At 70.0% G+C, this 55,597-nt stretch carries 54 protein-coding genes (2 of these 54 running past the window's edge); 28 read left to right on the top strand and 26 right to left on the bottom strand.

The features are described 5' to 3' along the window. The 3 genes in view from glp to ACQG07_RS17080 are tightly spaced (each overlapping or abutting the next) and all read left to right on the top strand, a layout consistent with a single transcriptional unit that may run on beyond the window. On the top strand, nucleotides 1-40 hold the end of the coding sequence (gene glp / locus ACQG07_RS17070; protein ID WP_426738928.1) for a gephyrin-like molybdotransferase Glp. It extends 1,196 nt beyond the left edge of the window; 40 of the gene's 1,236 nt are visible here — the last part of the coding sequence; its start codon lies beyond the left edge, outside the window; its stop codon occupies nucleotides 38-40. Beyond that, a complete protein-coding gene (gene moaCB / locus ACQG07_RS17075) occupies nucleotides 37-1,020 on the top strand; it encodes a bifunctional molybdenum cofactor biosynthesis protein MoaC/MoaB (protein WP_426738929.1) in 984 nt (327 codons plus the stop codon). Before glp ends, moaCB begins: the two co-directional genes overlap by 4 nt. Then, nucleotides 1,013-1,441 carry a molybdenum cofactor biosynthesis protein MoaE gene (locus ACQG07_RS17080; RefSeq protein WP_056011786.1) on the top strand — a complete coding sequence of 143 codons (429 nt, stop codon included), beginning with the start codon at nucleotides 1,013-1,015 and terminating at the stop codon, nucleotides 1,439-1,441. Before moaCB ends, ACQG07_RS17080 begins: the two co-directional genes overlap by 8 nt. 73 nt (nucleotides 1,442-1,514) lie before the next feature. On the opposite strand, the gene ACQG07_RS17085 is transcribed toward ACQG07_RS17080, so the two are convergent. Then, nucleotides 1,515-2,081 carry a dihydrofolate reductase family protein gene (locus tag ACQG07_RS17085; protein WP_426738930.1) on the bottom strand — a complete coding sequence of 189 codons (567 nt, stop codon included), beginning with the start codon at nucleotides 2,079-2,081 and terminating at the stop codon, nucleotides 1,515-1,517. 93 nt (nucleotides 2,082-2,174) lie between these two features. Here ACQG07_RS17085 and ACQG07_RS17090 point away from each other — a divergent pair, with 93 nt between their 5' ends. From ACQG07_RS17090 to ACQG07_RS17100, 3 genes are read left to right on the top strand one after another with little or no spacing between them, the layout of a single operon-like run. Then, nucleotides 2,175-4,781 (top strand): ABC transporter, encoded by a 2,607-nt coding sequence (locus tag ACQG07_RS17090; protein WP_426738931.1) that lies wholly within the window; start codon nucleotides 2,175-2,177, stop codon nucleotides 4,779-4,781. A 35-nt stretch (nucleotides 4,782-4,816) separates the two neighbouring features. Continuing rightward, a complete protein-coding gene (locus ACQG07_RS17095; RefSeq protein WP_137242844.1) occupies nucleotides 4,817-5,359 on the top strand; it encodes a hypothetical protein in 543 nt (180 codons plus the stop codon). Between the two features lie 37 nt (nucleotides 5,360-5,396). Further along, nucleotides 5,397-5,864 (top strand): BLUF domain-containing protein, encoded by a 468-nt coding sequence (locus ACQG07_RS17100; protein WP_426738932.1) that lies wholly within the window; start codon nucleotides 5,397-5,399, stop codon nucleotides 5,862-5,864. Here ACQG07_RS17100 and ACQG07_RS17105 read toward each other — a convergent pair. Both ACQG07_RS17105 and moaA read right to left on the bottom strand, forming a co-directional pair. Continuing rightward, nucleotides 5,861-6,118, bottom strand: coding sequence for a MoaD/ThiS family protein (locus ACQG07_RS17105; protein ID WP_079704425.1), 258 nt, complete (start codon nucleotides 6,116-6,118; stop codon nucleotides 5,861-5,863). The two genes, ACQG07_RS17100 and ACQG07_RS17105, sit on opposite strands and share 4 nt — an antisense overlap. Beyond that, a complete protein-coding gene (gene moaA, locus ACQG07_RS17110; RefSeq protein ID WP_426738933.1) occupies nucleotides 6,111-7,178 on the bottom strand; it encodes a GTP 3',8-cyclase MoaA in 1,068 nt (355 codons plus the stop codon). The genes ACQG07_RS17105 and moaA overlap by 8 nt, the downstream gene beginning before the upstream one ends. Nucleotides 7,179-7,268: 90 nt before the next feature. On the opposite strand from moaA, the gene ACQG07_RS17115 reads away from it, so the two are divergent. From ACQG07_RS17115 to ACQG07_RS17125, 3 genes are all read left to right on the top strand, one after another. Then, nucleotides 7,269-8,834, top strand: coding sequence for a molybdopterin-dependent oxidoreductase (locus tag ACQG07_RS17115; RefSeq protein ID WP_426738934.1), 1,566 nt, complete (start codon nucleotides 7,269-7,271; stop codon nucleotides 8,832-8,834). Between the two features lie 194 nt (nucleotides 8,835-9,028). Further along, nucleotides 9,029-10,765, top strand: a complete 1,737-nt coding sequence (locus ACQG07_RS17120; RefSeq protein WP_079704423.1) for an ABC transporter ATP-binding protein — start codon at nucleotides 9,029-9,031, stop codon at nucleotides 10,763-10,765. 2 nt (nucleotides 10,766-10,767) lie between these two features. Next, nucleotides 10,768-12,852: an ABC transporter ATP-binding protein gene (locus tag ACQG07_RS17125; RefSeq protein WP_426738935.1), complete on the top strand. Its 2,085-nt coding sequence runs from the start codon at nucleotides 10,768-10,770 to the stop codon at nucleotides 12,850-12,852. 57 nt (nucleotides 12,853-12,909) lie between these two features. On the opposite strand, the gene ACQG07_RS17130 is transcribed toward ACQG07_RS17125, so the two are convergent. Further along, complete coding sequence (locus tag ACQG07_RS17130) at nucleotides 12,910-14,673, bottom strand: hypothetical protein (RefSeq protein WP_426738936.1); 1,764 nt, start codon at nucleotides 14,671-14,673, stop codon at nucleotides 12,910-12,912. An 89-nt stretch (nucleotides 14,674-14,762) separates the two neighbouring features. On the opposite strand from ACQG07_RS17130, the gene ACQG07_RS17135 reads away from it, so the two are divergent. After that, nucleotides 14,763-15,911: an acyltransferase family protein gene (locus ACQG07_RS17135; protein WP_426738938.1), complete on the top strand. Its 1,149-nt coding sequence runs from the start codon at nucleotides 14,763-14,765 to the stop codon at nucleotides 15,909-15,911. Here the strand turns inward: ACQG07_RS17135 and ACQG07_RS17140 are convergent. After that, on the bottom strand, nucleotides 15,908-17,008 hold the full coding sequence (locus tag ACQG07_RS17140) for a hypothetical protein (RefSeq protein WP_426738939.1): 1,101 nt from the start codon (nucleotides 17,006-17,008) through the stop codon (nucleotides 15,908-15,910). The genes ACQG07_RS17135 and ACQG07_RS17140 overlap by 4 nt on opposite strands. Nucleotides 17,009-17,018: 10 nt before the next feature. After that, the gene (locus ACQG07_RS17145) at nucleotides 17,019-17,486 is read right to left on the bottom strand and encodes an NUDIX hydrolase (RefSeq protein WP_201299344.1); all 468 of its coding nucleotides are present in this window, start codon (nucleotides 17,484-17,486) and stop codon (nucleotides 17,019-17,021) included. 97 nt (nucleotides 17,487-17,583) lie between these two features. On the opposite strand from ACQG07_RS17145, the gene ACQG07_RS17150 reads away from it, so the two are divergent. After that, on the top strand, nucleotides 17,584-18,588 hold the full coding sequence (locus ACQG07_RS17150) for an aldo/keto reductase (RefSeq protein ID WP_274500044.1): 1,005 nt from the start codon (nucleotides 17,584-17,586) through the stop codon (nucleotides 18,586-18,588). A 194-nt stretch (nucleotides 18,589-18,782) separates the two neighbouring features. Here ACQG07_RS17150 and ACQG07_RS17155 read toward each other — a convergent pair whose 3' ends face one another. Then, the gene (locus ACQG07_RS17155; RefSeq protein WP_426738940.1) at nucleotides 18,783-22,256 is read right to left on the bottom strand and encodes a bifunctional proline dehydrogenase/L-glutamate gamma-semialdehyde dehydrogenase; all 3,474 of its coding nucleotides are present in this window, start codon (nucleotides 22,254-22,256) and stop codon (nucleotides 18,783-18,785) included. 89 nt (nucleotides 22,257-22,345) lie between these two features. On the opposite strand from ACQG07_RS17155, the gene ACQG07_RS17160 reads away from it, so the two are divergent. After that, nucleotides 22,346-23,236: a LysR family transcriptional regulator gene (locus ACQG07_RS17160; protein ID WP_071262156.1), complete on the top strand. Its 891-nt coding sequence runs from the start codon at nucleotides 22,346-22,348 to the stop codon at nucleotides 23,234-23,236. A gap of 107 nt (nucleotides 23,237-23,343) precedes the next feature. Then, a complete protein-coding gene (locus ACQG07_RS17165; RefSeq protein ID WP_426738941.1) occupies nucleotides 23,344-24,213 on the top strand; it encodes an aldo/keto reductase in 870 nt (289 codons plus the stop codon). Between the two features lie 111 nt (nucleotides 24,214-24,324). On the opposite strand, the gene ACQG07_RS17170 is transcribed toward ACQG07_RS17165, so the two are convergent. Further along, the gene (locus ACQG07_RS17170) at nucleotides 24,325-25,110 is read right to left on the bottom strand and encodes an IclR family transcriptional regulator (protein ID WP_426738942.1); all 786 of its coding nucleotides are present in this window, start codon (nucleotides 25,108-25,110) and stop codon (nucleotides 24,325-24,327) included. Between the two features lie 160 nt (nucleotides 25,111-25,270). Here ACQG07_RS17170 and ACQG07_RS17175 point away from each other — a divergent pair, with 160 nt between their 5' ends. Genes ACQG07_RS17175 through ACQG07_RS17185 form a run of 3 tightly spaced genes read left to right on the top strand, consistent with a single transcriptional unit; the run spans nucleotide 25,271 to nucleotide 27,863 of the window. Next, on the top strand, nucleotides 25,271-25,996 hold the full coding sequence (locus ACQG07_RS17175) for a CoA transferase subunit A (RefSeq protein ID WP_124767908.1): 726 nt from the start codon (nucleotides 25,271-25,273) through the stop codon (nucleotides 25,994-25,996). Nucleotides 25,997-26,001: 5 nt separating this feature from the next. Continuing rightward, a complete protein-coding gene (locus ACQG07_RS17180) occupies nucleotides 26,002-26,694 on the top strand; it encodes a 3-oxoacid CoA-transferase subunit B (RefSeq protein ID WP_426738943.1) in 693 nt (230 codons plus the stop codon). Next, nucleotides 26,691-27,863 carry an acetyl-CoA C-acyltransferase gene (locus tag ACQG07_RS17185; RefSeq protein WP_079704415.1) on the top strand — a complete coding sequence of 391 codons (1,173 nt, stop codon included), beginning with the start codon at nucleotides 26,691-26,693 and terminating at the stop codon, nucleotides 27,861-27,863. Before ACQG07_RS17180 ends, ACQG07_RS17185 begins: the two co-directional genes overlap by 4 nt. Nucleotides 27,864-27,921: 58 nt before the next feature. Here ACQG07_RS17185 and ACQG07_RS17190 read toward each other — a convergent pair whose 3' ends face one another. Next, on the bottom strand, nucleotides 27,922-28,491 hold the full coding sequence (locus ACQG07_RS17190; protein WP_079704414.1) for a dihydrofolate reductase family protein: 570 nt from the start codon (nucleotides 28,489-28,491) through the stop codon (nucleotides 27,922-27,924). Between the two features lie 83 nt (nucleotides 28,492-28,574). Further along, nucleotides 28,575-30,002 carry a glycoside hydrolase family 30 protein gene (locus ACQG07_RS17195; RefSeq protein WP_426738944.1) on the bottom strand — a complete coding sequence of 476 codons (1,428 nt, stop codon included), beginning with the start codon at nucleotides 30,000-30,002 and terminating at the stop codon, nucleotides 28,575-28,577. A 189-nt stretch (nucleotides 30,003-30,191) separates the two neighbouring features. On the opposite strand from ACQG07_RS17195, the gene ACQG07_RS17200 reads away from it, so the two are divergent. Then, nucleotides 30,192-30,899 (top strand): NUDIX domain-containing protein, encoded by a 708-nt coding sequence (locus tag ACQG07_RS17200; RefSeq protein WP_426738945.1) that lies wholly within the window; start codon nucleotides 30,192-30,194, stop codon nucleotides 30,897-30,899. 106 nt (nucleotides 30,900-31,005) lie between these two features. On the opposite strand, the gene ACQG07_RS17205 is transcribed toward ACQG07_RS17200, so the two are convergent. From ACQG07_RS17205 to ACQG07_RS17220, 4 genes are all read right to left on the bottom strand, one after another. Next, nucleotides 31,006-32,334: a M20/M25/M40 family metallo-hydrolase gene (locus ACQG07_RS17205; RefSeq protein WP_124767903.1), complete on the bottom strand. Its 1,329-nt coding sequence runs from the start codon at nucleotides 32,332-32,334 to the stop codon at nucleotides 31,006-31,008. Next, entirely contained in the window at nucleotides 32,331-33,131 is an 801-nt protein-coding gene (locus ACQG07_RS17210; protein WP_138945810.1) for a carbon-nitrogen hydrolase family protein, read from the bottom strand. The genes ACQG07_RS17205 and ACQG07_RS17210 overlap by 4 nt, the downstream gene beginning before the upstream one ends. A 58-nt stretch (nucleotides 33,132-33,189) precedes the next feature. Then, nucleotides 33,190-34,155 (bottom strand): DMT family transporter, encoded by a 966-nt coding sequence (locus tag ACQG07_RS17215; protein WP_159876659.1) that lies wholly within the window; start codon nucleotides 34,153-34,155, stop codon nucleotides 33,190-33,192. A gap of 157 nt (nucleotides 34,156-34,312) precedes the next feature. Beyond that, a complete protein-coding gene (locus ACQG07_RS17220) occupies nucleotides 34,313-34,771 on the bottom strand; it encodes a MarR family winged helix-turn-helix transcriptional regulator (protein ID WP_137242863.1) in 459 nt (152 codons plus the stop codon). A 174-nt stretch (nucleotides 34,772-34,945) separates the two neighbouring features. Here ACQG07_RS17220 and ACQG07_RS17225 point away from each other — a divergent pair, with 174 nt between their 5' ends. From ACQG07_RS17225 to ACQG07_RS17240, 4 genes are all read left to right on the top strand, one after another. After that, entirely contained in the window at nucleotides 34,946-36,163 is a 1,218-nt protein-coding gene (locus ACQG07_RS17225; protein WP_426738946.1) for an MFS transporter, read from the top strand. A 202-nt stretch (nucleotides 36,164-36,365) separates the two neighbouring features. After that, the gene (locus tag ACQG07_RS17230; RefSeq protein WP_426738947.1) at nucleotides 36,366-37,442 is read left to right on the top strand and encodes a phosphotransferase family protein; all 1,077 of its coding nucleotides are present in this window, start codon (nucleotides 36,366-36,368) and stop codon (nucleotides 37,440-37,442) included. Nucleotides 37,443-37,810: 368 nt separating this feature from the next. Further along, nucleotides 37,811-39,499 carry an ABC-F family ATP-binding cassette domain-containing protein gene (locus tag ACQG07_RS17235; protein WP_274498911.1) on the top strand — a complete coding sequence of 563 codons (1,689 nt, stop codon included), beginning with the start codon at nucleotides 37,811-37,813 and terminating at the stop codon, nucleotides 39,497-39,499. A 143-nt stretch (nucleotides 39,500-39,642) separates the two neighbouring features. After that, entirely contained in the window at nucleotides 39,643-39,918 is a 276-nt protein-coding gene (locus tag ACQG07_RS17240) for a hypothetical protein (protein WP_274498910.1), read from the top strand. A 16-nt stretch (nucleotides 39,919-39,934) separates the two neighbouring features. On the opposite strand, the gene ACQG07_RS17245 is transcribed toward ACQG07_RS17240, so the two are convergent. The 4 genes from ACQG07_RS17245 to ACQG07_RS17260 all read right to left on the bottom strand — a co-directional run bounded on the left by ACQG07_RS17245 (nucleotide 39,935) and on the right by ACQG07_RS17260 (nucleotide 43,458). Continuing rightward, nucleotides 39,935-40,888 (bottom strand): helix-turn-helix transcriptional regulator, encoded by a 954-nt coding sequence (locus ACQG07_RS17245; RefSeq protein WP_426738948.1) that lies wholly within the window; start codon nucleotides 40,886-40,888, stop codon nucleotides 39,935-39,937. Between the two features lie 77 nt (nucleotides 40,889-40,965). After that, nucleotides 40,966-41,337, bottom strand: coding sequence for a hypothetical protein (locus tag ACQG07_RS17250; RefSeq protein ID WP_426738949.1), 372 nt, complete (start codon nucleotides 41,335-41,337; stop codon nucleotides 40,966-40,968). Nucleotides 41,338-41,426: 89 nt separating this feature from the next. After that, nucleotides 41,427-41,759, bottom strand: a complete 333-nt coding sequence (locus ACQG07_RS17255; protein WP_079706140.1) for a hypothetical protein — start codon at nucleotides 41,757-41,759, stop codon at nucleotides 41,427-41,429. A gap of 142 nt (nucleotides 41,760-41,901) precedes the next feature. Then, nucleotides 41,902-43,458, bottom strand: a complete 1,557-nt coding sequence (locus tag ACQG07_RS17260; protein WP_426738950.1) for a deoxyguanosinetriphosphate triphosphohydrolase family protein — start codon at nucleotides 43,456-43,458, stop codon at nucleotides 41,902-41,904. Nucleotides 43,459-43,497: 39 nt separating this feature from the next. Between ACQG07_RS17260 and ACQG07_RS17265 the strand changes: the two genes are divergently transcribed. Both ACQG07_RS17265 and ACQG07_RS17270 read left to right on the top strand, forming a co-directional pair. After that, nucleotides 43,498-44,079 carry a uracil-DNA glycosylase family protein gene (locus ACQG07_RS17265; protein WP_426738951.1) on the top strand — a complete coding sequence of 194 codons (582 nt, stop codon included), beginning with the start codon at nucleotides 43,498-43,500 and terminating at the stop codon, nucleotides 44,077-44,079. A 163-nt stretch (nucleotides 44,080-44,242) separates the two neighbouring features. Then, entirely contained in the window at nucleotides 44,243-44,623 is a 381-nt protein-coding gene (locus tag ACQG07_RS17270) for a hypothetical protein (RefSeq protein ID WP_426738952.1), read from the top strand. A gap of 59 nt (nucleotides 44,624-44,682) precedes the next feature. Here ACQG07_RS17270 and ACQG07_RS17275 read toward each other — a convergent pair whose 3' ends face one another. Beyond that, nucleotides 44,683-45,042, bottom strand: a complete 360-nt coding sequence (locus ACQG07_RS17275; RefSeq protein ID WP_426738953.1) for a VOC family protein — start codon at nucleotides 45,040-45,042, stop codon at nucleotides 44,683-44,685. A 194-nt stretch (nucleotides 45,043-45,236) separates the two neighbouring features. Between ACQG07_RS17275 and ACQG07_RS17280 the strand changes: the two genes are divergently transcribed. Both ACQG07_RS17280 and ACQG07_RS17285 read left to right on the top strand, forming a co-directional pair. Beyond that, a complete protein-coding gene (locus tag ACQG07_RS17280) occupies nucleotides 45,237-45,689 on the top strand; it encodes an NUDIX hydrolase (protein WP_124767890.1) in 453 nt (150 codons plus the stop codon). Nucleotides 45,690-45,869: 180 nt separating this feature from the next. Beyond that, nucleotides 45,870-46,328: a putative immunity protein gene (locus ACQG07_RS17285; protein ID WP_411557333.1), complete on the top strand. Its 459-nt coding sequence runs from the start codon at nucleotides 45,870-45,872 to the stop codon at nucleotides 46,326-46,328. Between the two features lie 89 nt (nucleotides 46,329-46,417). On the opposite strand, the gene ACQG07_RS17290 is transcribed toward ACQG07_RS17285, so the two are convergent. Further along, entirely contained in the window at nucleotides 46,418-46,570 is a 153-nt protein-coding gene (locus ACQG07_RS17290; RefSeq protein WP_165766958.1) for a hypothetical protein, read from the bottom strand. Between the two features lie 45 nt (nucleotides 46,571-46,615). Next, nucleotides 46,616-47,251, bottom strand: coding sequence for a TetR/AcrR family transcriptional regulator (locus ACQG07_RS17295; protein WP_206428279.1), 636 nt, complete (start codon nucleotides 47,249-47,251; stop codon nucleotides 46,616-46,618). Between the two features lie 63 nt (nucleotides 47,252-47,314). Here ACQG07_RS17295 and ACQG07_RS17300 point away from each other — a divergent pair, with 63 nt between their 5' ends. Then, nucleotides 47,315-48,040, top strand: coding sequence for an NAD(P)H-binding protein (locus ACQG07_RS17300; RefSeq protein WP_274498902.1), 726 nt, complete (start codon nucleotides 47,315-47,317; stop codon nucleotides 48,038-48,040). Here ACQG07_RS17300 and ACQG07_RS17305 read toward each other — a convergent pair. Next, the gene (locus ACQG07_RS17305; protein ID WP_124767888.1) at nucleotides 48,028-49,017 is read right to left on the bottom strand and encodes an aldo/keto reductase; all 990 of its coding nucleotides are present in this window, start codon (nucleotides 49,015-49,017) and stop codon (nucleotides 48,028-48,030) included. The genes ACQG07_RS17300 and ACQG07_RS17305 overlap by 13 nt on opposite strands. A 135-nt stretch (nucleotides 49,018-49,152) precedes the next feature. Between ACQG07_RS17305 and ACQG07_RS17310 the strand changes: the two genes are divergently transcribed. After that, nucleotides 49,153-49,815: a GNAT family N-acetyltransferase gene (locus tag ACQG07_RS17310; RefSeq protein WP_426738956.1), complete on the top strand. Its 663-nt coding sequence runs from the start codon at nucleotides 49,153-49,155 to the stop codon at nucleotides 49,813-49,815. 17 nt (nucleotides 49,816-49,832) lie between these two features. Here the strand turns inward: ACQG07_RS17310 and ACQG07_RS17315 are convergent, their stop codons facing one another. The 3 genes from ACQG07_RS17315 to ACQG07_RS17325 form a co-directional block, all read right to left on the bottom strand. Then, nucleotides 49,833-51,491, bottom strand: coding sequence for a sensor histidine kinase (locus ACQG07_RS17315; RefSeq protein ID WP_426738957.1), 1,659 nt, complete (start codon nucleotides 51,489-51,491; stop codon nucleotides 49,833-49,835). A gap of 168 nt (nucleotides 51,492-51,659) precedes the next feature. Continuing rightward, nucleotides 51,660-52,637, bottom strand: coding sequence for a citrulline utilization hydrolase CtlX (gene ctlX, locus ACQG07_RS17320; RefSeq protein WP_426738958.1), 978 nt, complete (start codon nucleotides 52,635-52,637; stop codon nucleotides 51,660-51,662). A gap of 7 nt (nucleotides 52,638-52,644) precedes the next feature. Next, entirely contained in the window at nucleotides 52,645-53,673 is a 1,029-nt protein-coding gene (locus ACQG07_RS17325) for an ornithine cyclodeaminase (protein WP_426738959.1), read from the bottom strand. A 161-nt stretch (nucleotides 53,674-53,834) separates the two neighbouring features. Between ACQG07_RS17325 and ACQG07_RS17330 the strand changes: the two genes are divergently transcribed. Then, nucleotides 53,835-54,266, top strand: coding sequence for an Lrp/AsnC family transcriptional regulator (locus ACQG07_RS17330; protein WP_079704383.1), 432 nt, complete (start codon nucleotides 53,835-53,837; stop codon nucleotides 54,264-54,266). A gap of 129 nt (nucleotides 54,267-54,395) precedes the next feature. On the opposite strand, the gene ACQG07_RS17335 is transcribed toward ACQG07_RS17330, so the two are convergent. After that, nucleotides 54,396-55,597, bottom strand: partial view of a polynucleotide kinase-phosphatase gene (locus tag ACQG07_RS17335; protein WP_426738960.1) — the 3' end only. 1,360 nt of this gene lie beyond the right edge of the window; the window shows 1,202 of its 2,562 coding nt (coding positions 1,361-2,562); its start codon lies off the right edge, out of view; it ends in the stop codon at nucleotides 54,396-54,398.

Raw genomic sequence — 55,597 nt, forward strand, 5'->3', positions numbered from 1 at the left:
GCTCGACGCCGGTGACGCTGTGGAAGCATGGGCACTATGACCGGGCTCACACACCTCGACGACGACGGCCGCGCACGCATGGTCGACGTCGGCGACAAGGCCACGACGAAGCGGGTCGCGACGGCGACCGCGACCTTCACCACCCGACCAGACGTGATCGCGCTCGTTCAAGCGGACGGCCTGCCGAAAGCGGACGTCATCGCGACCGCTCGCATCGCGGGGATCGCGGGGGCCAAGCGGACGAGCGAGCTCATCCCGCTGTGCCACCAGCTCGCGCTGTCGTCCGTGACCCTCGACTTCGCATTCACCGAGGACTCGATCGTCATCACCGCGACGGCGAAGACCACCGGCCAGACCGGGGTCGAGATGGAGGCCCTGACGGCCGCGTCGATCGCCGGCCTGACCCTGCACGACATGGTCAAGGCCGTCGACCCGGCATCGGTCCTCGGCGACATCCGGCTGCTGGAGAAGTCCGGCGGCAAGCGCGGGAACTGGACGCCGGATGCGGTGGATCCGGTCGAGGCGCCGGCGGGACGAACGGTCCGCCCGCGAACCGCGGCCGTCATCGTCGCGTCGACCGCCGGCGCGGCCGGCACGCGCGAGGACCTCACGGGGCCGCGCATCTCCGCGTGGTTGTCCGAGCACGACTACGCGGTCGATGCGGTGACGGTCGTGTCCGACGCCGACGTGCACCTCGCGATCGCGGCAGCCCTGGACGCCGCGCCCGCGGTGCTCATCACGACGGGCGGCACCGGCCTCTCGCCGAGCGACCGCACCCCGGAGGCGACGCGGCCCCACCTCGACCGCGAGCTGCCCGGCATCGCGGAGGCGATCCGCACCCTCGGGTCGACCAAGACCCCGACCGCGGCGCTCAGTCGCGGACTCGCAGGGGTCTCCGGCGGCACCGTCGTCGTGAACCTGCCCGGGTCGACCGGCGGCGTGAAGGACGGGCTCGCGGTCCTCGACGGCCTGCTCGACCACCTCGTCGCCCAGATCGCCGGAGGTGGCGCGCATGAGTGAGTCGACGGTTCCCGAGGTCCTCGCCCTCATCTCGGAGTCGCCCCTCGACGCGCACGCGATCGAGGACTTCGTCGCGGCGCCCGCCAACGGCGCACTCGTCGCCTTCCGAGGGATCGTGCGCGACCACGACCACGGCGAGGCGGTCGACGCCCTCGACTACCGCGCCCATCCCGATGCCCAACGATTCCTCGAGGACTGCTGCCGGACGGTCGCCGCGGAGACCGGCCTCCGAGTGGCGGCAGCGCATCGCGTCGGGTCGCTCGTCGTCGGCGACCTGGCCCTCGTGGCCGCCGTCGCCGCCGCGCACCGGGCCGAGGCCTTCGCCGCCTGCGAGCGCCTGGTCGAGGAGATCAAGCGCACCGTCCCCATCTGGAAGCGCCAACACCTGGCCGACGGTGAGACGGAGTGGGTCGGCCTGTAGCGGCCCGTCCTCGATTCGCCCCGAGTGGTCGCACGCACGAAGCGGAGGCGACCATTCGGGGCGAATCGAGCTGTCAGCGCGGCAGCACGTCGTAGGTGATGCGCACGAGCCCGTCCTCGCGCGTCGCATGGGTGCCGCGGAGTCGCAGGCGGACGTCGGCGTCGAGGTCGCCGAAGAGGCGGGCGCCCGAGCCGATGAGCACCGGCGCGACCGACACGGTGATCTCGTCGACGAGGCCATCACCGAGGAACGCCTGAATGGTCCTGCCGCCGTCGATGTAGACGCGGCCGGCCCCGGCCTCGTCGAGCAGGGCGGCCGCCTCGTCGAGCGACCCGGCGACCGTGATGCGGTCGTCCCCTGCCTCGAGCGTGGCGCTCAGCACGACGACCCGCTTGCCCTCGAACGGCCACTCGCCGAAGCCGAGGACGGTGTCGTAGGTGGTGCGTCCCATCACGAGGGTGTCGATCGTCGGGAAGAACGAATCCCAGTCGAGCGCCGGGTGTACTCCCGGCGCATCCGCGGCATGCTCCCGCGGCTCGAGCTCCGTGAGCCAGCCGAGGTCGCCGTCGGGCCCCGCGATGAACCCGTCGAGGCTCACACCGATGAAGACACAGCCGTGCCAGGAACGTTCACGAGTCATGAGGACGATCCTGCCGTCCACCCCCGACATCGCGCATCGGGCGGGGCACGTCAACCGGTCGCCCACCAGACCGCGGCGACGTAGGGTGATCTGATGCCCGAACACGCCCCCGAAGCATCCGACCCGTTCGTCCGCGTCCGGGGAGCCAACGAGAACAACCTCCGCAACGTTGACGTCGACGTGCCGCGCGATGCGATCGTCGCCTTCACCGGGGTCTCCGGCTCGGGCAAGTCGTCGCTCGCGTTCGGCACCATCTTCACCGAGGCACAACGGCGGTACCTCGAGTCCGTCGCACCGTACGCCAGGCGGCTGATCCAGCAGGGTCATGACCCGCACGTCGACTCGATCTCCGGCCTGCCACCGGCGGTCGCCCTGCAGCAGCGACGCGGCGCCCCCAGCTCGCGCTCCAGCGTCGGCACGGTGACGACCCTCTCGAACTCGCTCCGCATGCTCTTCTCGCGCGCCGGCACCTTCCCCGAGGGGTTCACGACCCGGCTCGACTCGGACGCATTCTCCCCCAACACCGCCGTCGGCGCCTGCCCGGAGTGCCACGGCATCGGCGTCGCACACACGGTCACCGAGGACTCCCTCGTGCCCGACCCGTCACTGAGCATCCGCGAGGGCGCGATCGCCGCGTGGCCGGGCGCCTGGCAGGCGAAGAACCTCCGCGACATCACCATCGCGCTCGGATACGACGTCGACCGACCCTGGCGGGAGCTCGACCAGGAGGACCGCGACTGGATCCTCTTCACCGAGGAGCAGCCGGTCGTGCAGATCACGCCGCAACGCGACCGCGTGGCGAAGCCGTACAACGGCATGTTCTGGAGCGCCAAGCAGTACGTCTTCCACACCCTCTCCGACTCCAAGAGCCAGATGATGCGGAACAAAGTGCTGCAGTTCGTGCGCTCGGGTCCGTGCCCGCTCTGCCACGGCACGGGACTCCGCCGCGAGGCGCTCGCGGTCACCTTCGCCGGCCGCACGATCGCCGAGCTCAACGCCCTGCCGATGACGGAACTCGCCGAGGTCATCCGCCCCACCACGGAGCTGACCGACGCGGCGCCCGCGCTCCCGACCACGCTCTCCGGCGAGCGCACCGACGTCGCCGTCGCCATCACGACCGACCTCCTCGCGCGCATCCGCGTGCTCACCGACCTCGGACTCGGCTACCTCGGACTCGGGCGCGTGACGACCACGCTCTCCCCAGGCGAGATGCAGCGGCTCCGGCTCGCGACCCAGCTGCGCTCCGGGCTCTTCGGCGTGGTCTACGTCCTCGACGAACCGTCAGCGGGTCTGCACCCGGCCGACGCTGAGCCCCTCCTCGAGGTGCTGGAGCAGCTGAAGCGCTCGGGCAACTCGGTCTATGTCGTCGAGCACAACATGGACGTCGTCCGGAACGCGGACTGGATCGTCGACGTCGGCCCCGGTGCGGGCGAGGGTGGCGGCGACGTGCTCTACAGCGGGGCCGTCGAGGGTCTCGCCGAGGTCGAGGCCTCGGCGACCCGCCCGTTCCTCTTCCCCGAACAGCACGGTCCGGCTCCCGAGCGACGAGCACTCCGTGAGGCGCGCGACTGGCTCGAGGTGGAGGGCATCACGCTCCACAACCTCGCCGGCGTCGACGCCTCGATCCCCCTCGGGACCTTCGTCGCCGTCACCGGTGTCTCGGGTTCCGGCAAGTCGACCCTCGTGAGCCGCGTCCTCCGCGACGTCGTGCGCGACCACCTGCGCGCAGACGGTCGGGGTGCGGACGACGTCGCAGACGACGACGAGGTGCCCGCCGAGACCGATGCGGCCGAGGGTTCCGGCCTGGCGGAGGCGACTGTGCCGGACGGACACGCCGACACGCTCACCATCCGCCGGGCGCGCGGGCTCGAGCACGTGGACCGTCTCGTCCGGGTCGACCAGAAGCCCATCGGACGCACACCGCGGTCGAACCTGGCGACCTACACCGGACTGTTCGACGCCGTCCGCGCGGCCTTCGCCGCCACGGACCTCGCCCGCGAGCGCGGGTACACGGCCGGCCGCTTCTCGTTCAACGTGGCGGGAGGTCGGTGTGAGACCTGCCTCGGTGAAGGCTTCGTGTCGGTCGAACTGCTGTTCCTGCCCGGCAGCTACGGGAAGTGCCCGACCTGTGACGGCGCTCGGTACAACGCCGAGACCCTCGAAGTCACCTACGACGGGAAGTCGATCGCAGACGTCCTCGCACTCACCGTCGAGCAGGCGGCCGAGTTCCTCGCGGCCGTCCCGGCGGCGGCACGGAGCCTCCGCACCCTGCTCGAGGTCGGCCTGGGGTACCTGCGGCTCGGCCAGCCGGCCACCGAGCTGTCGGGCGGTGAGGCGCAGCGCATCAAGCTCGCGACGGAACTCCAGCGGGTGCGACGGGGTCACACCCTCTACCTCCTCGACGAGCCGACGACCGGCCTCCACCCGGCCGACGTCCGTCGTCTGCTGGCGCAGCTGAACGCGCTCGTCGACTCCGGCGACACCGTCGTCGTGGTCGAGCACGAGATGGACGTCGTCGCGGCGGCCGACTGGGTGATCGACCTCGGACCGTCCGGCGGCGACGCTGGTGGGCGCATCGTGTCTGCGGGCACCCCGGACACCGTCGCCGCAGACCCCGACAGCCGCACCGCGCCCTACCTGGCGAAGCGACTGGCGTTGCTCGGTGCCGCACCGTCACCGGAGGAGGCGTCGGCGGGGTGACGTCCCACCGACCCGGAGCGCCTAGCGTGGAGTCCATGCAGACGACCGATGCACGCCGTGACCTCCGCGCTCAGCGCATCGCCGTCGTCGTCTGGGCGGTCGCCGCGACGTCGATGCTGGTGCTGGCTCCCATCGAGGAACTCATCTGGGCGCCGCTCGCGATGACGGACGACTCCTACGGCCTCGAGGCGATCTACGGGGTGTTCGCGCCCACCACCCTGACCGTCGGCCTCGTCGGTGTCGCGATCGCGTTCCTGCTCGGCCTCACAGCCATTCTGGTGTTCACCCACTTCGGATGGCGCGGCCGGCTCGGCACACACTGGGTCCACGTCGCGACACTCGGATCCATGCTCGTGTGGCTCGGTCTCCTGGCCATGTTCGTCGCCGGCTTCGGCGTCGGGAACACCGTGTCCGACGAGATCCCGCCGTACGTCGGCCGGTCGTCATCGGTCGGCGAACTGCTCCAGATGCTCGCGCTCGTGGCGTTCCTGGCGACCGTCGTCGGAGCGATCTGCTCGCTCATCCTGATGTTCCGGTCGGCCGGGGTGGCCCGTCGCGCCTGGCAGGCTTCGCGATGAGCCTCTATCCGACACCTGACGTGTAAGGTCACGGAGTATGACGCAGCCCGAATCCGCGTTCCTCTCCGTGACCTACGTGAGCACCTCCGCTGCGCCGCTGACCCAGACCGCCCTCGAAGCGATCCTCCGGCAGTCCCGCGACAACAACGGACGCTCCGGCCTCACCGGCATGCTCGCCGTGCGCGGCGACGACTTCTTCCAGGTGATCGAAGGGCCTCCTACGGCCGTGCGCCACGTGCTGCAGCGGTTGCGCGAGGACACCCGACACAGCGAGCTGCGGGTCCTGGTCGAAGAGGAGATCGACTACCGGCGGTTCCCGGACTGGACCATGCGCTGCGAGAACCTCGACGACTACCCGGCTGATTCGATCCCCGGCTACCGCGCGTCGCACGAGGACGAATCGGATGCACGGCGCCATCGCATCCTGGACCTCCTGCGATGGTTCCAACACCGCGCGACCCGCGCCCTGGCCGAGCGTGGTCGCTCGGCGACGTCGCCGTCCTAGCCGCCGGCGAAGGGTGGGAGGACGTCGACCCGGGCGCCGAGCGGACGGGTGTCGTCGCGACTGACGACGCCGTCGACGAGGAAGGAACCGGACGCGAGGACCTTCGCCATCGCGTCGCCGTAGCGCTCGAGCAGCACCGACTTCAGCTCGCCGACCGTCGCGACCGCCGGCAAGGACTCCTCGGGGACGCCGGCGGCCTCCTCGGCAGCGGCGAAGTAGCGCACGAGCACCTGCAGGGTCGTCGTCTCAGCCACCGATCGCTCCCATGCTCCGCTCGGGACGGACGAAGTCGGGTGACGCGATGCGGTGCCCGGCCTGCTTGTGCCACATCGCCGCGCGCCAGCGATCCGCGATCTCGACGTCCTCGACGCCCGAACGCAACATGCCCCGAAGGTCGGTCTCGTCGTCGCCGAAGAGGCAGGAGCGGATCGTCCCCTCGGCGGTGAGCCGCGTGCGGTCGCAGTCGTCGCAGAACGAGCGCGTGACCGAGGCGATGATGCCGACCGTGGCCGGGCCGCCGTCGACGAGCCACTCCTCGGCGGGAGCGGAGGGGTCCTCGCGATGCGGGGCAGTGAGCGTGAAGCGGGAGCCGAGGACGTCGAGCAACTCGGCCGCGTCGACCATGTTCTCCCGCACCCACGCCTCGTCGGCGTCGAGCGGCATCTGCTCGATGAAGCGGAGACGGCACCCGTTCTCGATCGCCCAGGAGAGCAGGGCGATCGAGCCGTCGAGCGTGTCGCGCATGAGGACGGCGTTGATCTTGAGCGGCGTCAGCCCGGCGCGCTTGGCGGCCTCGATGCCGGCCAGGACGGCGGGGAGTCGGTCGCGACGCGTGAGTCGCGCGAAGTGGTCGCGGTCGACGGTGTCGAGGGAGATGTTCACGCGGGTGAGCCCGGCGGCCACGAGCTCGTCGACGCGCTTGTCGAGTCCGATGCCGTTCGTCGTCATGGAGATCGAGGCGTCGCCGGCGACCGCGGAGCTGCGGGCGATGATCTCCGCGAGGTCGGGGCGCATGAGCGGCTCGCCACCCGTGAAGCGGATGTCGTGCACCCCGAGGTCGCGGACGGCGATCTCGACGAGGCGACCGATCTCGGTGGGCGTCAGCAGGTCGTCGCGGGCGATCGCGGGGAGACCCTGCTCGGGCATGCAGTACGTGCAGCGCAGCGAGCACTTCTCCGTGATCGACACCCGGAGGTCGCGGGCGACCCTGCCGAAGCGGTCGATGAGGCCGTCGACGTCGGGGCGCCCGGCAGCGTCCGGGATGTGCCTGAGCGGCGACCCGATGCGTGGGATTCCGAGCCCGACTGTGGTCATCCCCCCAGGGTACGGGGATGGACGGCCGACTTGCCCCTCTAGAGCCGCTTCGGGGAGGAACGCCCAGCGGGCGCGCGTAGCATGACGGACATGGAGCCCCGCCGCCGCACCCTGCTCGCCGGTGCGTCCGGCGTCGTCGCAGCCGTCGCCACCCTCGGCTCGGCCGAGGCCGTCGCAGCCTTCGTCGCCCCCGCGAGCTCGCCACTGCTCGCCGTGGGTTCCCTCGTGATCGACCTCGTGCCCGGCTGGGTGAAGGACCTCGTCATCGCCCTGTTCGGCACCAACGACAAGCTCGTGCTGCTCATCGTGCTCGGCGTCCTGGTCGCGGCCCTCGCCGTCGGGATCGGGATCCTCGAGGAGCGTCGCCCGGTGGTCGGCAGCATCGCGCTCGCGCTCGTCGGTGTCGTCGCGGTCGTCGCAGCGATCACCCGCGCGGACGCGGGCCTCGACTGGGCGTTCCCGAGCGTCGTCGGTGCCGCGGTCGGCATCCTCGTCCTGCGACTGCTCGTGACCCGGCTCCGCACCTGGGACGACGCGACGGTCGCGGATGAAGCCCGGCCGGTCACCGGCGCCTCGCGGGCCGAACTCCCCCGGCGCTCCTTCCTCGTCCTGCTCGGCGGCACCGCGGTCGGCGCACTCGTCGTCGGCGTCGGCGCGCGCGTCGCCTCGGCCGGAGCGGTCGCCGTGGAGACCATCCGGAAGGCGCTCAAGCTCCCGACGGCCGCCGTCGCCGCACCGCCGGTCCCCGCCGGAGCCGAACTCGGTATCGACGGACTCACCCCGGTCGTGTCGGCGAACGACTCCTTCTACCGGATCGACACCGCCCTCCAGGTGCCGAACATCGACCCCTCGACCTGGAGCCTCAAGATCACCGGCATGGTCGAGCAGGAGGTCGAGATCGGGTTCGAGGAACTCCTCGCCCTCCCGCTCCAGGAGTCGATCATCACGCTGACCTGCGTATCGAACCCCGTCGGCGGCGACCTCATCGGCAACGCGCTCTGGCTCGGGTACCCGATCCGCGAGTTGCTCGCCCGCGCGAAGCCCAAGGCCGGAGCCGACATGGTCCTGTCGCGGAGCATCGACGGGTTCACCGCCGGCACTCCGCTCGAGGTCCTGCAGGACGAGGATCGCGACAGCCTCCTCGCCGTCGGGATGAACGGGCAACCGCTCCCGCTGCAGCACGGCTTCCCGGTGCGCATGGTCGTCCCGGGCCTGTACGGCTACGTCTCCGCCACGAAGTGGGTCGTCGAGCTGGAGGTGACCCGCTACGCGGACGCCCGGGCCTACTGGACCGACCGCGGCTGGTCGGAGCGCGGGCCCATCAAGACGGAGTCGCGCATCGACGTACCCCGCAACGGTGGACGTGTCGCGGCGGGGAACGTCGCGATCGCCGGCGTCGCCTGGGCGCAGCACACGGGCGTGAACCGGGTCCAGGTCCGGATCGACGACGGCGACTGGCTCGACACGACGCTCGCGACCGCCATCTCCGACGACACCTGGGTGCAGTGGGTCCTCCAGTGGGACGCCCCGGCCGGCGACCACACCATCGCCGTTCGCGCGACCGACGCCGCGGGCAAGACGCAGAGCGAGACCCCCGTCGACGTCGTCCCCGACGGCGCGGAGGGCTGGCACACCATCTCCGTCGGCGTCGACTGACCCGAGATCATCACGATTCCGAACCGGGACACCACCGTGTCACCGGTGCGGAGTATCGTCACTCGGGCATGTCCCTCACGCTCCTGTCCGGCTGCGCCGCCGACCGAAGCACTGGTCTCGCGCCAGGCCCGCTCCACCTCGTCACCCGTCCGCGCGATGCCCCGCGCCGGACACGAACCGTCTAAGGACCTCACGTGGCCCTCCTCGCCCTCGCCCTCCGACACGCCAAGCCGTACGCGGCCTGGGTGGTCGCGGTGTTCGTGCTGCAGCTCGTCTCGACGATCGCGGCCCTCTACCTCCCCAGCCTGAACGCCCAGATCATCGACCAGGGTGTCTCCCGCGGCGACACGGACTTCATCTGGTCCACCGGCATGACGATGCTGCTCGTCTGCCTCGTCCAGGTGGCCGCAGCCATCGGCGGGGTCTACTTCGGCGCCCGCACCGCCATGGCCATCGGCCGCGACCTGCGCCGGGAGTTCTACCGGAAGGTCGACTCGCTCGGTGCCCTCGAGATCGGCGGCTTCGGCAGCGCGACGCTCATCACGCGCGGCACGAACGACGTCCAGCAGGTCCAGATGCTGATCCTCATGACCCTCAACTTCATGGTGTCCGCACCGATCATGTGCGTCGGCGGCATCATCATGGCCCTCCGTGAGGACGCGGGGCTGTCCTGGCTGGTGTGGGTGTCCGTGCCGGTGCTCTTCATCATCGTCGGGTTCCTGGTCTACCTGCTCATGCCGCTGTTCCGGCAGATGCAGGACCGCATCGACGGCATCAACAGCGTGCTGCGCGAGCAGATCATCGGCATCCGCGTCGTACGCGCCTTCGTCCGCGAGCCGTTCGAGTCGGAGCGCTACAACCGTGCGAACGAGGCGCTCACGCGCGTCTCGATCAAGGTCGGCAACATCTTCGTCCTCATGTTCCCCGTCATCATGATGGTCCTGCACCTCGCGACCGCCGCCGTCCTCTGGTTCGGCGGTCAGCGGGTGGACGCCGGACAGATGCAGGTCGGTTCCCTCACCGCGTTCCTCCAGTACCTGCTCCAGATCCTCACCTCGGTGATGATGGGCGTCTTCATGGTCATGATGATCCCTCGCGCGGTCGTGTGCGCCGAACGCATCCAGAGCGTCCTCGACACCGAGCCGAGCCTCACGGTGCCGACCAGCACCGACATCCGCGTGCCGTCGGTCGGTCGCGTCGAGTTCACCGGCGTCACCTTCGGATACCCCGGTGCGGAGCGACCGGTCCTGTCGGACGTGACGTTCACGGCGGAGCCCGGCAAGACCACCGCGATCGTCGGCTCGACCGGCTCCGGCAAGACGACGCTCCTCTCGCTCATCCCGCGCCTCTACGACCCGCAGCAGGGCCACGTCACCATCGACGGCGTCCCCGTCTCGCAGCTCACCCGGCAGCAGATCGCCGGGGTCGTCGGGATCGTGCCGCAGAAGCCGTACCTGTTCTCGGGCACGATCGCCTCGAACCTCCGGTTCGGACGTCCCGACGCCACCGACGACGAGCTGTGGAGCGCCCTCGACGTCGCGCAGGCTGAGGACTTCGTCCGCGCGAAGCCGAAGATGCTGAACGACGGCGTCGCCCAGGGTGGCACGAACGTGTCCGGCGGCCAGCGTCAGCGCCTGTGCATCGCCAGGGCCCTCGTCGCGAAGCCCCTGGTCTACCTCTTCGACGACTCGTTCTCGGCCCTCGACGTCGCCACCGACGCCCGACTCCGGGCAGCCCTCGGCGACAGCACCGCCGACGCGACCGTCATCATCGTCGCGCAGCGCATCGCGACGATCCGCGAGGCCGACCACATCATCGTCATGAACGACGGCGGCATCGTCGGCCGCGGCACCCACGACGAACTCCTGGAATCCAACGAGACGTATCGTGAGATCGTCCAATCGCAGCTCGCTGTGGAAGGGGTGGCGTGACCATGGCCCGTTCACCACGTGACAAGCGTCCCTCGCGCACCTCGAAGGACACCGCCCAGGCTCCCGAGCTGAACGCGATCGAGGCAGACGTCCTCGAGCCGGAGTTCACCCCGGGAGAGTCCGACGGCGACATGTTCGGCGGCACGCCCTCGAAGAAGGCCGAGCAGTTCTGGCCGTCCGCCAAGCGGCTCGTCGGTCTGCTCGCACCCGAGAAGGTGAAGATGAGCCTCGTCGTCGGGCTCGTCGTGCTCTCCGTCGTCCTCACGGTCATCGCCCCGAAGATCCTCGGGCTCGCGATGGACGCGATCTTCAACGGCGTCATCGGCTCGCAACTCCCGGCGGGCGTCCCGCTCGACCGGATCGTCGACGAAGCACGGGCCTCCGGCAACGACCAGTACGCCGACATGCTCGTGAAGTCCGACATCACGCCCGGCCAGGGCATCGACTTCACCCTGCTCGGCCGCCTGATCATCATCGTGCTCGGCATGTACATCGTCGCGTCGATCCTCAACTGGGCGCAGGGGTACATCCTCAACGGACTCGTCATGCGCGTGGTCTACAACCTGCGCCAGGACATCGAACGGAAGCTCAACCGCCTCCCGCTCAGCTACTTCGACACCCGCCAGCGCGGCGACCTCATGTCCCGGGTCACGAACGACGTCGACAACATCCAGACCGCCCTCCAGCAGGCGTTCTCACAACTCGTGCAGTCCGCCCTCACGGTGCTCGGCATCACGGCGATGATGTTCATCGTGTCGTGGCAGCTCGCACTCATCGCGCTGATCGCGTTGCCGCTGTCCGCGCTGATCGCCGGGGTCATCGGCTCCCGCTCGCAGAAGCTCTTCACCGCGCAGTGGAAGAACACCGGCTCGCTCAACGGGCACATCGAGGAGTCGTTCTCGGGCCTCGAGCTGGTGCGGGTCTTCGGTCGCGACAAGGAGATGCTCGCCGAGTTCGACGAGCGGAACGAGAAGCTCTACACGGCGGCGTTCGGCGCGCAGTTCGTGTCCGGCATGATCATGCCGGCGATGACCTTCGTCTCCTATCTGTCCTACGTGCTCATCGCCGTCGTGGGCGGCCTCCGGGTCGCCTCCGGGCAGATGACCCTCGGCGACGCGACGGCGTTCATCCAGTACTCCCGCGAGTTCTCGCAGCCGCTCGGCCAGATCGCGGGCATGGCCAACCAGTTGCAGTCGGGTGTCGCGTCCGCCGAGCGCACCTTCGAGCTGCTCGACGCCGAGGAGCAGGACCCGGAGACGGCGACGGCGCACCTGCCCGAGCACACCGACGGCCACGTCGAGTTCGACGGCGTCTCCTTCAGCTACGACCCCGAGAAGCCACTCATCGAGGACCTCTCCTTCTCCGCGCAGCCGGGTCAGACCGTCGCGATCGTCGGCCCGACCGGGGCAGGAAAGACGACCCTCGTGAATCTCGTCATGCGGTTCTACGAGCTCACCGGCGGACGCATCCTCCTCGACGGGGTCGACGTCACGGCGCTGACGCGTGCCGAGCTGCGGTCGCAGGTCGGGATGGTGCTGCAGGACGCCTGGTTGTTCGAGGGGACGATCCGCGAGAACATCCGATACGGCCGACTCGACGCGAGCGATGCGGAGGTCATCGAGGCCGCTGAGGCGACGATGGTCGACCGCTTCGTGCGGCAGCTGCCCGACGGGTACGACACCGTCCTCGACGCGGACGGCGGCAGCGTCTCGGCCGGTGAGCGCCAGCTCATCACGATCGCCCGCGCGTTCATCGCGAAGCCGAAGCTCCTCATCCTCGACGAGGCGACGTCCTCCGTCGACACGCGGACCGAGCTGCTGGTGCAGCACGCGATGGCGGCGCTGCGGTCCGACCGCACCTCGTTCGTCATCGCCCACCGCTTGTCGACCATCCGCGACGCGGACACGATCCTCGTGATGGAGAACGGCCGGATCGTGGAGCAGGGCTCGCACGCGCAGCTCCTCGAGGTCGACGGCGCGTACGCCGAGCTCTACCGCACGCAGTTCCGCGGTGGCGAGGAGCAGTCGGCGATCGACGAGGCAGCCGTCGCCAGCGGGTCCGATACGGCGCACGCACCGCGCAGCTGATCCGATACCGACGCCACGACGGGCGGGCGCTCGATTCCCGAGCGCCCGCCCGTCGGTTCAACTGAGAATGGTCGACCGCCAGGTGCCCTGATCGTTCACCCACAGTCGTCCGTTCCCGACGAGGATGTCGCCGGAGCGGCCGCCGTACGGCCGCGCGAGCCCCATGTGCCGCGTGGAGAGGTAGCTCGTGTTCGGCTGCGCGTTCGCGTGCGCCGTGTTGCTCGACTCCCAGCGGTTGCCCTGCACCACCGAATGCCCGGTCGTGCCGAAGGTGTCGAGGCCGTACTCGCACTCGCGCGCGGTGTTGCCGATGATCGTCGCACCACCGGTGCAGTTGCTCACGGCGACCGCCACCCGGATGCGGTCGATGCGGTTCCCCATGACCACGATCGAGCCGGCACCCTGGTGGAGCACCCCGAACCCGTTGGAAGTCGCCGCCCCGGTGATGGAGTTGTCGGAGACCACCGCATCCTCGGCGAGGTACGACACGACACCACCCACCGAGCCGGATGCGAGCGTGACGGCGACGCGGTTGCCCGAGACGACGGGTTGTCTGGTCCGATCGAGCGCGATCCCGATCGGGCAGGTACCGCCGGCGATGCGGACCACGTTGTCGGTGATGAGCGCGTCGACGGCGCCGATGACGGTGGGCGAACCGCGGGGCGGTGTCGCCGCCTGGGCCATGATGCCCGCGGCCGCGACGCCGCGGATCTCGATGACGTTCCCGGAGACCACGGTTCCCTGTGCGTCGCGGTAGATCATGACCGGGCAGCGCTTCGGCCCCCAGGCCGACCCCTGGTCGTCGTCGGCCGTCCGCGTCCAGCGCACCGTGTTCGCGACCAGGGCGACCGATCGGGTGTCGATGGCGGCGAGTCCCCACCAGGTCGCGTCGGACACGGTGTTGCCGGTCACGACGGTGTGGGCCATGCCCTCCACGGCGATGGATCGGCGGAACGGCCCGGTGACGACGTTGCCCTCGATCGTGACCATCGAGTCGGCCCAGGACCCGGGATCGGCCGCGTAGTCGGGCAGGTTCTCGGCATGGATGCCGACCCGTGCGTCGGTGCCGGGGGCAGCCGAGACGATGTTGCCGATGACCGCCGAACGCGCACCCCAGACGGTGATGCCGTCGCCGCGGTCCTCCCCCGCGGACGAGGCGGAGCCTCGCCCGCCGCCCGAGCCGACGACGTTCAGGACATGGCACGCGGAGATGACGACGCCCTCGAACTCGCCTGACGGTTGCACGGCTATGCCGTTCTGGAACCCGTCGACGGTGACGCCGTCGATCAGGACGTCGCTCGCCCAGATGCTGATCCCGGTGTTGCGCTCACCCGTGCTCGATGCCGGCGGGCCCGCGTAGCTGACCCGGACACCGGTCACCGAGCTGCCCGACACGATGAGTTTCAGCGCCGGGGCCGCCTCGACACCTCCGACGAACCGCAGCTCGCCGCGCCCGCGGAGATGGACGCGACGGTCGATCCTGATCGTCGCGTCCACGGCGATGACGTCGCCGCCGCGGACGATCACGGTGCTGCCGGCCGGGACGGCCGCGAACCAGGCGAGGACCGCGGCGGTGCTGACGGAGGCACCGGTCGGATCGATCCCGGGACCCTCGAGCACGAGTCCGACGGGCGGGACGGCCTGGGTGTCCGCGCTCCCGGTCGGTGCCGATGGTGCGGGGTCGGGGTCGGGTGGTGACGACGGGGCCTCGGGTTCGGGATCGGGATCGAGGGACGTCGGTTCAGGTTCCGGGATCGGTTCGGGTTCCGCTCCGGTCCCCCGCCCCCGAGCTGTTCCGTCGCGCCATGATGTCTTGTCCACAATCCACACAGTACAGAAGCATGAGGCACAGAAGCATCCTAGAGTTGACGTCCGGCGTGATCACCGCCGTCCGATCATTCAGGAGCACCATGCCGTCACCGGAGAACCGCGCGACCGGGCCGGGCCGCCGACCGGCACCCCGCGTCGACCACACCGCCTTCGCCGGAGCCCGCGCCATCGCCGCCTGGTGGGTGGTGTTCTCACACTCCGCGGACTGGCTGTTCTCCGTCCTCCCCGAGCTCTCGTGGCTCGCGCCGATGGCCCACACCGGACTCGCCGTGGACGTCTTCTTCGTCCTGAGCGGGTACACGATCGCCCGGGCCTACCTGGATCGACGCTGGACCTGGCCCGCCTACGGTCGCTTCCTCCGGAACCGCGTGGCGCGCCTCTACCCGGCACACGTGGCCGTGCTCCTCGCCTTCGCACTGCTCTGCGTCGGCGGGGCGATGGTCGGTGTCCCAACGGACGACGGGGCGTTCCCGCCTATCGGCCTCCTCGCCGAACTCACGCTCACCCGCGCGTGGTTCGGCGACGCACTGTGGTGGAACCCACCCGCCTGGTCGCTGTCGGCCCAGTTCCTCGCGTTCATCCTGTTCCCGGCGATCGCCCTCGCCTTCCGCGGCCGGGTGCGCGGCCCGGTCCCGGTGGTCACCCTGTCGATCGTGCTCGTCAGCGCGACGACGATCGCCGCCGCCCTCGCCCCGTCGGCCATGAACGGCATGGCGCCCCCGGCGCTCCGGGTGCTGTGCTGTTTCGCGCTCGGCATCTGTGTGGCGGAGTGGACGGCGGCCCTCCCGGCCACCCGACGAGCGGCGTGGGTCGCTGCGGGAGGCGCCGCCGGCCTGGTGGTGGCGGCGATCGCACTCGAACCCGGAGCACCACGAGCCTGGGCCGCGATCACCTTCGCGGCGATCATCGTCGGAGGCCTGGCGGTCGCGAGCCCACGCTCCACCGCGGTGCTGCGCAGTCGCCCCGCGCGCATCCTGGGGCAGCTCTCGTTCTCCACGTACCTCGTGCACGTCTTCGTGCTCATCCTGCTGGCGAAGGCGATCACGCCGAGCGCCGTCGACGGCATGCCGCTCCTCCTCCGTGCTCCGATCATCCTGACCTGGTTCGGCTCGATCCTCGCCGCATCGTGGCTGCTCCACACGCTCGTGGAGGTGCCGTGGCATCGGAGACTCGCAGCACCGCGCACGAGCCGGGCCGTCCACGCCGACGGATCGGCGACTGGCTCTTAGGCGTTCGTGCCCGACAGCGGACCCCGCGCCGACCGAACGCCCTGCGCGATGCGCTCGGGGAGCCGCAACGCGGCGCTGACGAAGGCGAGCACCGCCACGGCGAGCGACACCCAGAGCACGGACCAGGCGGTATCAGTGGGCGGGCCCAGCAGCAGCGACGCCGCCGCGTCCCCGACGCCGCCGGGGATCGCGACCGACACCGCGAACACGAGGGCGAGCCGGGCAGCACCGAGCAGGATGAGCGTCAGGCCCGCCGCGAGCAGGACGCCGATCGCGGCTCCGGCCACGGTCCGGCTCGGGTTGCGGCGCCCCAGCCAGAGCAGGATCACCCCGAGTGCGAGGAGCCCGATCGCGAGCCAGGGCGACCAACCCGCCGCCGTCTCGATCACCTGGATTCCACTGAGTACCGGCGCGACCTGCGCCGCCGGGACGACGTCGACCACGCGGTCGACGTCCGGGATGGCGGCCGCGAAGCCGAACCCCGCGTCGACCAGCCACGTGCGGGTCGCGGAGACGATCGGACCCAACTGCACGCCCAGGCCCTGTTCGGCCGAGACGTCGATGACCGCTCCCTGGGAACCGGAGACGCCCGCGACGAGCTGCTCATGCGTGACGCGGAGGGCTTCGGCCCAGGCGGTCGCGAACGCGGGCGAGGCCGCGAACTCGGCGACGTTCCGACGCAGGACCTCTCGCAGCGCATCCGCGGTGTCGCCACCGATCGCGCCGAGCACCTCCGAGATCGCCGGCGGGAGCGAGAGGGTCGCCGCGAGGTCGGCCGGTACTGCAGCCGCCGCATCGAGGTCGACCTGACTCTCCAGCGCGGCGAGCGCCTGGTCCCCCACGAAGGCCTGGACGGCGGGGTCCGTGGCCAGCGGGGCGAGGGTGTCGACGAACGCGTCGGTGTCGCGGAGCATCGTGTCCGCCCAGGTGCTGACGAGCGCGACCGGGATCAACAGGGCGCCGATCACGATCGCGACCGTGCCGAAGAAGCCCCATGCGCCCGCTCCACGTCGGACCGGCTGCTCGACGGCCTCCGCCCGGAGCGCGTCGAAGGTGACGAAGTCGTTGCGGGCGTCGGACGACGGGTGATCGGTCACGCGCCCGAGTCTACGAGTCGGCGCCGTCCGGGCGTCTGGATCCGCGAGACCGCGCGATCGCTTCGACCGCCGCCACCGTGGACACGGTCACCCGTTCCGGCAACACCTCGAGCGGGAACCACCGGAGGCCGCCATGCTTCTCCGGCTCTCGGAGTTCAGGCTCGCCAACGGTGTCCTCCGCGAGGTACACCGGCGAGATCCAGTGCTGCTGCAGCGCCTCCTCGAAATGGTCGACGACGCACAACAGCTCGATCGAGCCGAGCTCGAGCCCGGTCTCCTCCAGTGCCTCGCGACGGACGGCGTCTTCCAGGCGTTCCATCCAATCGACCTTCCCGCCGGGGATGCCCCAGGATCCGGCCTCGGGCTCGCGGAGGCGCTCGAGCAGGAGGATCCGACCCTCGCGGACGATCGCGACGCCGCACCCGGAGCGCGGGTGCGACACGGGCTCTTCAGCGGGCGGAAGCGCGGTTGACGACACGTGCTCACGCTACTCGACGCCGCACCGACTCGACCGTGAACGATCACGGTACGCTTGCTCCCGGCACCACGACGATTCGATGATGAAAGCGCAGACCATGCCCTACGAAGCAGCCGAAACCCGTTACGACGACATGACCTACCGCCGCGTCGGCCGCAGCGGACTGCGCCTCCCCGCGCTGTCCCTCGGGCTCTGGCACAACTTCGGCGAAGGCCGCAGCATCGAGGTCCAGCGGGCCATCGTGCGCCGCGCCTTCGACCTCGGGATCACCCACTTCGACCTCGCCAACAACTACGGCCCACCCGCGGGTTCCGCCGAGACCGCCTTCGGCCGCATCTTCGCCGAGGACCTCGCCGCCCACCGTGACGAGATCATCATCACCTCGAAGGCCGGCTACTCCATGTGGCAGGGGCCCTACGGCGAGTGGGGCTCGCGCAAGACCATGCTGTCCTCGCTCGACCAGAGCCTCGCCCGTATCGGCGTCGAGTACGTCGACGTCTTCTACTCGCACCGCCCCGACCCGGAGACCCCGATCGAGGAGACGATGGGTGCGCTCGCGACGGCGGTCAAGCAGGGCAAGGCGCTGTACGCCGGCATCTCGAACTACTCCCCCGAGCAGACCATCGCCGCGGCGGCCGCGCTCCGCGAGCACGGTGTCCCGCTGCTCGTGCACCAGCCGCGCTACTCGATGTTCTCCCGCGAGGTCGAGGACGGCCTGCTCGACACCCTCGACGACCTCGGTCTCGGTGCCGTCGTGTTCAGCCCGCTCGCGCAGGGCATGCTGACCGACCGCTACCTCGGTGGGACGGTTCCGTCGGACTCGCGTGCGGCGACGAGCCACTTCCTCAACGAGGAGTCGATCACGGGCACCTACCTCGAGCGAGCCCGCGGCCTCCAGTCCATTGCGGAGGAACGCGGCCAGACGCTCGCGCAGCTGGCGCTCTCGTGGGTGCTGCGTCGCGACACGGTCACGTCGGCGATCATCGGTGCCAGCTCGGTCGAGCAGCTCGAGGGCAACTACGCGGCGATCCACCGCCTGGACTTCGACGACGCCGAACTCGCGCGCATCGACGAGTTCGCCGTCCACGGCACCCTCCGCTAGCCCACCCTCGTCTCCGCACGCGTACCTATCTCAGGACAGCTCCGGCGCGTCGCCCCCGCACCCACCCGACCCGCAGGAGTTCTCCTGAGACAGGTTCACAACTCCGGAGGATGTCGGCGCGGCATGCAGAACGCCCCGGTGTGTCGGGATGACACGCCGGGGCGTTCCTGAGTTGCGAACCGGTCGGGCTCGGGTCAGATGAGGTCGTCCGAGAGGTGGTTCGGCGTCCCGAAGCGGTGCGCCGTGATCGAGACCGCCTGCTCCTGGAGGAACGGCAGCAGCTCGATGCGGCCGGCCTCGGTGACGTCGCCGGCGTAGATCGCGACGTCGGGGCTCCCGGAGGTCGCGTGGGCGACACCCTCGGTCGTCCCGCCGATGATCCGGACGCGCGCGCCGGCCTTCGTCCCGACGAGCGAGGCGGCGGTGACGTACCAGCGGTCCTCGCTCTCGACGGTGATCCCACCGGCGATGGCCTCGACGGCCGGGACGAGCTTCGGCGGCAGCGCGACGGCGGACGACACGTGCACGGTCGCGCCCGCGGTCGCACCGGCGGCGACGACGCGGAGGAGTTCCGCGACCGAACCGCCGTCCACGAGACGCAGGCGGACCTCACGCGGCACGTACCGGAACACGTTGCGCTCGGCGGTCAACTTCGAGACGTCCTTCGCGACCCCGAACTCGTCGGCCCACGCTGCCGCGTCGCTCGCAACCGACCGGCGCAGGAACGCGAACTCGTCGGCGGTGAGCACCGCGTCAGCAGCACGCAGCAACGAGGCGACAGCGGGCTTCGGCCCACGGCGCTCCGCCGACCGACCGACGATGCGCTCAGCCGTGCTCTCGGCACTCGACCACGAGCCGAGGCCGATGAGGTAGTTCGGGCCACCGGCCTTCGTACCCGCGCCGACCGCGGACTTCTTCCAACCGCCGAACGGCTGACGCTGCACGATCGCGCCGGTGATGCCGCGGTTCACGTACAGGTTGCCGGCCTGGATGCCGTCGAGCCAGAGACGCAGCTCGGCCGGGTTCAGGGAGTGCAGCCCGGCGGTGAGTCCGTAGTCGATCTCGTTCTGGATGGCGATGGCCTCCTCGAGGGTCTCGGCCGTCATGACACCGAGGATCGGGCCGAAGTACTCGGTGAGGTGATACTCGGAGCCGCGGGCGACGCCGGCACGCACGCCGGGGCTCCACAGCTTGCCGCTGTCGTCGAGCTGCTTCGGCTCGACCAGCCACGACTCACCGGAGCCGAGCGTCGTCAGGCCGCTGAGCAGCTTGCCCTTCGCCGGCTCGATGATCGGACCCATCTGCGTGGTCGGGTCGACCGGGTAGCCGACCTTGAGCGACGTGACGGCGTCGACGAGCTGGTGACGGAAGCGGCGCGAGGATGCGACGGAACCGACGAGGATCACGAGCGACGCGGCCGAGCACTTCTGGCCGGCGTGACCGAAGGCCGACGCGACGACGTCCTTCACCGCGAGGTCGAGGTCGGCGCTCGGGGTGACGATGATCGCGTTCTTGCCGGACGTCTCTGCGAGGAGCGGCAGTTCGGGACGGAAGGAGCGGAACAGCTCCGCCGTCTCGTAGCCACCGGTGAGGATGACGCGCTCGACCGCCGGGTGGGCGATCAGGCGCTCTCCGAGCGAGTTGTCGGCCAGCTGCGCGAAGCGGAGCACCTCGCGCGGCACACCGGCCTCCCACAGCGCCTCGATCATGACCGCGCCGCTTCGGCGAGCCTGACGGGCGGGCTTGATGATGACGGGCGACCCGGCGGCGAGCGCCGCGAGGGTCGAACCGGCGGGGATGGCGACGGGGAAGTTCCACGGCGGGGTGACGACGGTGAGCTTCGCGGGGGTGAAGGTCGCGCCGTCCACGTGGTCGAGCTCGCGAGCGCGCTCGGCGTAGTAGTGGGCGAAGTCGATCGCCTCGGACACCTCCGGGTCGGACTGGTCGAGGGTCTTGCCGGTCTCCGACGCCATGACCTCCATGAGGTCGGCACGACGCCGCTCGAGGATGTCGCCGGCGCGGTGCAGGACGACCGCACGCTCGGCGCCGGAGAGCGAGCCCCACGAGGCGCCCGCTGCGGTCGCTCCGTCGATGACGGCGTCGAGGGCTTCGACGCTGTCGAGGATGGACGCGGCGACGGTGTCGTTCCCGAGCCGCGACTCGGTGACGCGGGTGAGGATGTCGCGTCCCCACACCCGGTTCGCGGGGAGCGAGGGGTCGGTGTCGGGGGTGTTCTCGAACGCGTCGACCGGGGACGCCTCGGCGGGCTTCGTTCGGTCCTGCTGCCGGTTCGGCGCGGGGACGGTGGTGTCCAGCTCCGCGAGCGACGCGAGGAACCGCTGCTCCTCACGGGCGAAGAGGGTCTCGTTCTCGCTCAGCTCGAACACGGCCGACATGAAGTTGTCCTGGCTCGCGCCCTCCTCCAGGCGGCGGATGAGGTACGCGATGGCGACGTCGAACTCCTGCGGGTGTACGACCGGCGTGTAGAGCAGGAGCTCGCCGACGTCGCGCTTCACAGCCTCGGCCTGGCCCTGCGCCATACCGAGCAGCATCTCGAACTCGACGCCGCGCTCGACCCCCCGCTGCTTGGCGAGCAGCCAGGCGAAGGCGATGTCGAAGAGGTTGTGGCCGGCGACACCGATGCGCACGTTGTCGATGCGGTCGGGGTGCAGGGCGTACTCGACGACGCGCTTGTAGTTGGTGTCGGAGTCCTGCTTGGTCGACCAGGTGGCGAGCGGCCAGTCGTGGAGCGACGACTCGACCTGTTCCATGGGGAGGTTGGCGCCCTTGACGATGCGCACCTTGATGCCGGCACCGCCCGCGGCACGACGCCCGGCCGACCACTCCTGGAGACGGATCATCGCGGAGAGGGCGTCGGGCAGGTAGGCCTGCAGGACGATGCCGGCCTCGAGATCGCGGAACTGCGGGAGGTCGAGGAGCTTGGTGAAGACCGCGATGGTGAGGTCGAGGTCCTTGTACTCCTCCATGTCGAGGTTGATGAACTTAGCAGGTGTGGCTTTGGCGGCACGCTCGAACAGCGGGGTGAGGCTCGTGACGACGTGCTCGACGGCTTCGTCGAACGCCCAGACCGAGTGGGGGCTGACCGTCGACGACACCTTGATCGACACATAGTCGACGTCGGGGCGCGCGAGCAGCTTGTGGGTGCCCTCGAGACGACGTGCCGCCTCACCCGTACCGAGGACGGCCTCGCCGAGCAGGTTGACGTTGAGTCGGGTGCCGGGCGTCTTGATCTTCGCGATCGCGGGGCCGAGCTTCTTGTCGGTGGCGTCGACGACGAGGTGGCCGACCATGTTGCGGAGCACCTTGCGGGAGATCGGGATGACGACGCCGGGCAGGATCGGGGCGAACGCACCGCCGCAGCGGACGGCGGCCTTCAAGTACCAGGGGAGGAACGCGGGCACCTTCGGGGCGATCGTCTGCAGGGTGCGGGCCGCGACGCGGAGGTCCTCCGGACGCACGACGCCGTCGACGAAGCCGACCGTGAACTCGAGGCCGGTCGGATCCTTCAACACACCGGCGAGCTGCTGCGCGGAGGCGTCGGCGGGGATCGTCGAGGCCGTCTGGAGCCAGCGGCGGACGAGGGCGATGGCCTCGGTGGCGAGGGCGTCGCGGTCGAGCTGCTGCGTCGATGCAAGAGTGTCGGTCATGGTGCCAGTATCGGCGTCGAGACCAATAAGATACAGCGAAGGTTTTCGAACGATATTCATCGGTTGAGCCGATGGTTTTGGAGGGCACCGTGCTGGACGTCCGACGGCTCCGCCTCCTGCGCGAACTCAAGATCCGCGGGACGATCGCCGAGGTCGCTTCCGCCCTCAACTTCAGCCCCTCCTCGGTGTCGCAGCAGCTCTCCGTCCTCGAGCAGGAGACCGGCGTCGAGCTCCTGCGGAAGGTCGGTCGACGGGTGCAGCTCACCCCGCAGGCCGAGATCCTCGTGGGGCACACGGACGCACTCCTCGACACGCTCGAGCGCGCCGAGGCCGACCTCGGGGCGTCCCTCACGACCGTGTCGGGCACCATCCGCGTCGCGGTGTTCCAGTCGGCGGCACTCGCACTCATGCCGGCGGCCCTGAGCGCCATGCGCCGCGACCACCCGGACGTCCGCGTCGAGATGGTGCAACACGAACCGGAGACGGCACTGGCCGAGACCTGGGCGCGCGACTTCGACGTCGTCGTCGCGGAGCAGTACCCCGCCCACGCCGCCCCGCGGCACCCCGGACTCGACCGCCGTCAGCTCGCCACCGACCCGATCCGACTCGCGTGCCCGCCGGTCGCGAACGAGATCCACCCCGTGCTGCGCATCGAGGATGCGGCCGACCTCCCCTGGGTCATGGAGCCGCACGGAGCGGCGTCACGCCACTTCGCCGAGCAGTTGTGCCGCCGCGCGGGGTTCGAGCCCGACGTCCGCTACCAGACCGCCGACCTCCAGGCGCAGATCCGGTTGATCGAGTCCGGCAACGCGGTCGCCCTCATCCCCGACCTCCAGTGGGCGGGCGAGCCGGCCAGCTGTCGCCTCGTCGACCTGCCCGACCTCCCGCGACGCACCATCTTCACCTCCGCGCGCGAGGCCGGCGTCACCCGCCCGGCGATCGTCGCCTTCCGCGCCGCCCTCGAAGCCGCGGCGGCCTAGCCAGGACGGGCGGGAACGCTGCCAGCGAACGCGGCGCGCAAGGGGGTGCGCCTCTCAGCCGCCGGTGCTTGGCTGGAACTCCCGCATTCCTCCGAAGGAGCACCCGCATGACCGACACCACCGCACGCCCCGCAACCGCCGCCGGCACCTTCTCGCTCGGCGGAGACCTCACCGTCAACCGACTCGGCTACGGCACCATGCAGCTGACCGGCGAGGGCGTCTGGGGCGAGCCCGACGACCGCGACGGCGCCATCCGCCTGATCAAGCGCGCAGCCGAACTCGGCGTGAACTTCTTCGACAGCGCCGACGCCTGCGGTCCGGACGTCACCGACACCCTCCTCCGCGAGGCGCTGCACCCCTACGACGACATCGTGATCGCGACGAAGGTCGGCCAGACGCGACAGGGTCCCGGCGAGTGGACGCCCACCGGCGTGCCCGCCTACCTCCGCCAGCAGGTCGAGCTCGGCCTCCGCCGTCTCGCCGTCGACCGCATCGACCTCCTGCAGTTGCACCGGATCGACCCGACCGTGCCGTTCGAGGACCAGATCGGCGAGCTGCGCAAGCTGCAGGACGAGGGCAAGATCCGACACATCGGCCTCAGCCAGGTCAGCGTCGCCGAGGTCGAGGCGGCCCAGCAGATCGCTCCGATCGCGTCGGTGCAGAACCTCTACAACCTCACCGACCGCTCCTCGGAGGACCTCCTCGACTGGTCGACCGAGCACGGCGTCGCCTTCATCCCGTGGTTCCCGCTGGCGACCGGCGCCCTCAGCAAGGAGGACGGCCCGCTCACGCAGCTCGCCGAGCGACACGACGCGACCCCGTCGCAGCTCGCGCTGGCCTGGCTGCTCAAGCGCTCGCCCGTCATGCTCCCGATCCCGGGGACGTCGAGCATGGAGCACCTCGAGGACAACCTGCAGGGTGCGACGATCGAGCTCACCGACGACGAGTTCGAGGAGCTGTCCGCGGTCTCGGAGTAGCCCGCGCACCGCCCTTCGACAGGCTCAGGGACCGCACCGCCGGTCACTGAGCGGCCACCCGGTCACTGAGCTTGTCGAAGTGCAGCGCAGCTCAGGGACCGACCACCCGGCTCAGCGGAGCCGCTTCGACAGCTCGTGCGCCTGCTCCAGCAGCAGGCCACCGAGGAACGCCTGGCGCTCAGGCCGGAACCGGGACTCGATCCCGGTGAGACTGAGCGCCCAGGCGGGCTTCCCCGCCGCATCGAAGACCGCCGCGCCCATGCCCCAGCTGCCCTCGAGGATGAGCGCCGGGTTCACCGCGTACCCGCGCTCGCGCGTCTCGCGGATCCGCTCGCGCACGCGGTCGGCGGCGTGGGCCCCACCCCACCGCTCGACGAGGTCGGCGCGACCCAGGTAGTCGTCGATCTCCTCGTCGCTCGAGAACGCGAGGATCGCCAGTCCCGCCGACGCGACCCCCAGGGGGAAGCGGACACCCTCGGTCAGGACGAACGACCGCACCGGGAAACTCCCCTCCTCGCGCAGCAGACACACGGTCTCGAACCCGCGACGCACCGAGAGGAAGGCGCTCTCGCCGCTCTCGTGCGCGAGGATCCGCACGCTCTCCCGGGCGAGCTCGGCGACGTCGTACCGCTCCGCCGCGAGCGATCCGAGGAGGAACAGCTCCGGGCCGAGGTGCCACCGGGCGGCGCGGACGTCGTGGTCGAGGAAGCCTTCGGCGGCGAGCGAGGCGAGCAGGCGGTGCGCCGTCGGCCGGGTGAGCCCGGCGGCCGCAGCCACCGCCGAAGACGACGCACCACCGGGGTGCTCCGACACGATCTTGAGGATCCGGCTCACGCGTGAGACGACCTGGGCGCCACGCATCCCCTCAGCCACGTCGTACCCCCAGTTTGTCCACATGGTGAGCCTACGCCGCAGCCGGGACCACGTCATGAGCGAATCCGGGATCGGGCCCCATGCCACCTTTGACACCGCAGGACGGCTGTGACTGACTACAGGAGAGACGAGCGGCCAGTGCCACCATGTGGTCAGGTCGGCCCGCCATCCACAAGGGAGTGATATGACGAAACACTGGTCGAGCGCCGCCGAAGCGTTGCACGAGGTCGTCCGGGACGGAGCGACCATCGCGGTCGGCGGGTTCGGCTTGAGCGGCAACCCGACCGACCTCATCGAGGCCCTCCGGGACACCGGTGCCACCGACCTCACGATCGTCTCCAACAACATGGGCGTCGACGGCAAAGGCCTTGGCATCCTCCTCGAGAACCGACAGGTGCGGAAGGTCGTCGCGTCGTACGTGGGCGAGAACAAGCTCTTCGCCAAGCAGTTCCTCGACGGTGAGCTCGAGGTCGAGTTCACCCCGCAGGGCACGCTCGCCGAGCGGCTTCGCGCGGGCGGTGCCGGTATCGCCGGGTTCTACACGAAGACCGGCGTCGGCACCCCGGTCGCCGAGGGCAAGCCGACGGAGGTGTTCGACGGGGAGACCTACGTCCTCGAGCGCGGCATCGTCGCCGACGTGGCCCTCGTGCACGCGTTCCGCGCCGACCGCGAGGGCAACCTCGTCTTCCGGCACACCGCACGGAACTTCAACCCGATCGTCGCGACTGCCGGCCGACTGACGATCGCCGAGGCCGAGGAGGTCCTCGAGGACGGCTACCTCGATCCGAACACCGTCGTCACCCCCGGCATCTTCGTCCAGCGCCTCGTCACGGCGACGCCGCGGGTGAAGGACATCGAACAGCGCACCGTCCGTCCGGCGGCCGCCACCACGACACCGGCAGGAGCCTGATCATCATGTGGACGAGAGACGACATGGCCGCGATCGCGGCGACCGAACTCCGCGACGGCGAGTACGTGAACCTCGGCATCGGCATCCCCACGCTCGTCGCGAACCACGTCCCGCCGGGGGTCCACGTCACGCTGCAGAGCGAGAACGGCCTCCTCGGCATGGGTCCGTTCCCGATCGACGGTGAGGAGGACGCCGACCTCATCAATGCCGGCAAACAGACGGTCACGCTCCTCGACGGCGGAAGCTACTTCGACTCGGCGACCTCGTTCGGCATGATCCGCGGCGGCCACGTGCAGCTGGCCATCCTCGGCGCGCTCCAGGTCTCGGGTGCGGGCGACCTCGCGAACTGGACGATACCGGGCAAGCTCGTCAAGGGGATGGGCGGCGCGATGGACCTCGTCGCCGGGACGCCACGGGTGGTCGTCGTCACCGAGCACGTCGCGAAGGACGGCAGCCCGAAGATCGTCGAACAGTGCGATCTCCCGCTCACCGGCGTCGGTGTCGTCGACCGGATCATCAGCGACCGCGCCGTCTTCGATATCGTCGAGGGGGCGCTCGTCCTGCGGGCGTTCGCGCCCGACACGAGCGTCGGTGAACTGCGCACCCTGACGGGCGCGGAGTTCTCCGTCGAACTCGACCCCACCACCACCGGCGAGGTGCCGACCGCACCCGCCACGCCTCAGGAGGCACACGCATGAGCACCGTCATCGTCGGGTACGCCCGCACCCCGTTCGTGAAGTTCAACGGGGCGTTCGCGTCCGTGCCGGCCACCGAGCTCGGCGCCCACGCCATCCGCGCGGCCCTGTCCCGGGCAGGAGTCGACGCCGCCGACGTGCAGCAGGTCATCGCCGGCCAGGTGCTGCAGGGCGCGGCCGGCCAGAACCCCGCCCGGCAGTCCGCCGTCGGGGCCGACATCCCCTTCACCGTCCCCGCCATCACCGTCAACGCCGTGTGTCTCTCCGGCATGGAGGCGATCGTCACCGGCACGCGTCTCATCGACGCCGGCGAGGTCGACGTCGTCGTCGCGCTCGGCCAGGAGTCGATGAGCCTCGCCCCGCACGCCTGGTCGGGCTCGCGCGCGGGCAAGCGCTACGGCGCCATCGAGCTCGTCGACACCCTCGATCACGACGGCCTGACCGATGCGTTCGAGCACCGGTCGATGGGGTCGTCCACCGAGGAGCGCAACGGCTCACTCGGCATCGCACGCCCGGAGCAGGACGCCTGGGCGGCCGGCTCGCACCAGCGGCTCGCGGCAGCGGCGGACGTCCAGGCCGAGGAGATCGAACCCTTCTCCGTCCCGGGGCGCAAGGGTCCGACGGTCGTGAGCGCCGATGACGGACTCCGCGCCGACACCACCGCCGAGTCGCTGGCCGGGCTGCGTCCCGCGTTCGGCGGCGAGGGGACGATCACCGCGGGCAACTCCTCCCAGATCACCGACGGAGCGGCCGCGGTCGTGCTCATGAGCGAGGAGGCGGCTGCAGCCCGGGGACTCACCCCGATCGCCCGGGTCGTCGCGCACGCGCTCGTCGCCGGACCCGATGTGAGCCTGCACGCCCAGCCGTCGAACGCGATCGTCGCCGCCCTCGCGAAGACCTCCCACACGACGGGCGACCTCGCAGCGGTCGAGATCAACGAGGCGTTCGCCGCCGTGTCGGTCCACTCGACCGACGAACTGGGGGTCGATCCTGCGATCGTCAACGCGAACGGCGGCGCGATCGCCCTCGGTCACCCGATCGGCGCCTCCGGCACCCGGATCGTCGGGCACCTCGCCCGGCGCCTCGCCGCCGCCGGCTCAGGTTCGATCGGTGCAGCCGGCATCTGCGGTGGCGGCGGCCAGGGCTCCGCGATCATCCTCGAGGCCGTCTGATCCGTGAGGTGAGGCATCTGGTCGCTCCCGGGGCATCCCCGCGACAGACTGCCTCACCTCAGACGGGCTCGCCGGTGACGGTGTAGCGGAGGTGGACGACGCCGGCCTCGAAGCGACGCTCGTCGACGAGTTCCAGACGCCGCCGGAGGTTGGCCGGCAGTGCACGCAAGCCGCCGCCGACGATCACCGGCGAGAGGAACAGCTGCACCTCGTCGACGAGCCCCGCGGCGATCGCCTCGGCTGCGAGGTGTGGGCCGCCGACGCTGAGGTCGCGGTCCGATTCCGCCTTCCACCGGCGCACGGCCTCCGGATCGAACGATCGCTCGAGCGTCGTCCGGGCCGTCGAGACCGCGTCGAGCGACGTCGAGTACACGACCTTGTCGGCAGCGAGCCACAGAGCCGCGAAGTCCGCGATCTCGCGGGGCTCGTCCGGCAGCTCGTCCGCCGTCTCCCAGAACGTCATGATCTCGTACATCCGCCGGCCGAACAGGTAGGTGCCGATCGGCCGGGAGAGCTCGTTCACGAAGGCGTGCACCTCGGCGTCCGGGGCGCTCCAGTCGAAGCGGCCCTCCTCATCGGCGAGGTAGCCGTCGAGCGAGCTGATCGCCGAGTAGATGAGCCTGCCCATGTGTCCTCCGTCGCCAGTGCCGGTACGCGAGAGGCTAGGCCGCAGAGGCGACCGCCCACAAGGGGTGGCTCCGGCACCGACGGTCAGGCGGGTGGGATGACGAGCGTCGCGAAGGAGTCTGCCGGCAGGGTCGGCGTGATGACGTCGTCGCCCACCACGATCTGCACGGGGAGCGGTTCGCCGAGGTCGTTCTGCATCACGAGCACGACGCCGCCGTCCGGGTTGCGGAAGGCGAGCAGGTTCTCGTGCCCGGTCCAGCTCATCGTCGCGAGCCGCTGTGCCCCCGGTTGCAGGAAGTGCCCCAGGTGCCGCATGAGGAAGTACTCGTGGGTGTAACGGAAGGTCCGGGTCTCGGGGTCCACGACGACGAGCGAGTTCTGCGCCCAGCCCCAGCGGCTGACGCCACCCTCCGTGAGTGCGAGGTTCCAGTACGTGTAGGCCTGCGCGCCGTTCGTGAAGAAGTGGCGCATGAGTCCCCAAGTGTGCCGCACGAAGCGCCAGTCGTTCCGTCCGTCGCCGCACTCCTGCTCGGTCTGGTAGAGCGCGAGGTCGGGGTGGGCGTGATGCACGGCGGCGATCGCGCCCTTGCCTGCCCACTGGAATCCGACTCCGGCGACCCACGGGCCGGCCGCCGGATCCCGGAGCACGGTCTCGATCTGCGCGTCGTGCGGCCGCTCCTGCGTGCCGAGGAAGACCCGCACTCCGAGACGGTCCATCTCCGGGCCGAGGACGGCGATGAACCGCGCGAGCCCCTCGGCCGTCCACACGCAGCTCGGGAACACCTGCGCCGAATTGAACTCGTTCTGCGGCATGACCATCTCGACGCGGATGCCCTCCTCGCCGTAGGCATCGACGAAGCGGGCGAAGTACCGGGCGTAGGTCTCGAGGTAGCGGTCTTCGAGGATGAAGAGATCGGTCCCCTCGGCACCGAGTTGATCGTCGCGGATGCCGTTGTCGACGTCCGACCCCGCCCAGGGGCGTGCAGCCGCGTAGTGCCCGTTCGTCTTCATCCAGGTGGGCGGGCTCCACGGCGACGCCCAGAGACGCAGGTCGCCCCGGTACCGCTGCGCCGCCTGGATGAAGGGGACGAGCGTCGCGCGGTCGTGGTCGATGCTGAAGTGCTCGAGGTCGAAGTCGCCGTCGACCTCGTCGTAGGAGTACCAGTCGGTGGAGAAGTCGTTGGCGCCGACGGGCATGCGGCAGAGCGAGAGGTTCAGTCCAGCGCCCGGCGTGAAGAGGTCGGCCAGGATGCCCTCGCGGTCCTCCTCAGAGAGGAGCCCGAGCGCCGTCCAGCCGAGTTCGTTGAAACACCCGCCGATGCCGTCGACGGTCTGCTGCGGGTTCGTCACGTCGACCATGACGTTCGGCATCCCCGCGAGTCGTCCGAACCCGAGGGGCTCCTGCTCCTGCCAGGGTGCGTCCTGGGTGGTCACGACCCAGTTGACCGACCGCGCTGAAGGCGTGGTGCCTCCGCTGGCGACGGGGCTGCTGGCGGGAATGCTGCTCGTCATCGAGTGCCTTTCGACGGGGGTCCTCCGTGGACCGCGACCGGTGCTCCCACCAGTATGTTGCAGAACCCGCGAAAACCGAAGAGCAGTCGCCATTCACGATCGGACGCGGAACGGAGCAGGGCTCCCCCGACCGGCCCACCCGAGACACCCCGCTGGGATGCCGTTCGCGGGCGGTCGTACACTCGATGGATGGCCGATTCCACGACGGTCCGGGAACCACAGCCCGGAGCAGACCTCCCCGACGCCCGCGGGCGCACCGGCCTGCACCGGACCGGCCTCGACCTCACCGGCAACCCGCGCGTCCAGGTGACCGACGTGGAACTGGTCGCCGCCGCCTGGCACGTCCTCCGCCGGACGACCCTACAGGTCCAGGACCGCTCAGGCGCATGGTCGACGCAGCAGCGCGAGACCTACGACCGCGGCAACGGCGCGACCATCCTGCTCTACCACGGTGACTCCCGGAAGGTCCTGCTCACCAGGCAGTTCCGCTACCCGGCGTACGTCAATGGACACCCGACCGGCGAGCTCATCGAGACCGCCGCCGGCCTGCTCGACGACGACGATCCTGAGACGGCGGTCGCCCGTGAGGCCCGCGAGGAGACCGGGTTCGCGGTCGAGGCCGTCCAGCATGTGTTCGACGCCTTCATGAGCCCCGGCTCCGTGACCGAGCGCCTGCACTTCTACGCGGCCGAGTACGACCCCGCCGCGCGTCGCGGCGACTGGGGCGGGCTCGCCGAGGAGGGCGAGGAGATCGAACTCCTCGAACTCGACATCGACGACGCGATCGCGCGCATCGGCGACGACATCATCGACGCGAAGACCATCATGTTGCTGCAGTGGGCGAGGCTCTCCGGCCCGTTCGCGACGGCACCGACGCCTGTTCCGCCCGCACGCTAGTACCGCGGAGACTCCCGGACTCCGAGCTCGCCAGAACGCCGTGCCACCGACTCCGGGTGGCCGATCGGCGAACCCGAACACCGGTCGGCCCCCGGTCCTCTGCCCGTCAGACGGAGCGGATGATGTCCGTGAGCACCGCGCAGCCGAAGTCGAGCGCGTCGAGTGGCACACGTTCGTCGACGCCGTGGAACATCCCGGGGAAGTCGAAGTCCGCCGGCAACCTGAGCGGGATGAACCCGTACCCCGTGATGCCGAGCCGGCTGAGCGCCTTCGCGTCGGTGCCGCCGGGGATGAGGTGCGGGAGCACGGTCGCACCGGGATCGTGCCGCTCGATGACCGCTTCGATCACCGAGACGAGTTCGCCGTCGTTCGGCGATTCCATCGCGATGAGTTCCAGCTGGACCTCGACGTCGACCCCCTCGCCCGCCGCCTCGCGGATGCGCGCGATGACCTCGTCCCGCTGGCCGGGCAGGAACCGGGCGTCGACCGTCGCGGTCGCGGACTCGGGGATCACGTTCTCCTTGTACCCGCCGGAGATCATGGTGACGTTCGCCACGTTCTGCAGACCGGCGCGCAGCCGCGAAGCACTCGGGCCGACGAGCGCGGCGAGTTCGAACGGTGACAGCTCGGAGGACGCTCCGGTCAGTTCACGCAGCCGCTGGAACAGGTGCGTCGTGGTCTCGGTGAACGACACCGGCCAGTCGAGCGCGCCGATCCGGCCGACCGCGGCGGCGAGCTTGACGATCGCCGAATCCTGACTCGCGAGCGAGGCGTGACCGGCGGCACCGTGGGCGGTCAGTCGCAACCAGAGCACGCCCTTCTCGCCGGTGTTGAGCAGGTAGGCGCGGGTGTCGGCTCGTTCGCCGAGGGTGACGCTGTACCCGCCGCCCTCGCTGATCGCGTCGCGGACGCCGGCGAACTGCTCCGGGTGGTGCTCCACCATCCACTGCGAACCGAGGACGCACCCGGCCTCCTCATCGGCGAAGAACGCCAGGACGACGTCTCGCTCGGGCTGCTCCCCCGCCGTCACCATGCGCCGGACCGACGCGACGATCATCGCCACCATGTTCTTCATGTCGACGGCACCGCGGCCCCACAGCATGCCGTCGGCGATCTCGCCACCGAACGGGTCGACCGTCCACGCGGCCGCGTCGACCGGGACGACGTCGAGGTGCCCGTGCAGCAGGAGGCCGGGCAGGGTGCGGTCACGACCTGGCCACCGTGCCACGAGGTTCGTCCTGCCGGGCTCGGCCTCGAAGCGCTCGCACACGATCCCGACCTCACCGAGCAGGCGTTCGACGAGGTCGGCCGCGCGGGACTCGCCGACGGCACGCCCGCCGCCGTAGTTCGAGGTGTCGATCCGGATGAGGTCGCGCGTGATGGAGACGACCTCCGAGAGACCGACCGGGTCGCTCACGCGCTCGCCCACGCTCATTCGGCGGTCCGCGGGACCACGGTGAACCGGCGGTTGGCGAGCGAGGGCACCCGCGCCCGCACGGCGTCGAGTCGCGCCGGATCGAGCTCGGCGAAGACCACCCCGGGCGCCTCGCCGGCGGCGGCGATGACGACGCCGGCGGGGTCGACGATGATCGAGTTCCCGGTGGCGAGCGGGCCGGTCTGGTTGGCGCTCACGACGTAGGCGGTGTTCTCGATCGCCCGGGCGCGCACGAGGGTCGTCCAGGCGTCCTCCTTGCCGGGGCCGACGATCCACATCGCGGGCAGCAGGATGACGTTGGCGCCGGCGTCGATGAGTCGCCGCGCGCTCTCCGGGAAGCGGAGGTCGTAACAGGTGAAGGCACCGATGCGGAGGTCGCCGAGCTCGAGGACGAACGGTTCGGTGAGCTCCCCGGCCGAGATGCCGTCGCTCTCCGCGTACCCGAAGGCGTCGTAGAGGTGCACCTTCCGGTACGTCGCGGTGATGTCCCCCTCGGCGTCGATCGCCACGAGCGTGTTGTAGGGCAACCCGCCGGGGTTCTCCTCGATGGTGCCGACGACCGTCGGGAGGGAGCGCGCGGCGGCTGCGGCGGCGACACCCGTGATGAATGGTCCGTCGAGTGGTTGGGCGATCGCGGCGAGCGCGCTCGGCGGCTCCGAGGTGGCGTAGCTGCTCATCTCCGGCAGCACGAGCAGTTCGGCGCCACCCGCCGCGGCCTCACCGAGCAGGGCGACCACGCTGGCGAGGTTCTCGTCGATGTCCGTTCCGGCGGAGAACTGCCCGGATGCGATGCGCATGTGAAACCTCGTTCCGTGGGAAGGGCCGCGACCGTCAGCGCGCGGCCGTCCAGCCACCCTATGCCGAGAGTGGGGGCGTGCGCCGCCGGAGCCGGAGCCGCCCCTGGCTCACGAGGATGCCGAGCACGACGATCACGCCACCCACCGGCTCGTTCCAGTGCAGGATCTCACCGAGCACGAGGATGCCGAGGACGACACCGACGAGGGGCGTGAGGTACGTGACGGTGGACGCAGCCGTCGGGCCCCAGGAGTCGACGATCGTCGTCATCCAGATGTAGGCGACGCCGGTACCGAGTGCTCCGAGGGCGAGCATACTGAGGACGACCGGGGCGTCGAGCGACACCGGCTGCATCGCGATGAACGGCGAGAGCACGAGCATGATGACGGCGGCGAGCGAGATCTCCACGGCCGAGATGACCACCGCGTCGTAGCTGTGGGTGCCGAGGACGAACTTCCGGAGGTAGACGAAGGCGATGCCGTAGCAGAGGGTCGCTCCGAGGCAGGCGAGCTGAGCCGGGATGGACTCGAGGATCGCCGGGTCGGCCAGGACGCGCCAGGGGCCGACGACGATCGCGACGCCGAGGGCACCGACGAAGATGCCGAACACCTGCAGGCCGTTCAGCCGTTCCTTCGGGAGGAACACGGCGCCGACGGCGAGCGTCATGATCGGCGTGGTCGCGTTGAGGATGCTCGACAGGCCGGACGGCAGGAACTGTCCCGCCCAGGAGAACAGGAGGAACGGGGCGACGCAGAGGAAGACGGAGACGACGGCGAGGTGCGCCCAGAGCCGACGCTCTCGCGGCCAGCGGCGTCGGGTGACGAGCATGATGATGCAGAGCGTCAGGGCACCGAGCACCACGCGGGACAGGGCGACCTGCGCCGGAGCGAGCCCGGTCAGGCCGGTCTTCATGAAGAGGAAGCTGGCACCCCAGATGAGCGCGGCGCCGAGATAGGCGCCCAGCACCCTGCGGGACCCTGGTGCGACGAGCGCGGTGACACGGGTGTTCGGTGCTGCGGTGCTCATCGTGCTCCCTCGAGTCGGACGACTCAGCTTGGCATCACCCACCGACGGCCGCGTGCACTGTCCTGCGACCCGGACGTCCTTGTCTCAGGACTCCTCCGGCACGCCGCCCTGCTCCCCGGGCGACGCGCCGGAGTTCTCCTGAGAACGGTCCGGTCGGTCAGACGGTGGTGGCGACGGGCTCCAGCCGGTGGATCGCCTCCACGAGCGGTGCGAGTTCCGGGAGCGACTCCGCGGTGGTGAGCGACTCCTCGAGGGCGCGGTCGTGCACCGGTCGGGCCTCCTCGAGCAGCGCCTTCCCGGCCGCCGTGAGCTCGGTGTAGACCCCTCGGCGATCGTCGGCGCACAGCACGCGGGTGAGGAGCGCGCGGTCCTCGAGGCGGTTGACGAGCCGGGTGGTGGCGCTCGGCGACAGGGCCGTCGCGCGGGCGAGCTGCTGCATGCGCATGTGCCAGCCGTCCTGGCGTCCCAGGGCGTCGAGCACGGTGTACTCGACCACGGAGAGCCGGGCCTCGGCCTGCAGCGCGCGTTCCAAATCGGACTCGATCGATCCGTACAGGGCGGCGAGCGTCCGCCACCCCTGCGCGCGGATCTCAACAGCGTCGTCGGCGATGCCCATCGGGACTCCTCGGTTCGAACATCGATCAATTGATTGCAGACGCACATAGTTGCTTGCGCTATTACCTAGCGCGTGCAACGATATCTATCGCGCGTCTGCAACTATCAGCGTACGCGTCCCGGCTGCAGGCCACCAGCACTCTCCCCACGACCCCCAGGAATCGCAGGAATCGTCATGCCACTCGGTCTCATCGCCCTCGCCCTCGGCGGCTTCGGCATCGGCCTCACGGAGTTCGTCATCATGGGGCTGTTGCCCGAGGTGGCGGCCGACTTCGGCGTCTCGGAAGCCGCAGCCGGCTGGCTCATCTCCGGCTACGCCCTGGCCGTCGTCGTCGGGGCGCTCGCCCTCACCGCGGCGGTCACCCGACTGCCGAAGAAGCCCGTCCTGCTGGCCCTGATGGTGCTCTTCATCGTCGGCAACCTCGTCTCCGCACTCGCCGGCGACTACCAGATCATGCTCGCCGGCCGCATCCTCGCCGCCCTCAGCCACGGAGCGTTCTTCGGTATCGGCTCGGTCCTGGCGGCGGCGATGGTCCCCGCCCACAAACAGGCCGGCGCGATCGCGATCATGTTCACTGGCCTCACCGCGGCGAACGTGCTCGGCGTCCCGTTCGGCACGCTGCTCGGCCAGCACTTCGGCTGGCGCTCGACCTTCTGGGCCATCACGGTGATCGGGGTCGTCGCCTTCATCGGCATCCTGGCACTCGTGCCGAAGCCGAAGCGTGACGAAGCCCCGGCGTCGCTCCTCGCCGAGCTGCGCGCGTTCCGCTCCGGCCAGGTCTGGCTCTCGATCGCTGTCACGGTCCTCGGCTACGGCGGCATGTTCGGTGCGTTCACCTACATCGCGTACACACTCACGGAGGTCAGCGGCTTCGCCTCGACCACGGTGCCGTGGCTCCTCATCCTCTTCGGCGTCGGACTCCTGGTCGGCAACATCGTGGGTGGCAAGGCGGCCGACCGGAACATCGACCGGACGCTCATCGTCGTCATCGCGGTGCTGACCGTGATCCTGGTCGCCTTCGCCGCGACCGCACAGTCGCCCGTCGCCACCGTGATCGCCCTCGTCCTCATGGGCGGCTTCGGATTCGCGACCGTCCCCGCGTTGCAGATGCGGGTCATGCGGTACGCGTCGGCCGCTCCCACGCTCGCCTCGGGAGCGAACATCGCCGCGTTCAACCTCGGCAACGCGCTCGGCGCCTGGCTCGGCGGCGTCACGATCACCGCCGGCCTCGGCTACACCTCTCCGATCTGGGCCGGAGCGGCCATCACCCTGCTCGGCCTGATCGTCATCATCGGTGCGTCCACCGCTGCGAAGCGCTCCCGCCGTCGTCCACAACTCCTGCAGGATGAGCCCACCGACGCCGCCCGCCAGGAGGTCCCGCACCCCGTGTGAGCCGCGCGCGACTCCAGCAGGAGTTGTGAACGCTCTGGGCTTCGCACCTCGACAAGCTCGGTGACCGGATGGGAGGCTCGGCAACGGGGCGGGGGGGCTCGGTGACCGGGGTAGGGCGCTCGGTGACCGGGGTAGGGGCAGTCGGCGAGCGGGCCAGCGGCGAGCGGCGAGCGAAGGGCGAAGGGCGCGCTACCGTGGGCGGATGAGCCGAACCCCTCGCCCCAGTGACACCATGATCGCGGTCGCCGAGCACTGGGCGGCCGAGCGACCGGCGATGCAGCCCGGCAGCCCGACCATCACGATGCTCGGAGCGGGCACGGCGAACGAGGTCGCAGCGGTCGAACTCGACGGCGGCGAGCGCGTCATCGTGAAGCTCTCCCCCGCGGACGCGGCCGGCCTCACCTACGAGCGGTCCCTCATGGCGACCGAGGCGCTCGCCCTCCGCATCCTCGGCCGTGCGGAGGTGCCGCAGCCGGAGATCGTCTTCGAGGCGACGCTCGACGGACGCGACGCGCTCGTGATGACCGAGCTCACCGGCCGACCGGCGAACAGCACCGAGACCGTCCCCCTCGCCCGCGACGTCCTCGGCCGCACGCTCGCCCGTCTGCACGAGGCGGGTCGCACGCCGTTCCACGTGGAACCAGACGACGTCGACATCCCGGCGGAGGCCGCGTCCATCGATTCGGCGACCGGCCTCGCCGAGGGGAACCGATTCGGCTACCCCTTCCGTCCGGAGCTTCAGGCGGCCAGTGCCGCGGACGCCTACCGGCTCGTCGTGGAGGCCGTCCTCGCCGACGCCCTGCGGTTCGAGGTCGACCTCCCGGTCGCGGCGGACGAGATCCGACACCTGATCGACACCGCGCTGCCGGCCTTCGACAGCGTGACGGAGCCGACGCTCGTCCACTTCGACCTCTGGGAGGGCAACCTCCTCGTCATGCCCGAACACGGGGCGGAGGCCGCCCAACTGACCGGCGTCATCGACCATGAGCGCGCGCACTGGGCTGACCCCACCGCCGACCTCGTCTCCCTGGCGCTCTTCACCGACGTGCCGGAGACGGTCGCCGCCGACTCGGAACTCCTCCGCGCCTACCGCGAGACGTCCGGCCGCGAGCTCCTGCCCGATGAGGACGCCCGGACCCGCGCGCGCCTGTGGTCGCTGTACCTCGCGCTCGTCATGGTGGTCGAAGGTGTCCCGCGTGGCTACGAGGGCGGCTGGTTCGACGAGCACGACGCGTCGGTGCGCACGTGGATCGGTGACATCGCGGCCTCGCTCGCCTGAGCCGCGCGACTCTCCGGTCCCTGAGCTGACCTCCTCCGGTCCCTGAGCTGACCTCCTCCGGTCCCTGAGCTGACCTCCTCCGGTCCCTGAGCTGACCTCCTCCGGTCCCTGAGCTTGTCGAAGGGCGGTCGGGGCACTTCGACAAGCTCAGTGACCGGGGTGGGGGCTCAGTGACCGGGGTCGGGCTCAGTGACCGGGGTCGGGCTCAGTGAAAGGGCAAGCTCAGTGACCGGGAGTCGTGCGCAGCGGCAGTTGCGCGAGGCCGGACCGGCGCGGCTAAACTGGTCGGCTCGCCAGGCGGTGGGCGGCCCGGCGCGAACCAGCGCGGGCCCGTTCGGGAGCGATCGGCTCCCTGGGGAGTGCGCACCATGGGCTACATCGACGTCAGCGACCTCAGCTACACGCTGAGCGACGGACGGACCCTGCTGGACGAGGTCTCGTTCCGCGTCGGCGAAGGGGCGATCGCCGCGCTCATCGGAGCGAACGGCGCCGGCAAGACGACGCTGCTGCGGATCATCCGCGGCGAGCTCCAGCCCGACTCCGGGGTCGTCTCCATCGACGGCGGCCTCGGCGTGATGGACCAGTTCGTCGGTCGCGGTGACGATGACCGGACGGTCCGTGACCTCCTCGTCCAGGTCGCGCCTCCGCGGGTCCGTGCCGCGGCAGAGGCGGTCGACCGCGCCGAGCTCGCCCTCATGGAGGACGACGTCGAGGCGACCCAGATGGCCTACGCGACGACGCTCGCCGAGTACGCCGACGCCGGCGGGTACGACCAGGAGGTGCTCTGGGACAGCTGCTGCGAGGCGGCACTCGGGGTGCCCTACGACCGCGCGCAGTGGCGGACGCTCGGCACGCTGTCCGGCGGCGAGCAGAAGCGGCTCGTCCTGGAGGCCCTGTTCCGCGGCCCTGAGCAGGTCCTCCTCCTCGACGAGCCCGACAACTCCCTCGACGTCCCGACGAAGCGCTGGCTCGAGGGGATGCTCGCCGAAACCCGCAAGACGGTCCTCCTCGTCTCGCACGACCGCGAGCTCCTGGCACAGGCGGCGACCCGCATCATCACGCTCGAGGTCGGCGCGGCCGGCAGTACGACGTGGACCCATGGCGCGAGCTTCCGCAGCTACCACGAGGCCCGCGACGCCCGACTCGACCGACTCGACGAACTCCGCCGGCGCTGGGACGAGGACCGCGTGAAGCTGCGCGCACTCGTGCTGCGTCTGCGCGAGCAGGCCAAGTTCAACGACTCCATGGCCTCCCGCTACCGCGCCGCGCAGACCCGACTCGCCAAGTTCGAGGACGCCGGTCCACCTGAGGAGCGACCGAAGGACCAGCAGGTCACGATGCGCCTCCGCGGCGCACGCACGGGCCGCCGCGCGATCGTCTGCACGGGGCTGGAACTGACCGGCCTGATGCAGCCGTTCGACGCGGAGATCTGGTTCGGCGAGCGCATCGGCGTCCTCGGTTCGAACGGTTCGGGCAAGTCGCACTTCCTCCGGCTGCTCGCCGGCGGTGGGACGGATCCCGATCCGGGCGCCGGGCACCTCGCCGCAGCGGGCGACGCGCTCGTCCCGGTCGAGCACGACGGCGACGCCAAGCTCGGCGCGCGCGTGCAGCCGGGGTGGTTCGCACAGTCGCACCGGCACCCCGAACTCGTCGGCCGGACCCTGCTGGACATCCTGCACCGCGGCGACGAGCACCGGTCGGGGCTCCCCCGCGAGGCCGCCAGCCGCGTGCTCGACCGCTACGGTCTGGCGGGCGCGGCCGAGCAGCCGTTCGAATCCCTCTCGGGCGGACAGCAGGCGCGCCTGCAGATCCTCCTACTCGAACTCTCCGGTGCCACGCTGCTCCTGCTCGACGAGCCGACCGACAACCTGGACCTCGTCTCGGCGGAGGCGCTCGAGCAGGGTCTGGCGGGTTTCGAGGGCACGGTGATCGCGGTCACCCACGACCGCTGGTTCGCGCGCGGCTTCGACCGCTTCCTCGTCTTCGGCTCCGACGGCCGGGTGCAGGCCTCCGACGAGCCCGTCTGGGAGGAGACCCGCGTCGACCGCGCGCGATAGCGGGTGTCGCCGCAGTGTCACCGTCCAGGAGGACGACTGAGGCGACACCCCCCTGCACGTGTGGCGACCTTGGTCAACCCACCGTGATCCACAGGCACGTTCCATACGCTTGCAGCAACAACCCGATCCCGGAGGTGATGGTCATGCAGTACAGCATCGCCATCGGCCGCGTTTCGTACGACATCGAGTCGGGTGTCGACATCTCGGCACTGATGAGCGAGATCGAGTCCGCCGTCCAAGCCGGTGGTCGCTTCGTCCACGTCCCGCTCTCCGCAGATCGCAACCTGGACGTCCTGGTCAGCCCGGGCCTGCAGGTGATCGTGGAATCCTTCGCGAACCGGGCGCTGGAGATCGTTCCCGCCATCGAGACGGAGAAGCTGTCGGGTCTCGACGAGTACGACGAGTTCGGCGACTTCTGAGCCGAACGGCCGGCGGCTAGGAACCGAGCGTCGTGCTCGGATACTCGCCGAAGCGGTTGGTGTACGAGGCGGAGAACCGCCCGAGGTGCGCGAACCCCCACCGGCTGGCGACCTCCGCGACCGTGGCCAGCCCGGGGTCGGCCTTCTGCAGTTCCTCTTGCACCCGGTCGAGTCTGACCCGTCGCAGGTAGTCGATCGCGGTGATGTCGTGCTCCCGACGGAACGCGCTCTGGAGGCTGCGCTGGCTCATGCCGACCGCTTCGGCGACGTCCTCCGTGCGGATCGGGAGGTGCGCGTTGGCGATCATGAACTCGATGGCCGCGCGGGTCTTTCCGGCGTCCGGCAGGCCGATCTCCACCGGCGCGTGCAGGGCCGTGTGCGGGAACGTCTCGAGGAGCGCGATCGCCGCCGACCGGTTCGCCTCGGCGCGGAGGACGGCCGGACTGGTGTCGTCATAGATGACCCGGGCGACGGATGTCACCGAAGCGGCCCATCGGCGGAGCTGCTCACCGGTCGGTCGGGCTGTCGTGTCGAAGAGGATCGGGCCGCTCGTACCCTCCACCTCGCCGGCCACCCGCTCGAGGAACGTCCCGTCGAAGTGCATGAGGTTCTGCCGGTAGTCGGTGAAGTCGAACTCGGCGAGTCGGTCGTTCGCGAACATCGCCGGCTGCCCGTGCACGAGCTGCATCGGTGCGCCGGCGAGGTCGGTGGCCCCACTGCCCGCCGTCAGCCAGGAGACGATGTACTCGCCCTCGGTGAGCACCGTTCCGGTGACGCGTCCGGTGAACTGGGTGGCGCGCAGGGTCAGCTCGTCGTCGCCGATCGCGGTGTACCGGAAGGTGAACGCCGATTCGGTGGGTTCGATGATCATCGAGCCGGCGTTGTACGCGCCGGCGAACAGATCGCGAGCCTCATCGACGTCGCGGCCTGCGACTTCGGACCGCTCTGCGGGTCCCGTCTCTTCGCTCATCGCTCATAGAATCTCACGGGGGAGCCCGGCTGTCATCCCGTAGCGGGTCGTTTCCGGCCCGAGCAGACCACTCGATGTCAGGCGGTCCCTTGCAGGAAGCCGTGTTCCGCACCCAGGACCTCGGTGAGCGCGGACGACGCCATGCGGGCGAACCGCGGGAGGACCGTGGTCTCGTGGACGGCGGTCGGGCGCTCGGACCAGACGGTCACCACGATGAGGCCGCCTTCGGTACGGAGCGACCAGGCGACGATGCGGTTCGCCGGAACCCGGACGGTGTCGCCGTCGACGTCGAGGCTGAGGGACGTCCGACTGAGGGACAGCCCGCCCTCCGCGTCCAAGCTGGCGTGCGAGGTCTGGAACACGATGTCCGTGCGGTCGATCAGGCGACGTGAGGCTCGCGCGTCGTCCAGGTCGAGGAAGTCGGGCGCGCTCTGGAGACCGGTGGTCACGGTGGCACCCCCAACTGGTGTTTCAGAGACGTCCGACGGCCGGAGCGCGTCGAGACGATGGTCGGTCAGTTGTCGCCGACCGTTCGGATCTACGCTGCGGACTCGACGCGCTTCGCGGCGCCGGCTGCCGGCTCGGGGACGACGCGCATGCCCTTGGCACTGTTGGCCTGCTCGAGGAGCGCGGCCAACCACTCACGGTTGAGCTCGGGGGCACGGCTGCCGTAGAAGGAGAACTGGAGGGGGATCATCGGGTTCAGCCAGAGCGACTGACGTCCGGTCCCGCGGCCGGGAACGGCTTCGAGGTGGAAGGCGAAGCTCTCGTTGCGGCGGAACTTCGTGAAGATGACCGTCTGCAGGTGTGCGAGCAGTCGGTCTTCGATCTCGTGCGGGGTCGGAGGGGTTCCGTAGAGGAGGTTTCCCATGAGGCGCGCCATCCGTTCTGTTTCGGTGCCGGGCTGGTTCCCGGCGCCGTTGCTAACGCTAGATCTTCTAGCGATCCCCCGCTCTGACCTATCCGAAATGCGTCGGGTATTGCTCGGAACCGGGGCGGCGTTCAGGCTGCACTCAGCTGCCGAAGGCCCATGCCTCGCGGTCTCCGCGCAGTCTGGCGGCGAGCGCCGTCGCCTGTTCGTCGGTCAGCGAGGCGACGTAGTCGAGGATGCCGCGCGCCCGACCGAGGCGCCCCAGGGCGCGTGGGTCGCTCTGCGGGCGGCCACTGTCGGACTCGGGGTCTGCCGGGAGCCAGTCGGGGTTGTCCGCCCGGAGTCGGAAGTAGCCGTCGGTGGCGAGTTCGACGAAGTCGAGGAGCTTCTGCGGCGCACGCGGGCCGTCGCGGGGGTCGTCGAGCCAGCTGTCCAGTTCGGTGACGAGCACGTCGAGCACCCGGGACTGGCCTCGCTGGTAGGTGGCGAAGTCCGGCCGGTCGATGACGAACCGGGTGTGGACGAATTTCAGTACGGTGACGTCGTGCCACGCCTCGGGGAGGAGCGACACGTGCCCGGAGCGCACGTTCGGCTCCTCGACGACGAGGACGGAGCGCTGGAGGCGGCCGATCCAGGACGACACGAAGGATTCGATGGCGCGCTCGGTGCGGCTGGAACCGTCGAAGGGGACCGCGAGGAGTCCTTCGACGAGCTCGGTCGCGACCCGCTGGACCGACGCCCGGAAGTGCTCGTCGCTGGCGATCCACGGGTCGCGCGAGACGATCCGCCGGCGCAACAGTTCGAGCGAGTGGCCGGGTGCGCGGTTCCAGAGTTCCTCGGCGTCGAGCGCGGCGAGGGTGTGCTGGTCGCGGAGGAAGGTGCGGAACTCGACCGCCACCGCCGCCTGCTGCAGGACACCGGCCCGGTAGAAGTCGTCGAGGTCGTGCAGGGAGTAGGCGATGTCGTCGGCGACGTCCATCACGGAGCACTCGACGGTCTGCTGCCAGGCGGCGATCGCGGTGAACGCACTGCGTGCGTCGAGCATGTCGTCGAGATCGAGGGTGTACGCGGAGAACTTCGGCGGCGCGGTCTCCCAGCGGCTTGCGGTGGACCCGCGTGGCATCCTCGTCGGGTCGGTGGGGTCGAGGTCGGGACGGTGGATGGTGCGGCCCCAGGGGTACTTGAGCACGGCGGCGCGGGAGGCCGCCGTGAGGTTGAGGCCCTCCTTCACCGTCTCGCACACGTCGAGCGCGGAGAGGATGCGGAACGACTGCGCGTTGCCCTCGAAGCCTTCCGCGAGGCCGAGTCGCTCTCGGGCCAGGCGGTCGAGGACCTGCTCGCCGAGGTGGCCGAACGGCGGGTGGCCGAGGTCGTGGGCTGAGGCCGCTGCCTGCACGACGACCGGGTCGCAACCGCCGAGCCGCTCGACGATGGCGTTCTGCTCAGGATCGGTCGTGGTGAGCTGCATGGCGATCGCGCGCGCGACAGCGGTCACCTTGATCGAGTGCGTGAGGCGGTTGTGGACGACCTGACCGACGCCGGAGGGCGAGACGACCTGCGTCACCGCGGACAACCGCGCGAAGTACGGGGAGAACCGGATGCGCTCGAGGTCGACCCGGTACTCGGGGTACTCCTCGCCGGTCGCGAACCGGTCCACCGGCTCGGGGATGAGGCGCCGTCGCCGCTGGTCGTCGTCCATCCCCTCACTGTATTGCGCTCGCGGTGGGAGACTGCAGGGATGCATCCGATCGACCGTCTCCGAGCCGAGGTCGCCGCGCACGAGTCGAACGAGTGGGCCCACGAGCTCGGCTGGAAACCGCTCTTCGTCGCCTCCCCGGAGGCCCGCGTGCTCATCATCAGTCAGGCGCCTGGTCGTCTGGCGCAGGAGTCGGGCATCCCCTGGAACGACCCGAGTGGTGTCCTCCTCCGCTCCTGGATGGGCGTGACACCTGAGGAGTTCTACGACCCGGCGAACGTCGCGATCATCCCGATGGACTTCTACTTCCCGGGCAAGGGGACGAGCGGCGACCTGCCGCCCCGCCGGGACTTCGCGCCGCGCTGGCATCCGCGCCTGCTCGAGCAGCTGACCGAGGTGCGCCTGACGATCCTCATCGGCGCCTACGCCCAGCGCGCCTACCTCGGACCGCGGGCCGGTCGCACCCTGACGGAGAACGTCCGCGCCGCGGAGACCCACCTCCCGCTCTTCCCGATCGTGCACCCGTCGCCGCTCGCGCGCGGCTGGCGCAGCAAGAACCCCTGGTTCCAGGAGGAGACGGTTCCCCTGCTGGCCGCGCAGGTGCGGGCGGCGCTCACGGCGTGACGAATAGGCTGATGAGGATGCCGGCACGCCGGCGTCTGATCGAAGGGACGAGGGGCACGTCGTGAGCGATGAACCGAGCGCTGGCGACGGACTGCGGCCGCCGGCCGAACCGCTGTCAGGGCCGAGCTCAGCCAGGGAGCCTGCCGCGTCGGCCGCTGGATCCGTGTCAGCCGCCGACCCTGGAGCAGCCGACCAGGACGGGCCGGTCACCGGACGAGCGTCCGGCGTCGGCATCACGCTGCTCCTGTTCGGGCTGCTGGTCGTGAGCTGGCTCGTCCAACTCTCCTTCGCACTGCAGGGCGAGTTCGGTCCGTCCGAGGACCGGCTCAGTGGCGGCGGGACGCTCGCCGGGTTCGTGCTCGGCGCCGCGATCGCGATCGGTTCGCCCATCGTCGTGCTCATCCTGCAGGCGCGGGTCCACAAGCGGACACCTCGACACTCGATCGTCGCCGTCATCGGCGCAGTCGTCGTGCTCATCATCGCCGTGCCGATCAACGCCGTGGTGGTGGGCCTCCAGGCCGTGAGCGTCGTCAGCGGCAGCTAGGCGCTCGTCGCCGCGGATATGGGCGCGCATTCGCGGGGGGGGTGAGGGAGACGAGGCCTCTATTCGGGGACTTCCCAGAGTTCGATCGGGAGTCCCTCGGGGTCGTGGATGCGGACGAATCGGCCGTATTCCGTCTCCCACTCAGTTCGACGCTCGACGGCGATCCCGGCTCCCTCGAGATGCGCCGTCAGGGCGTCCAAGTCGCTCACGCGAAGGTTGAGCATGAAGGGCTGGTCGTGAGCGAACGACTCGCTCGTCCCCGCAACAGGCGCGAAGACGGTCATGCCGGCCTCCTGCATCCAGACGGCGTCTTCGCCCTCTGCGCCGACTTCGATGCCGAGATGCTCGCGGTACCACGCCGCGCGCGCCGACGGGTCATGACTGCGGAAGAACAACCCGCCGATGCCGAGAACGCCCATGGGGTGAGCTTATCGACGCGAGGAACTCCGCGACCCCGACGCAGATTCGAGATCGGTGCTGCGGGACATCAGGACATACGGTGCACGTCCGCTGTCGTCCGTGATGGTCGATCGCGGCTCGAACCAAGTGATACCCGGAATCGTCTACGGGCGAGCATGTTGATCTCCGCTCAGCGGCATAGGGTTTGACGACCATGAGCCACTTCTCCGTTATTCCCGCGTCGTATGTCTTCCTGCGCCGCGATCAATCAGTCCTGTTGCAACGACGGCAGAACACCGGCTACATGGACGACTGTTGGTCAGCGGGTGCCGCCGGCCATGTGGAGTTTGGTGAAACTGCGGCGTCTGCCGCAATCCGCGAGGCGAGAGAAGAACTTGGCGTCCAGGTGGCACCTGAGGCGCTATCGGCCGTGGCTGTCATGCAGAGAACCGATGGCACAGCGAACCCGATGGAACAGCGCGTCGACTGGTTCTTCGTCTGCGACGTCTGGGGTGGCGAACCACTGATCCGAGAACCAATCAAGTGCGCAGAACTGTCGTGGTTTCGCCTCGACGATCTACCGCTCAACCTGCCCGCTCACGAGCGGCTCGCACTGGACGCCTTGCGCGAGGGGCGCGGGTCAGCGGTCCTCACGTTCGGGTTCTGACCACCCGTCAGCGCGACTGTCCGGCCTTCCACCTGTTTCATAACGTGTCAAACAGTGGTGCGTTGAACGGTTGAGACCACCATGATTTCCGGGCCACTTCCATTACGTAAGCGCGTGCCCTCTCGACACAACCTGCGGCGGGCCGATCTTTCCACGCTTGATCCCTGAGACGATCGAGGCGTGAGCGAAGAGACGAAACCGAAGTGGGCGAACCCTGAGCCGGCGATCCATCACGCGATCGCACTGTGGGCGGCGAGCTGCGCAGAACGCGCTTTGCCGATCTTCGAGCAACAGCGCCCCGGTGACGATCGACCACGCGCAGCGATCGCGGCACTCCGAGCTTGGGAACGCGGTGAACTTCCGATGACGGCGTGCCGCACCGCTGCGTTCGCAGCACATGCGGCCGCACGCGACGCGACCGAAGCAGGAGCGGCCGCCGCCGTCGCCGCTGCTCGTGCAGCCGGTCAGGCGTGCGCGGTAGCCCACATGTTCGACCACGCTCCGCACGCTGCGACCTACGCCGCGAATGCCGTGGGCCTCAACGGAGACGGTAGGACCGCCGAAGAAGCTGAGCGCGCCTGGCAGTGGGAGGAACTGGCACCCAAGCTGCGCCCGATCGGCTTCCCCAAGGGTCGGTGACCGACCCCGCCGCGGGAAGGCATCCGAAGGCCGCGACAGCGAAGAGGCTGTTGTCGTATCGAGCCCGAGCGGCTCGCCGCGAGCCGCCCTTACAGACCGGCGATTTCAGCCGATCGCACGACGAAGTACACGAGGATGGCGACGAATGCCACGACGAGGACGACAGCGGTCCAGAACATCGCGATGCGAAGCCGCCGCGTCTGTGGAGATTCGCCGGGTCGATTCCAGGGTGCGCGAGCCATGGAGCAACCATAACGGGGGGCGGCCCACGCTGAGCAAGCCGCCGCTCAGGTGCCGAGCTCTCGAGTCGCATCGGGAACGGCCGAGGCCGACGCGACGGCCCGAACCACCGCGGCGAGGGTCGAGGAGCCCTGGGCGGTTGAGAGGGCCCCGGACAGGATGCTTCGGGCGAGGGCATCCCCGGCGCCGGGGATGGCACTCAACGGCACCGGGTCGATTGCGCCGGTCCATGGTTCCAGCGCCTCGCGGCAGATCTCGAGATACGCCAGCTCTGCCTCCGACCGCAGGGCACTCAACGTCGTCGATCCGCGAAGTGCGGACACGACGGCTGCAAGCTCAATCCCTTCCGCGATGCAGCAGCCGATGTAGGCCTCGGCGACCAGGTCCGCGACGGCAGTGAGATCCTGCGGTGCACGCGCGAGCGCCGCGACCAGGGCGTCTCGCTGATGGGATTCGAAGGCCCGGTAGACCTCGGACAGCAAGCCCGACAGATCGCCGAAATGGTCATAGGCCACGGGCTTCGTCACGCCGGCGTGCGCAGCCACCCGCGCCAGCGTGACGTCCGCGAGGTCATGCGTACGGATGAGGTCGCGGAACGCATCAAGCAACTGCGCGTGGCGCGCGTCCCACGAGAGGCGACGTCTCGGCCCAGAGCTGAAGCTATCGTCCGCGGTGTTGTCCATCCCTCAATCCTATCTACTATTAGTAAGTTACTATCGGTAGGTAATGGATCGAGAGGATCACCCATGACGTCACGAGACACCACCGCCGCGACCGAGAACGCATCCCACGACGATTCAGCCGCACCCACTACGCGCGTGTTCATCTTCGGGATCACGGGCAGAGTCGGTCGCCTCCTGGCGACCCGGCTCCGCGCCAGAGGTGTCGTCGTCTCAGGCCTCACGAGGTCGTCGCTGCCGGCTCCCGCCCTCGCCAATGGAGTGACGACCGTCACCGGCGAGCTCGGGGTCGCCACCACGGAGGAGATCACGGCGATGATCTCGGACTGGGACGTCATCGTCTTCGCGGCAGGGTCGAACGCCGGACCCCAGAGCGTGACGGACGACATCGACGACGCGGCGCTCCAGCGCGTGTCGGAAGCGGTCACTGCGTCACCGGGGAAGCGCCTCATCCTGCTCTCCGTGATGCCGGAGGCCTGGCGCGAACGGCAACTGAGCGACGACGAAGAACATTACTTCGCCGTCAAGAAGCGGGCGGAGGTCGCGCTGACCCGCCAGCCGATCGACTGGGTCATCCTCCGCCCGTCGCTGCTGACCGATGACCCGGCCCGGGGAACGGTCGCCCTGGGGCCCGCCGAACTCCACGACGAGATCACGCGCGCAGACGTGGCTGCGGTCCTCGAGGCACTCATCCTCGAGCCGAACATCAGCCGACAGATCCTCGAACTGAACACCGGGCCGACCGCCATCACCGAGGCGGTCGGCCGCATCGCACACGCCTACCAGGCGTAGGCCTCCGGGGCCTGGCCACCGGGACCGGGGAAGAGCTCGTCGAGGGCGGTGAGATCGTCGGCGCTCAGCTCGATGTCGACTGCTGCGACGGCGGACTCGAGCTGCTCGATCGTGCGCGGTCCGATGATCGGGCCGGTGACGCCGGGCTGATGCAGGAGCCACGCGAGACCGAGGGACGCCGAGGTCCAGCCACGCTCGGCCGCGAAACGGTCGTAGGCGTCGAGCTGGTCCTGCTGCTTGGCTCGGGCCTCGGTGATGCGGGACTCGCCCGATCGAGCGCGCTTGTCGGAGGAGCCGCCGCTCAGCAGCCCGCCCGACAACGGCGACCAGGGCAGGATGCCGAGCCCGTAGTGCTGCGCGGCGGGGATGACCTCGAGTTCGATCGAGCGCTGCGCGAGGTTGTAGAGCGACTGCTCGCTGACGAGGCCGAGGAAGTGCCGCTGTGATGCGACCTCGTTCGCCTGCGCGATGTTCCACGCCGCGAAGTTCGAGCTACCGGTGTAGACGACCTCGCCGCGCGCGACGAGCACCTCCATCGCCTGCCACAGCTCCTGCCAGGAGATGTGCCGGTCGATGTGGTGGAACTGGTACAGGTCGATCCGGTCCGTCTGCAGGCGCTCGAGCGACGCGATCGCCTCACGACGGACCTGCCAGGCCGACGCGCCACGCGCGTTCACGACGTCCGAGCCGTCGTCGTTCGGGGCGACCATGGGCGAGTGGACCTTCGTCGCCAGGACGATGTCGTCACGGACGCCGGGACGGGCTGCGAACCACCGGCCGATGATCTCCTCCGTCGCCCCACGACCGGCGCTGCCGCCGTAGGCGTTGGCAGTGTCGAAGAAGTTGACGCCGAGGTCGAACGCCCGGTCCATGATCGCGAACGAGTCCTCCTCGCTGGTCCGGTCGCCGAAGTTCATCGTGCCGAGCACGATCCGGGAGACCGCCGTCCCCGTGCGGCCGAGGTGCGTGTACTTCATCGTTGAGCCCTTCTCATCGTCGAACCGGGCCGCGATCCCGCGGCGCGTCGAGTGTGTCACGGAAGCCGCCCCCGGCACCCCCGGCTCGACAGGGCGGCCTCGACCGGCTACAGCCCGAGGCGATACCGTGGCCTGATGCTCAGCCTCACCGACGTCTGGCCACTCTTCGGCCTGGAGATCCGCACGCCGAGACTCGTCCTGCGCCTCGTACGCGACGAGGACCTCCCCGGATTGATCGAGGCCGCCCTCGCTGGCGTCCACGATCCCGCCGTCATGCCGTTCTCCACGCCGTGGACCGACCAGCCGCGCGAACAACTCATCCGCGAGACCGCGCGGCACCTCTGGACCCAGCGTGCAGGCGCGACGCCGTCGTCCTGGACGCTCAACCTCGCGATCCTCCTGGACGGGACGCCGATCGGTCTGCAGGACATCGGCGCCCGCGACTTCGCCGTCACCCGGACGGTCGGGAGCGGTTCATGGTTGACGCAGGCACAGCAGGGCAAGGGGCTCGGCATCGAGATGCGGGCGGGCATGCTGCAGTTCGCGTTCGACCACCTCGACGCGGAGGTCGCGGTGTCGGACGCGGCCGTCTGGAACGGCGCATCGCTGGGCGTCTCGCGACGACTCGGCTATCGGGACAACGGCCTCCAACGCTTCATCGGCCGTCCGGGCGAACTTGTCGAGTCGCAGGGCCTCCGACTGCACCGCGACGAGTTCGTGCGACCCGACTGGACCGCCGAGGTCACCGGACTCGATGCGGCGCGGTCGGCGCTCCTCGGCGAGCCGTCAGCAGAATGAGGGCGCCAGTGTCCGCGTCATCGTGACGGGATGACCGACGGCTCCAGCGGCAGTACGAGGGTCGCAACGGTCGCACCGGGGGCGCTGGCCGTAGCGGGACAACTCCGCAGGGTCACGGAACCGCCGTGCGCGTCGGCGATCGCCCGCGCCGCCGGCAGGCCGAGCCCGACGCCCTGCACCGCCTGGTCCCGGGCGTAGTCGGCCCGGTAGAACTTGTCGAAGGCCTGACGGAGTTCGTCGGCGCTCATCCCGACGCCCGTGTCGCTGACGGTCACCTCGACGTGCCCGGCACCCGGCTCGACGACCACGTCGACCGTCCCATCGCCCGGCGTGAACTTCACGGCGTTGGCGACGAGCTCGGTGACCGCGCGGTGGACCTGCTCGGGGTCCGCAGAGACGACCGCCGCCGCATCGGCGTGCAGTCGGACGACCGGACCGGAGACTCCCGCGGTCGCCGTCTCGATCGCACGCGCGGCGACGTCAGTGAGGTCGATACGGCTCGGCTCGATCTGGACCGTGGAGTCCGACGCGGCCAGCAGCTCCTGCACGCGCTGCTCGAGCGCGACCGCGTTGCGCTGGACCACCCGCAGGGCCGGAAGGAGACCGGGGGCGTCGACCTCGGCGTCGTCCATGATCAGTTCGAGGTAACCGTGGATGGAGGTGAGCGGTGTCCGCAGCTCGTGCGACACCGTCGTGAGGAACGCCTCACGGACGTTGATCGCGTTCGCGAGTTCGGTGACGTCGTGCGCCACGATGACCGTCCCCAGGTGCGTGTCGCCGTTCCGGACCACCCGGGTGGAACTCGCCAGGATCGCCCGCTGGCGGCCGGCCTCCCCCACCCATTCGAGGTGGTTCGACAGCAGCTCACCGCGGAGCGCTCTCGGGATGATCTGCTCGTCGAACGGGATGGGCGTCCGCCGGTCGGCCTGGAGCACGTGCGGACCGGCGTAGGGCGGGGTGTCGAGTCGGAACCCGACGGCGCTGACCATGTCGACGGCGTGCGCGTTGGCCAGACGCAGGGTGCCGTCGGCGGTGTAGAAGGCGACGCCGGCGTCGACCGTCTCAAGGATCGACTCGGCGAGCGCCTCAGCATCGAGAGCCCTCGCGAGCGAGACTTCGAGCTCCGCCGCCTGCTCCCGGATCGCCCGCTGGCCCCGTCGCAACTGGCGGGCGCCGATGTTGACCGCAACGGCGATGCCGATCGTGAGCAACGGCAGCAGGGCTACGTTCAGCCAGTCCACGGCGCTGGTCGGCGTGCGCGCACGGAGCAGGTAGGGGGCACTGCTGATGAACAGGGTCCCCACGACAGCCAGGATGATCATCCGCGGGGTGAAGCCGAACGCCAGCCAGAGGACGGGGAAGATGCAGAGCAGGCTCGCCCCCGGGGCCACGCTGATGAGCTCCATGCGGACGCAGGCGACGGCCAGCAGGTCGAGGACGGCGATCGCGGCCATGGCGGACGTCGGCCAGCGCTCCCACGGGAGGACCGCGGCGAGGACGGTGCTGACCACCGCGATCGCCGTGCCCCCGAGCACGGCGAGGGTGAAGAACCGCTCCGGCAGGACGACCGCCACGAGGATCGCGACGATGGCGAAGGCGATCGCGAACGGCAACTGGGCGCGGGCGAAGACCCGGAGGCGGCCGTGTCGCGAGGCTTCGGGTTCCAACAGCGGCACGATCGCCCACTCTCTCCAGCGCTGGCCGAGGGGTCGTCGGCCGGATTCCACGTCGATCAGCTGATCGATCGTCAATCTAGCCGATCAGCGCGCGATCGTCCGTCGGCGAGCTGCTTGAGAGCGCAGCGGGCGGCGATTCGCGTTAATCGGACGATCGAGCGGCGCAGATCAAGCCCTCGCGAGCCGTGGATCGGCGTTCGGCGCAGGCTCCGGTGCGGACGGCCGGCGGTCCAGATGGATCCCGGCGATCATGCAGCGGACGGAGCCCCCGGCGAGCTCGATGGTCGGGACGTCCAGCGCCAGGATCCGGCAGCTGCGCTCGATGACCGCCAACTGGTCCGACCGCAGGCTCTGGACGGCGCGACTGGAGATCGCGAGGAGGCGCTCCCCCGTCGCCGACCGCAGCTCGATCGCGTTGCCGGCGAAGTCGCAGACCTGCCCGTAGTCGAGGTCGACGATCGTCCGCCCGTGGGCGGTGAGCCGCTCGACCACCTGCTCGCGGCGCGCCGGCGAGGCGATCAGGTCGAGACCGACGAGCGCGAACTCGGTCGCCACGCCCATCATGACGTTGGTGTGGTAGATCGGGACCCCGTGCGGGTCGACCGCGTCGAAGACGAGCGGCTCGTACCCGAAGTTGGTGCAGAACCGCTCGAGGGCGATCGGGTCGGCGCGGTGGGATCGTGCGACGAACGCCACCCGTGCCGCGTGGTCGAGCACCATCGCACCGGTGCCCTCGAGGAACACGTCGTCGAGCTCCAGCCCCGAGTAGTCGATGACGTCCTGCACGCGGTACTCGCGCTTCAGCATCTCGACGATGTCCCAGCGGCGCTCGCGTCGGCGGTTCACCGCGTACATCGGGTAGACCGCCAGGTGACCGCCCGCATGCGTGGACAGCCAGTTGTTGGGGAAGACGCTGTCGGGGCGATCCGGGTCCTCGTCGTCGAACAGGTGGACGCGGACGCCCGCCGCATCGAGTGCCTGCGCCACGGCGGTGACCTCGTCGAACGCCGCGTGAGCCACCCCGGCCGCGGACGCCGACGGGACACCGTCCGCGACCTGGAAGACGTTGTCGGCCGCGGTCAGCGGGTTCGGCGTGAACCGGTGCGGCCGGATGAGCACCACGGCCGACGGCGCCTGCACGGACATGTCGGACTCAGCCGACGGGAGAGAGAGCGCCGACGAGTCCGAAGAGGTCCTTCGGGTCATCGGGGGCGGCGACGAGGTCGATCTCTTCGAAGTACTCGCTGCCGTCGACGGAGTCGCGGAGGAACCGCAGCGCCGTGAAGTCCTCGATGGCGAAGCCGACGGAGTCGAAGAGCGTGATCTGGTCGCGCGAGGTGCGGCCGGGGACGGCGCCGGTGAGCACCTGCCAGAACTCGATGACCGGGAAGTCGGGGGCCATCTGCTGGATCTCGCCCTCGATGCGGGTCTGCGGCGGGAATTCGACGAACACCTCGGCGCGATCGAGGATCGATGCCTCGAGCTCCGTCTTGCCGGGGCAGTCGCCACCGATGGCGTTCAGGTGCATGCCGGGCTCGACCAGGTCGTTCGTGAGGACGGTCGCGAGCGCCTTGTCGGCCGTGCAGGTCGTGACGACGTCCGCGCCCGCCACGGCGTCGGCGGCACTCGTCCCGATGACGACCTCGAATCCGAGCGGCTCCAGGTTGCGCGCGAACTTGTCCATCGCGAGCGGGTCGACGTCCCAGATCCGAACGGTGCTGATGCCGAGGGCGGCGCGCATGCCGAGGGCCTGGAACTCGGCCTGGCTGCCGGCGCCGATGAGCGCGTGGACACTCGAGTCGGGACGAGCGAGGTGCTTGGCGACCATGCCCGAGGTCGCGGCGGTCCGGAGGGCCGTGAGGAGCGTCATCTCAGCGAGGAACGTCGGGTAGCCGTTGTGGACGTCGGCGAGGACACCGAAGGCGGTCACTGTCTGGTAGCCGCGTGCCGGGTTGGAGGGATGGCCGTTCACGTACTTGAAGGCGTAGGTCTCGTGGTCGCTCGTCGGCATGAGCTCGATGACGCCGAAGGGCGTGTGACTCGCGACGCGCGGGCTCTTGTCGAACGACGGCCAGCGGCGGAAGTCGGCCTCGAGGTAGTCGATCATGCCGGCGATGATGCGCTCGGGACCTCGGTCGGCCGTCCAACGGATCATGTTGCGGACATCGACGAAACGCGTCATGACGTTCCCTCCAGACGGGTCGGGGTGTGAGAGCCACCGTGCGCAGATCGCACCCGGTGCTTCGAGCCTAGATTTCGACGATCTGCACTTTCTATTCCAGAGATGCGCGATTTGTGCACAGGTTATGCACAATGTGAGTAAGTCGGTTGTACATTGTGAGCATGGCAGCGCTCGACGATCTCGACCGAAGGCTGCTGGCTGCGCTCCGAGCCGACGGCCGGGCATCGGTCGCGAGCCTCGCGCGGTCGCTCGACGTCACCCGGGCCACGGTCACCAGCCGCCTGGAGCGCCTCGTCTCCTCGGGCACCGTCGTCGGGTTCTCGGTCCGGGTGCGCGACGAACTGGACCCGGGGACCATTCGCGCGATCGCCTTCATCGAGGTCGAGGGCCGCTCCACGGACCACGTCATCCGCCAACTGCGCGGCTTCCCCGAGATCAGCGCACTTCACACCACCAACGGCGGGTGGGACCTGGTCGCGGAACTCCGCACCGAGACCCTCACCGACTTCGACCGCGTGCTCGGTGGCATCCGGCGCATCGAGGGCGTCGTCAACAGCGAGACGAGCCTCCTGCTGAGTTCCGTCCTCCGCTGACGACCCGGTCGCGGCGCTTCAGCCCCGGCCCCTGAGCTTGTCGAAGGGCACACGGCCTGACCCCGCCCTTCGACAGGCTCAGGGACCGGACGGGGAGCGCAGGGAACGGACGAGTGCGACGAGCCGACGCTAGAGGCGCGGGTCGATCGGCTCGGACTCCATGGCGAGCACGCCGAAGACGGCCTGATGCACCCGCCAGGTCGGTTCACCGGCGACGAACCGTTCGACGGCCTCCACACCGAGCGCGTACTCGCGCAGCGCCATCGACCGCTTGTGGCCGATGTCCCGATCGCGCAGGCGCTCGAGGTTGTGCGGCTCGGTGTAGTCGGGACCGTAGATGATGCGCAGGTACTCACGACCCCGCACCTTGATGCCGGGCTGCGCGAGCGACTTCTCACCGCGGACGAGGCCGGCCACAGGCTTCACCACCATGCCCTCACCGCCCGCACCGGTCAGCTCCTCCCACCACGTGGTCGCGGCATTCTCGGAGGCCGACGAGGTGAGGTCGACCTCGATCGAGCGGGTCCGACGGATGAGCTCCGGGTCGGCGTCCGCGAGGCGGTCGGCGACCGAGAGGTGCCAAGCGTGGTCGCGGCCCAGGTGGCTCGTCCCCGTCGAGGCGAGGAGCTGGAACGGAGCGATCTGCACGCCCTCCAGACCGTTCGAGGGCGCGGTGTACGGGCGGTAGGCCGCAACGTAGGCGTCGGCGGCCTCGGCCCGTCGACGCGTCCGCTCAAGCAGGTCCGAGACGTCGACACCCGTCGCCGCCGCCTGCTCCAGCACGTGCACGGCCGCCGGGAGTGCAGCGGTCGCGGCAGCTCCGACCGAGGCGTACTGGTCGCGGATCAAGCTCTCCGCCTTCACCGACCATGGCAGCAGCTCGCTGTCGAAGAGCAACCAGGAGGCGTCGAATTCCTCCCAGAGACCGGCTCGCTCCACAGCGGCGTCGAGCCGGGTCAGGAGCGTCTGCGTCGTCTCCTCGTCGAAGAACGGGCGTCCGGTTCGGGTGTGGACGGTCCCGCGCCACCCGGCAGACGCACCGAAGGGTGCCGGATCACGCGTGAGCAGCACGACGGCACGCGAGCCCATGTGCTTCTCCTCGCAGACCACCCGGTCGAGCCCATCCCGGCGATACGCCTCGAACGCCTCAGCGGGGTGCTCCAGGAGGTCCTTCCGCTGCGAGGTGCTCGGCGGACTCATCGTCGGCGGCAGGTAGACCAGACGCCGCGGGTCGATCGCGAACCGGCTCATGACCTCGAGTGCGCCGGCCGCCGCATCTTCGCGGATGCCGACCCGGCCCGAGACACGGGTCTCGACGACCTGCTTGCCGA

The sequence above is a fragment of the Plantibacter sp. 2H11-2 genome, assembly GCF_050031945.1.
Lineage (GTDB): Bacteria > Actinomycetota > Actinomycetes > Actinomycetales > Microbacteriaceae > Plantibacter > Plantibacter auratus.

Coding starts and splice junctions, on each gene's coding strand:
- ACQG07_RS17185 (WP_079704415.1), top strand. CDS start 26,691: ATGAGCACCGTCATCGTCGGGTACGCCCGCACCCCGTTCGTGAAGTTC.
- ACQG07_RS17190 (WP_079704414.1), bottom strand. CDS start 28,491: ATGGGCAGGCTCATCTACTCGGCGATCAGCTCGCTCGACGGCTACCTC.
- ACQG07_RS17260 (WP_426738950.1), bottom strand. CDS start 43,458: ATGGACGACGACCAGCGGCGACGGCGCCTCATCCCCGAGCCGGTGGAC.
- ACQG07_RS17135 (WP_426738938.1), top strand. CDS start 14,763: ATGCCGTCACCGGAGAACCGCGCGACCGGGCCGGGCCGCCGACCGGCA.
- ACQG07_RS17180 (WP_426738943.1), top strand. CDS start 26,002: ATGTGGACGAGAGACGACATGGCCGCGATCGCGGCGACCGAACTCCGC.
- moaA (WP_426738933.1), bottom strand. CDS start 7,178: ATGACCACAGTCGGGCTCGGAATCCCACGCATCGGGTCGCCGCTCAGG.
- ACQG07_RS17235 (WP_274498911.1), top strand. CDS start 37,811: ATGGGCTACATCGACGTCAGCGACCTCAGCTACACGCTGAGCGACGGA.
- ACQG07_RS17255 (WP_079706140.1), bottom strand. CDS start 41,759: ATGGGAAACCTCCTCTACGGAACCCCTCCGACCCCGCACGAGATCGAA.
- ACQG07_RS17095 (WP_137242844.1), top strand. CDS start 4,817: ATGCAGACGACCGATGCACGCCGTGACCTCCGCGCTCAGCGCATCGCC.
- ACQG07_RS17085 (WP_426738930.1), bottom strand. CDS start 2,081: ATGACTCGTGAACGTTCCTGGCACGGCTGTGTCTTCATCGGTGTGAGC.
- ACQG07_RS17225 (WP_426738946.1), top strand. CDS start 34,946: ATGCCACTCGGTCTCATCGCCCTCGCCCTCGGCGGCTTCGGCATCGGC.
- ACQG07_RS17325 (WP_426738959.1), bottom strand. CDS start 53,673: ATGACGCGTTTCGTCGATGTCCGCAACATGATCCGTTGGACGGCCGAC.
- ACQG07_RS17175 (WP_124767908.1), top strand. CDS start 25,271: ATGACGAAACACTGGTCGAGCGCCGCCGAAGCGTTGCACGAGGTCGTC.
- ACQG07_RS17295 (WP_206428279.1), bottom strand. CDS start 47,251: ATGGACAACACCGCGGACGATAGCTTCAGCTCTGGGCCGAGACGTCGC.
- ACQG07_RS17330 (WP_079704383.1), top strand. CDS start 53,835: ATGGCAGCGCTCGACGATCTCGACCGAAGGCTGCTGGCTGCGCTCCGA.
- ACQG07_RS17165 (WP_426738941.1), top strand. CDS start 23,344: ATGACCGACACCACCGCACGCCCCGCAACCGCCGCCGGCACCTTCTCG.
- ACQG07_RS17170 (WP_426738942.1), bottom strand. CDS start 25,110: ATGTGGACAAACTGGGGGTACGACGTGGCTGAGGGGATGCGTGGCGCC.
- ACQG07_RS17310 (WP_426738956.1), top strand. CDS start 49,153: ATGCTCAGCCTCACCGACGTCTGGCCACTCTTCGGCCTGGAGATCCGC.
- ACQG07_RS17100 (WP_426738932.1), top strand. CDS start 5,397: ATGACGCAGCCCGAATCCGCGTTCCTCTCCGTGACCTACGTGAGCACC.
- ACQG07_RS17245 (WP_426738948.1), bottom strand. CDS start 40,888: ATGAGCGAAGAGACGGGACCCGCAGAGCGGTCCGAAGTCGCAGGCCGC.
- ACQG07_RS17200 (WP_426738945.1), top strand. CDS start 30,192: ATGGCCGATTCCACGACGGTCCGGGAACCACAGCCCGGAGCAGACCTC.
- ACQG07_RS17220 (WP_137242863.1), bottom strand. CDS start 34,771: ATGGGCATCGCCGACGACGCTGTTGAGATCCGCGCGCAGGGGTGGCGG.
- ACQG07_RS17150 (WP_274500044.1), top strand. CDS start 17,584: ATGCCCTACGAAGCAGCCGAAACCCGTTACGACGACATGACCTACCGC.
- ACQG07_RS17215 (WP_159876659.1), bottom strand. CDS start 34,155: ATGAGCACCGCAGCACCGAACACCCGTGTCACCGCGCTCGTCGCACCA.
- ACQG07_RS17155 (WP_426738940.1), bottom strand. CDS start 22,256: ATGACCGACACTCTTGCATCGACGCAGCAGCTCGACCGCGACGCCCTC.
- ACQG07_RS17230 (WP_426738947.1), top strand. CDS start 36,366: ATGAGCCGAACCCCTCGCCCCAGTGACACCATGATCGCGGTCGCCGAG.
- ACQG07_RS17115 (WP_426738934.1), top strand. CDS start 7,269: ATGGAGCCCCGCCGCCGCACCCTGCTCGCCGGTGCGTCCGGCGTCGTC.
- ACQG07_RS17205 (WP_124767903.1), bottom strand. CDS start 32,334: ATGAGCGTGGGCGAGCGCGTGAGCGACCCGGTCGGTCTCTCGGAGGTC.
- ACQG07_RS17090 (WP_426738931.1), top strand. CDS start 2,175: ATGCCCGAACACGCCCCCGAAGCATCCGACCCGTTCGTCCGCGTCCGG.
- ACQG07_RS17305 (WP_124767888.1), bottom strand. CDS start 49,017: ATGAAGTACACGCACCTCGGCCGCACGGGGACGGCGGTCTCCCGGATC.
- ACQG07_RS17195 (WP_426738944.1), bottom strand. CDS start 30,002: ATGACGAGCAGCATTCCCGCCAGCAGCCCCGTCGCCAGCGGAGGCACC.
- ACQG07_RS17300 (WP_274498902.1), top strand. CDS start 47,315: ATGACGTCACGAGACACCACCGCCGCGACCGAGAACGCATCCCACGAC.
- ACQG07_RS17240 (WP_274498910.1), top strand. CDS start 39,643: ATGCAGTACAGCATCGCCATCGGCCGCGTTTCGTACGACATCGAGTCG.
- ACQG07_RS17290 (WP_165766958.1), bottom strand. CDS start 46,570: ATGGCTCGCGCACCCTGGAATCGACCCGGCGAATCTCCACAGACGCGG.
- ACQG07_RS17265 (WP_426738951.1), top strand. CDS start 43,498: ATGCATCCGATCGACCGTCTCCGAGCCGAGGTCGCCGCGCACGAGTCG.
- ACQG07_RS17125 (WP_426738935.1), top strand. CDS start 10,768: ATGGCCCGTTCACCACGTGACAAGCGTCCCTCGCGCACCTCGAAGGAC.
- ACQG07_RS17280 (WP_124767890.1), top strand. CDS start 45,237: ATGAGCCACTTCTCCGTTATTCCCGCGTCGTATGTCTTCCTGCGCCGC.
- moaCB (WP_426738929.1), top strand. CDS start 37: ATGACCGGGCTCACACACCTCGACGACGACGGCCGCGCACGCATGGTC.
- ACQG07_RS17275 (WP_426738953.1), bottom strand. CDS start 45,042: ATGGGCGTTCTCGGCATCGGCGGGTTGTTCTTCCGCAGTCATGACCCG.
- ACQG07_RS17080 (WP_056011786.1), top strand. CDS start 1,013: ATGAGTGAGTCGACGGTTCCCGAGGTCCTCGCCCTCATCTCGGAGTCG.
- ACQG07_RS17210 (WP_138945810.1), bottom strand. CDS start 33,131: ATGCGCATCGCATCCGGGCAGTTCTCCGCCGGAACGGACATCGACGAG.
- ctlX (WP_426738958.1), bottom strand. CDS start 52,637: ATGTCCGTGCAGGCGCCGTCGGCCGTGGTGCTCATCCGGCCGCACCGG.